The organism is Shewanella sp. 10N.286.51.B8, assembly GCF_041469325.1.
In the GTDB taxonomy this organism is placed as follows: domain Bacteria; phylum Pseudomonadota; class Gammaproteobacteria; order Enterobacterales; family Shewanellaceae; genus Shewanella.
In genome coordinates this window covers 1-46,272 of sequence record NZ_JBFRKG010000027.1, presented here as the reverse complement: position 1 = coordinate 46,272, position 46,272 = coordinate 1, and the positions used below count along the sequence as shown (strand labels likewise).

40 protein-coding genes are annotated in these 46,272 nt (G+C 42.5%); 14 read left to right on the top strand and 26 right to left on the bottom strand.

The annotated features are described in order from the left end of the window. The 5 genes from AB4160_RS10865 to AB4160_RS10845 all read right to left on the bottom strand — a co-directional run. Positions 1-259: hypothetical protein (locus AB4160_RS10865; RefSeq protein WP_372004597.1), on the bottom strand; the 259-nt coding region annotated here is incomplete at its 3' end. Between the two features lie 93 nt (positions 260-352). Beyond that, entirely contained in the window at positions 353-2,110 is a 1,758-nt protein-coding gene (locus AB4160_RS10860) for an aryl-sulfate sulfotransferase (RefSeq protein WP_372004593.1), read from the bottom strand. Positions 2,111-2,147: 37 nt separating this feature from the next. Then, positions 2,148-2,909 carry a hypothetical protein gene (locus tag AB4160_RS10855; protein WP_303502200.1) on the bottom strand — a complete coding sequence of 254 codons (762 nt, stop codon included), beginning with the start codon at positions 2,907-2,909 and terminating at the stop codon, positions 2,148-2,150. A gap of 179 nt (positions 2,910-3,088) precedes the next feature. Then, positions 3,089-3,700, bottom strand: coding sequence for a disulfide bond formation protein B (locus AB4160_RS10850; RefSeq protein WP_303502202.1), 612 nt, complete (start codon positions 3,698-3,700; stop codon positions 3,089-3,091). Positions 3,701-3,708: 8 nt separating this feature from the next. Further along, positions 3,709-4,311, bottom strand: a complete 603-nt coding sequence (locus AB4160_RS10845) for a thioredoxin domain-containing protein (RefSeq protein WP_303502204.1) — start codon at positions 4,309-4,311, stop codon at positions 3,709-3,711. Positions 4,312-4,583: 272 nt separating this feature from the next. Between AB4160_RS10845 and AB4160_RS10840 the strand changes: the two genes are divergently transcribed. Beyond that, positions 4,584-5,345: a TetR/AcrR family transcriptional regulator gene (locus tag AB4160_RS10840; protein ID WP_303502208.1), complete on the top strand. Its 762-nt coding sequence runs from the start codon at positions 4,584-4,586 to the stop codon at positions 5,343-5,345. A 274-nt stretch (positions 5,346-5,619) separates the two neighbouring features. On the opposite strand, the gene AB4160_RS10835 is transcribed toward AB4160_RS10840, so the two are convergent. Then, complete coding sequence (locus AB4160_RS10835) at positions 5,620-7,056, bottom strand: cytochrome C biosynthesis protein (protein WP_372004589.1); 1,437 nt, start codon at positions 7,054-7,056, stop codon at positions 5,620-5,622. A gap of 540 nt (positions 7,057-7,596) precedes the next feature. On the opposite strand from AB4160_RS10835, the gene AB4160_RS10830 reads away from it, so the two are divergent. Together AB4160_RS10830 and AB4160_RS10825 are read left to right on the top strand one after the other, a co-directional pair. Continuing rightward, complete coding sequence (locus AB4160_RS10830; RefSeq protein ID WP_102440169.1) at positions 7,597-8,103, top strand: Spy/CpxP family protein refolding chaperone; 507 nt, start codon at positions 7,597-7,599, stop codon at positions 8,101-8,103. Between the two features lie 65 nt (positions 8,104-8,168). Next, positions 8,169-9,038, top strand: a complete 870-nt coding sequence (locus AB4160_RS10825; protein WP_102440170.1) for a cation diffusion facilitator family transporter — start codon at positions 8,169-8,171, stop codon at positions 9,036-9,038. Positions 9,039-9,200: 162 nt separating this feature from the next. Here the strand turns inward: AB4160_RS10825 and AB4160_RS10820 are convergent, their stop codons facing one another. The 6 genes from AB4160_RS10820 to typA all read right to left on the bottom strand — a co-directional run bounded on the left by AB4160_RS10820 (position 9,201) and on the right by typA (position 15,514). Continuing rightward, positions 9,201-9,716, bottom strand: a complete 516-nt coding sequence (locus tag AB4160_RS10820; RefSeq protein WP_102440171.1) for a gluconokinase — start codon at positions 9,714-9,716, stop codon at positions 9,201-9,203. Between the two features lie 245 nt (positions 9,717-9,961). Continuing rightward, on the bottom strand, positions 9,962-11,377 hold the full coding sequence (glnG, locus tag AB4160_RS10815; RefSeq protein ID WP_102440172.1) for a nitrogen regulation protein NR(I): 1,416 nt from the start codon (positions 11,375-11,377) through the stop codon (positions 9,962-9,964). A 30-nt stretch (positions 11,378-11,407) separates the two neighbouring features. Continuing rightward, a complete protein-coding gene (gene glnL, locus AB4160_RS10810) occupies positions 11,408-12,445 on the bottom strand; it encodes a nitrogen regulation protein NR(II) (RefSeq protein ID WP_372004587.1) in 1,038 nt (345 codons plus the stop codon). Between the two features lie 126 nt (positions 12,446-12,571). Continuing rightward, entirely contained in the window at positions 12,572-13,120 is a 549-nt protein-coding gene (locus tag AB4160_RS10805; protein ID WP_102440174.1) for a DUF4124 domain-containing protein, read from the bottom strand. A 91-nt stretch (positions 13,121-13,211) separates the two neighbouring features. Then, positions 13,212-13,523, bottom strand: coding sequence for a pyrimidine/purine nucleoside phosphorylase (locus AB4160_RS10800; protein WP_102440175.1), 312 nt, complete (start codon positions 13,521-13,523; stop codon positions 13,212-13,214). A gap of 173 nt (positions 13,524-13,696) precedes the next feature. Next, a complete protein-coding gene (typA, locus tag AB4160_RS10795; RefSeq protein WP_076538117.1) occupies positions 13,697-15,514 on the bottom strand; it encodes a translational GTPase TypA in 1,818 nt (605 codons plus the stop codon). Between the two features lie 477 nt (positions 15,515-15,991). Here typA and glnA point away from each other — a divergent pair, with 477 nt between their 5' ends. From glnA to AB4160_RS10775, 4 genes are all read left to right on the top strand, one after another. Then, the gene (gene glnA / locus AB4160_RS10790) at positions 15,992-17,401 is read left to right on the top strand and encodes a glutamate--ammonia ligase (protein WP_372004584.1); all 1,410 of its coding nucleotides are present in this window, start codon (positions 15,992-15,994) and stop codon (positions 17,399-17,401) included. Positions 17,402-17,724: 323 nt separating this feature from the next. Then, complete coding sequence (locus tag AB4160_RS10785; RefSeq protein ID WP_372004582.1) at positions 17,725-20,025, top strand: carbohydrate-binding family V/XII; 2,301 nt, start codon at positions 17,725-17,727, stop codon at positions 20,023-20,025. Between the two features lie 194 nt (positions 20,026-20,219). Further along, a complete protein-coding gene (locus AB4160_RS10780; RefSeq protein WP_372004581.1) occupies positions 20,220-21,419 on the top strand; it encodes a dicarboxylate/amino acid:cation symporter in 1,200 nt (399 codons plus the stop codon). Between the two features lie 266 nt (positions 21,420-21,685). After that, positions 21,686-22,612 (top strand): hypothetical protein, encoded by a 927-nt coding sequence (locus tag AB4160_RS10775; RefSeq protein WP_133126585.1) that lies wholly within the window; start codon positions 21,686-21,688, stop codon positions 22,610-22,612. Positions 22,613-22,650: 38 nt separating this feature from the next. Here the strand turns inward: AB4160_RS10775 and AB4160_RS10770 are convergent, their stop codons facing one another. Both AB4160_RS10770 and AB4160_RS10765 read right to left on the bottom strand, forming a co-directional pair. Then, positions 22,651-23,298 (bottom strand): DUF2959 domain-containing protein, encoded by a 648-nt coding sequence (locus AB4160_RS10770; protein WP_372004579.1) that lies wholly within the window; start codon positions 23,296-23,298, stop codon positions 22,651-22,653. Positions 23,299-23,325: 27 nt separating this feature from the next. Next, entirely contained in the window at positions 23,326-23,547 is a 222-nt protein-coding gene (locus AB4160_RS10765) for a hypothetical protein (protein WP_076538103.1), read from the bottom strand. A gap of 89 nt (positions 23,548-23,636) precedes the next feature. Here AB4160_RS10765 and AB4160_RS10760 point away from each other — a divergent pair, with 89 nt between their 5' ends. From AB4160_RS10760 to AB4160_RS10745, 4 genes are all read left to right on the top strand, one after another. Continuing rightward, a complete protein-coding gene (locus tag AB4160_RS10760; protein ID WP_372004576.1) occupies positions 23,637-24,515 on the top strand; it encodes a virulence factor BrkB family protein in 879 nt (292 codons plus the stop codon). 105 nt (positions 24,516-24,620) lie between these two features. Continuing rightward, positions 24,621-25,190, top strand: coding sequence for a hypothetical protein (locus tag AB4160_RS10755; RefSeq protein WP_372004574.1), 570 nt, complete (start codon positions 24,621-24,623; stop codon positions 25,188-25,190). Between the two features lie 69 nt (positions 25,191-25,259). Continuing rightward, the gene (dtd, locus tag AB4160_RS10750) at positions 25,260-25,709 is read left to right on the top strand and encodes a D-aminoacyl-tRNA deacylase (RefSeq protein WP_102439862.1); all 450 of its coding nucleotides are present in this window, start codon (positions 25,260-25,262) and stop codon (positions 25,707-25,709) included. Positions 25,710-25,720: 11 nt separating this feature from the next. Beyond that, entirely contained in the window at positions 25,721-26,167 is a 447-nt protein-coding gene (locus AB4160_RS10745; RefSeq protein ID WP_372000703.1) for a thioesterase domain-containing protein, read from the top strand. A 298-nt stretch (positions 26,168-26,465) separates the two neighbouring features. Here the strand turns inward: AB4160_RS10745 and AB4160_RS10740 are convergent, their stop codons facing one another. The 10 genes from AB4160_RS10740 to gmk all read right to left on the bottom strand — a co-directional run bounded on the left by AB4160_RS10740 (position 26,466) and on the right by gmk (position 38,066). Then, entirely contained in the window at positions 26,466-27,326 is an 861-nt protein-coding gene (locus AB4160_RS10740; RefSeq protein WP_102520350.1) for a DUF3014 domain-containing protein, read from the bottom strand. Positions 27,327-27,476: 150 nt separating this feature from the next. Next, a complete protein-coding gene (gene recG / locus AB4160_RS10735; protein WP_372004572.1) occupies positions 27,477-29,561 on the bottom strand; it encodes an ATP-dependent DNA helicase RecG in 2,085 nt (694 codons plus the stop codon). Positions 29,562-29,812: 251 nt separating this feature from the next. Continuing rightward, positions 29,813-30,442: a DNA-binding response regulator gene (locus tag AB4160_RS10730; RefSeq protein ID WP_102439859.1), complete on the bottom strand. Its 630-nt coding sequence runs from the start codon at positions 30,440-30,442 to the stop codon at positions 29,813-29,815. Continuing rightward, entirely contained in the window at positions 30,442-31,602 is a 1,161-nt protein-coding gene (locus AB4160_RS10725; RefSeq protein ID WP_372004570.1) for a sensor histidine kinase, read from the bottom strand. The genes AB4160_RS10730 and AB4160_RS10725 overlap by 1 nt, the downstream gene beginning before the upstream one ends. Before the next feature lie 80 nt (positions 31,603-31,682). Further along, complete coding sequence (locus tag AB4160_RS10720) at positions 31,683-32,387, bottom strand: hypothetical protein (RefSeq protein WP_102439857.1); 705 nt, start codon at positions 32,385-32,387, stop codon at positions 31,683-31,685. A 176-nt stretch (positions 32,388-32,563) separates the two neighbouring features. Next, on the bottom strand, positions 32,564-34,219 hold the full coding sequence (locus tag AB4160_RS10715) for an AMP-binding protein (protein WP_076538083.1): 1,656 nt from the start codon (positions 34,217-34,219) through the stop codon (positions 32,564-32,566). 236 nt (positions 34,220-34,455) lie between these two features. Beyond that, on the bottom strand, positions 34,456-34,839 hold the full coding sequence (locus AB4160_RS10710) for a RidA family protein (RefSeq protein ID WP_076538417.1): 384 nt from the start codon (positions 34,837-34,839) through the stop codon (positions 34,456-34,458). A 137-nt stretch (positions 34,840-34,976) separates the two neighbouring features. After that, positions 34,977-37,091, bottom strand: a complete 2,115-nt coding sequence (gene spoT, locus AB4160_RS10705) for a bifunctional GTP diphosphokinase/guanosine-3',5'-bis pyrophosphate 3'-pyrophosphohydrolase (RefSeq protein WP_372004568.1) — start codon at positions 37,089-37,091, stop codon at positions 34,977-34,979. Positions 37,092-37,104: 13 nt separating this feature from the next. After that, positions 37,105-37,383, bottom strand: a complete 279-nt coding sequence (gene rpoZ / locus AB4160_RS10700; RefSeq protein WP_076538077.1) for a DNA-directed RNA polymerase subunit omega — start codon at positions 37,381-37,383, stop codon at positions 37,105-37,107. A 59-nt stretch (positions 37,384-37,442) separates the two neighbouring features. Further along, entirely contained in the window at positions 37,443-38,066 is a 624-nt protein-coding gene (gmk, locus tag AB4160_RS10695; protein ID WP_076538074.1) for a guanylate kinase, read from the bottom strand. A 355-nt stretch (positions 38,067-38,421) separates the two neighbouring features. On the opposite strand from gmk, the gene AB4160_RS10690 reads away from it, so the two are divergent. The 3 genes from AB4160_RS10690 (at position 38,422) to yjjG (ending at position 41,636) form a co-directional block, all read left to right on the top strand. Continuing rightward, the gene (locus AB4160_RS10690) at positions 38,422-39,732 is read left to right on the top strand and encodes a hypothetical protein (RefSeq protein ID WP_102439855.1); all 1,311 of its coding nucleotides are present in this window, start codon (positions 38,422-38,424) and stop codon (positions 39,730-39,732) included. Positions 39,733-39,823: 91 nt separating this feature from the next. Next, positions 39,824-40,900, top strand: coding sequence for a phosphotransferase enzyme family protein (locus AB4160_RS10685; RefSeq protein WP_102476601.1), 1,077 nt, complete (start codon positions 39,824-39,826; stop codon positions 40,898-40,900). A 55-nt stretch (positions 40,901-40,955) separates the two neighbouring features. Further along, a complete protein-coding gene (yjjG, locus tag AB4160_RS10680; protein ID WP_372004565.1) occupies positions 40,956-41,636 on the top strand; it encodes a pyrimidine 5'-nucleotidase in 681 nt (226 codons plus the stop codon). Positions 41,637-41,769: 133 nt separating this feature from the next. On the opposite strand, the gene AB4160_RS10675 is transcribed toward yjjG, so the two are convergent. Continuing rightward, complete coding sequence (locus AB4160_RS10675; protein ID WP_372004563.1) at positions 41,770-42,624, bottom strand: mechanosensitive ion channel family protein; 855 nt, start codon at positions 42,622-42,624, stop codon at positions 41,770-41,772. 160 nt (positions 42,625-42,784) lie between these two features. Beyond that, positions 42,785-45,958: a DUF3427 domain-containing protein gene (locus AB4160_RS10670; protein WP_372004561.1), complete on the bottom strand. Its 3,174-nt coding sequence runs from the start codon at positions 45,956-45,958 to the stop codon at positions 42,785-42,787. Positions 45,959-46,272: the final 314 nt, after the last annotated feature.

Sequence of the window (46,272 nt, the reverse complement as noted above, 5' to 3'; positions counted from 1 at the left end):
TCACACCATTCACACCATTCTCGGCAGTCAAAGCTCGCAGCTGTAACCTTTCGATTTCATTTAGTCCGTAAATTAAAAAGAAAGTTGAATACTCAATCCCCGTTGGAAATCTTTCGCTTTTCAGCAAATGTCGCAGGGGCTGCTGGGGCGATCCAAGAGGGGTGAGCTGTTTCACCCATCTTGGTCTGGTGTGGGCGAAGCGCCACGACTTTAATCCAAACGAGGTTTGGAAAGCGCACAAACAAAAAGCGAGTGCCATTTAATAGCACTCGCTTTTATTAGATTAACTTATTGAAGATTTGTCACTTTTTACAAATAACGTTTAATCTTAATATGAGTAAGACTAACTATGTTACTTAAACATTTCGTTTGCACGAACAACGGTAGAACGATAGCCAGGCTCATGTTTCGTTAATGTCTTCACTTTAATTTCGACTTTAATTTCATTTGTTTCTGGGTCAACTTCAGTGATCCAATGCTCTGGAGCCTGTTTAGGGTCCATTAGTCCTGCTGATGCAGAAGCCATGAACATCGTTTTAAGATCTTGCTGCCATTCGGTAATTGATGTGATTGGAGAATACCACTCAAAGCCACGCTCTTTGCCGTATTCCCATGTTTGCTTCACGGTCATTTTTTTATCATTAACTTTATATTCAACGCCGCGGCTGTATTTCATGCTAGGCAGTGCTGGTTGCTCAAGACCTCGGCCATCGCCATTATCAAATACGGTTACCGTGCCTCTTTCTGGTACTGCCCAAGCGGTATGCTGAGTCCAGGTCCAGTCAAAGTCACCTTGACAACCTTTGTCGTTACAGTCTAATTTTTTGCCTTTTTTGTTTACTGGGGTCAGCACTTTCTTGGCAAGTTCGCCTTTCCAGCCAGCAGGAGTACCTAGAATCCATTTGACTTCATTATCGCGACCGACTTTGATCACTGCTGATTGGTGACGAGCTGAGATAATAATTGAATCATCTTCAGCATCATAACCAATTGAGTTAATGTGCAACCAGTTACGACCCGCACCGACTCCGGCAACGTCGCCGTAAGGTTCATTTCTTAGCTGCTCAGCATCCATTTGTGCCCCAGCTTTATCCACATCTACATTTAAACAAACAGCGCCCATATCCAGTGATAACAATACATCATCACGCATATTGTCGAGAATGTTATTGAAATTCCACTCATGAACAACATCACCGTTTTGATCAACTTCAATAACAACGTCACGAACGGTATCAACTTTCATACCATCGGCAGATATAAAGTCACGTTTACCAACGCGCAACAAGTAATGTCCATTTGGCATTTCAGTTATTTCATGGGAAAAACCATTGTAGCCTCGAGGTAGATCATGCTTGAAAATTGGTTTACCTAAAAAGTCATATTTTGCATAGTATGGCGTATCAAAGCCTTGATTCGGCTGGAACATCAAGCCTTGACCAAAAATCAATTTACCATCGCTAGTTTGTTTGAAAGACATTGATCCGCCTGGACGGTCGTAGATGACATCAGCACGCATATGCCAGCGAACATCACCTTGTGTATCAATGATATTTTGTGTCGGATGCCAATCCCAATGGTCACGCATATTAGGGAAAATAACCTGACCATCAACGAGGTATAGGCGCTCTTCGAATCCTTTTGCTACTGTTAATGGCTCATATTCATATTGCGTGCGATCTTGTCCATCAATATGGATTTGAGGAAGTGCCGAAGTGCGAATTTTGTACTCTTCAGTTACCTTTTTACCTTCAAGCTTGTAAGACACTTTTACAGTATTAAGGAAATCTGGGTACATACCAAAAACAGGAATACCGTTATGCGTCAATACTTGGCTACTACTGACGGGGTAATCAATATCAACGCCATCACGGCCTTTACCTATAACGGTTACATTAACATCAGAGATAGTTTTCCCACCTAGGTCAATCACTGCTACCAGAGGGCTAAACTTGTAAGGATCAACATATACAAATCCTAACTGACCTTGGGCTACAGCAGTCGAAGCAGTACCGGGTAAATCTCCGCCTGCGTATACGTTGTGAGATACCATTGCACCAGAACTTGCAAACGCAATCGCCAGAGTCAAACTTAATATTGTTTTTTTCATCTTGAATTCCATAATATTATTGGTGTATTAAATTAATTTAGAAGTTGTATTGCATTGAATAGAACATGGCATTTTGCCAGCCCTCTTTACCTAGGTTGTTCTGTGCATATCGGTAAGATATTGCTGCCGAAACGCCGCCACTGATATGCCATCTGAGGTTGGCACTACCATTAAAGCCATGGTCTTCAATATCGCCAGATACGATGAGGTAATCATCGCCGCGGCCAAAGTAATGCTCTTGCCACCAATTGAAGCTGAAATCTTGGTTATAGGCGCTGAAATCTTTGCTGACACCTATATATGCGTAACCGCCATTGAACCCATTAGCATCAAAACTTTCGCCATTAGCCTTTTTAAAGTGGGCGTAGTCAGAGGTGACAACGTGGCCTGCTAGCGCAACCTGGGTGTACCAGCCGTTATCCCAGGTTTTGTCATGGCTAAAGCCAAGTAAGGTGTTGGTTTCTGACCAGACGGGCTTTTGCTTATTAAAGACCTGCCCATACCAGTTAAAGTCACTGTCTCCCATGTTGATTTGGCCGACGATGTTTATTTCAGAACCCATTAAATCGGAGTCGGTAAAATCTTCTAATTTGACGATGGCAAAAACGTCACCGAAGGCGTTGCCTGTGGCACCCTTGATGGCAATGTATTCGTTCTCACTTTTCCCTTCACCGAAATAAGCTTCGGTTCTATCGCTCCAATCCATGATGCCAACTTCGACGGCAAGCATCCCGGCACTGGCCGCAGGTATCGTAAGCGCCCCCATCAAACCGATCATTAACGCTGTTTTATTCATCATTTTCATCCTGACTGATTGTTTTTATATGTTGCTTAAATATCAATGTTGCTATTTTCTATGGGTTACCCAGCAAGCTGACAGTTAACGGTTATCAATCTATTAAGTCGATGAGCTGCCAGTATTTTCGAATTACTGGCAGCCTAAAGTCATTGCTACAGCAGCATCTTGTACCGAGGCTATTATTTTCTTGCCTTAAAAGTTTTAGTTAAAAATGCAATGGTTAATGGCAGCGCGCAGATGATAAATACGCAATAGCTCATGATGCAGTATTGAGCCATATTCAAACCAAACAGTGACCAATCGTCTTCACCACAAATACCGCTAGGGGCAAATTCATATGGGAACCATTCATGTAATGGAAGATTTAGTGGGAATCTAGGCTCTAGTGAACAAGCATTTGCGCCTTGACCGGATTGAAATAGATCTAGCCCTGTGTCTGCAGCGTGTGATGCGACATGTTGACCGGATAAAATAATGGCCTTATCCATACCGTAAATGATGCCGTACCATGCTAGCGCTAAGCCAAGCACTTTAAGGATGTTATGCTTTGGATTGACAATCATGATCACGCCAGCGATTAAAATACAGAACTGGCTAAAACGGATGTAGACACAGTTCTCACAAGGGTCACCTTCAAGGAACCATTGGAAATAACCCATAGCTGAACCCAGCAAAAATACACAAACAGAGGTCATTACAATCCAGACTGCACGCCCTTCCTGTGTGGCTTCTAATGTTGGTAGCGGGTGAGCTTTAAGATCTGCTACCCACTGCTTAAATTGATTAATCATGGTAAGTCCTAAAGGTTGTTCTTAATGGTTTCGTCAAGGTTGCCTAATGAGGTGATAGTGCCGGTATCTATCATTTTGTTGCCATTGACTACGATTGCGGGAATACCTTTAACTTTGGCGATGGTTAGGGCAATAGTGCGGTCATAGGCCAATTTTTCTTGTGCCTGTGGTGTGTCCAGCGCAGCCTTAAAATCAGCTAGTGAGATACCTGCGGCTTTAAGGCCAATAGCGGCTAATTCGCCTTCTACCGCGTTAGAGCCTTTAAGGATTTTAAGTTTTTTGTCATGAATTGCTGCGTACATGGCGAGTTTGGCTTGTTGGTATTTTTTGTGGCTAATGGTATTAGCGGCGGCTAACACTTCGCACGACTCAACGCCAAGCTCCCCTTTGTTTTCTAAGCAAATCGCCTGAAATTGGGTACCTGCTGGCAGGTTTTTGATGAGGTTTGGGGTAACTGCTTGTTCGTATTTGTAGCAAAATGGGCAATAAACTGAGTACACTTTTTGTACGGTGTTATCCAGTGCTGGCGTGTCAATTGTAATCATTTCAGCTGCTGATGCTGTGAATGTCATGAATAATGCTGCTGCTAATGTAGTAAGTGACTTTTTCATATGTTCTCGCTAATACTCAGGTTGGTTTCTGATGATTATATTAGCGGGGTTCAGCGGCGGGTTCCGTGAGCCAATGAAACGTTATTGGAAACCAGAGGTTTACATTTTTAGTGCTGTACTTCCCAGTTTTGCAACAAAGAAAGCTGGTAGTCGCACACATTAAAATATTTTAATCTCCATCACATTATAGGCTTTTATAGGGAGGAATAGGGCGAGATATTACCCAGGAAGTGAGATAATAATTTCGAGTTCAATTTTGAAATAAATATAGTATGAACAATTACTTACTAGATCCGCCTCAAATTATAACCAACATTTTAAAGGCTTCTTCTGAGGTCATAAAAGAGCAAGGTATTTGTTCCTTGAAAATGGCAACAATAGCCAGTCGCGCCGAGTGTTCAAAAAAAACCTTGTACCAATACTTTAAATGCAAAGAAGACATTGTGGTGTCGCTGTATGTTCAACATATCAATGATGTGGCTACCCATGTGAATGAGATACTTTCTTCAGATACGCTCTCAAACCAAGAGAAAATCATCTATTCAATGTCATACGACCCCATGAAATGTCTGGCTGCAAAAAAAAATGATCTATGTATTAATTTTTTAGGTGTTAACCCCCATATCTATGAGCTTGCTAGCTCGGAGTTTGTCGGTAATCTGAAAATTAATTTTATGGAAATAAAAGAGCAAGCTGAAACTATGTGGCAGACTGTTATTGCAGAAGGCGAGTTGTTATCTAGCAAAGAAGAAGTATTAAACTGTATTGTTTTGCTTAATCAAGTGGAGAGGGGGGCTGTTGTTATGGGGCAAAATAGATTTGTCAGGCAGTTTGGTTATGATTGCGACTTCAGGCCGACTTTTGATTCACTGTGCAGCGTTATGTATAGCTTAAAGTGGCAACACCAATGTCCATCGGTTTGTTATGAAAATATGCTAAAAACCATATCACCACTTGTATATAAAAAAAGTAAAATAGACATGCGCCATTACGCGCTCATTATGGAGTCGCTCAAAGAAGATATTGAACTATAACCTTGAGCGGCGCGTGTTATAGATCAATTTATAACAGGCGCTAATAGATAAGCTCAACTTATTAAAAGTATCGCTGATTGAAAGAATTACCCATTAACATCTTAGTCATTTAACAAAGTGCAGCTACCAGCAAAAGGGAGTGTATGCCTTTGCCCTTTGGTTTGAGCTTCGGCTGCACTTTGCCGCTAAATGGGCTCATAGGCTCCATTATCGGCTCAATTAGAGGCACATTTAGCGGTTCAATGCGACAACTGCACCATTTAGAAATTAAACGTTACTTTTTCAAATAACGTTTTATCTTAACCACGATATAGGTCAGTAAAATAGACCCTGCAATTAACCCAACAGAGAACACCACGTTTTGCAGTGCCATAGGGTTAAGGACCAACATGCTGCCTAAGCCTAGCATCATGATCCCAGACATTAACTTAAGTACTTCACCTTCTTTTTCAGTGAGCTTACGTTTACCTAATGTGGCAGCAAAAACAATGACAATCGTCGCTAATGGAATGATATAGATAAGGTTATAAGCGATGAGGTATAAATAGCGCTGCACGGTATCTACCCCTGAGATTGATAACACTGAGGTGTAAATCATCGGGAAACCCGCGGTGCAGAGTAGCTCGTAAGCATTGGCCATAATCGCCAGTAATGCCGAACCCAATATTAAGCTTGGTAAAGAGCTAGCTTTAGATAATTTGCCCATGCGTTTGATTAAGCTGCCGCGGTTTTCAACTGACATAGACAAACTGACATCGCCTTTACCAAAAAAGAAATCTTTAATATTCACTACTGCCGCCACCAGTGCGATAACTCCTGCGCTAGTAATTATCCAGCCGCCATCACCACCGCCAAGTAACTGGAATAAGTTTAGCCACGCGCTCATAAAGATAAAGTAAATAAAGCCCGAGAAAAACACAAAGATACCGCCCACTAATAACATGCGGCCACGACTACCGGCATTCACCATAATGCTAAGCAAAAATAGCAATACGAAGAAGGCACAAGGGTTAAAGGCATCGACGCCGGCGAGGACTAAGGTCAACACAGGAAGTGACATTTGCTCTGGTTGAACTGCACCAATTAACGGAATATCAACGGGCTGGATATGTGGCGTTGAATCGAGCTTTGCTTGTTCGCTAGTAGTCGTACTAAAGTTCATCCCACAAGTGCTGGGGTTATTTGGATCTGAATCATCAGCACAGGTTTCAAAAAGCGGGCTACTAGCAGTGGTTTTTTCGGTATAGAAATCAGCCATTAAGTCTTTGCTTGGCAAGCTGCCTGCATTTCGTTGATAACAAGCCTCTAGGCGCTGCAGAATATAGCGTCCGGTGACATCATGGCTGTTGTAGCCAGTAATGGCTTCGCCACAGACGGCGAAATAAGGCACTGACTTGGGTTCAACCCCGGTTAATTCGCCCACGGCCATGAGTTTGTCGACACTGCCAGGCTCGCTGATAAGGTAATCTTGTAAATGAATCCAGCTATAGCGCTCTGCTAAGGCATCTATAAAAGGGTGAGCCTCCTTACAATGTGGGCAGGTCGCAGACCAAAAAAAGTGTAAGTTAATCTCGGGGCCGGCTTGGGTTTGATTAACCCAAATACTGGCATTGGGTTCGTGAGGACTGGGTGTCACGTTACTTTGTGCAAAACCACAGACAGAAAATAATAAACTACTAATAAAAATGATATTGCTGACAACTTTGTTCATCCATAACCTCAATTCAATCATTTACCGCATTTAGTCACTCATAACATCAGTCATTCACTCTTAGCTGCAGTCTTTTGTCACATGCGCTTAAATTATCTCTGATAAGTCGCACTCGCTATAAAGCTAATGTCTCATAATGTTAACTACTTAGCGCTAACTTTGATGTTACAAGTGTAACTTTGTTCATTATGAAAATGATCAAACCTTTAATACGTGAGCTTGCTCCCATTCTCTGCATCGAGGTCGTGATTATGGGCAATTTTATTGAAGAACAAGATATGTGTTGATTGAAAAATGGTCTTTACATTTTTTTACTGAGCCAACACCCTCATTGACATTGCATTCGCTAAACTTGTTTCATTCCTACGAAACAGTATGTAGGTGACCCCAGATCCCGTTATCAGTGCGATGTTCATTTTCATACTGACAACACAAACGATTTTGAGCCTAAGGTGAGTTTTTGATTGGTTACATTTGATGGATTAAATGGTTAACCGTCGGTCTTAGCGGGTTCAATAACTTGAGATAAAAGGTGAGATTATGAAAACACGATTAAAGATGAAAAGCAGCGTTTTAGCTCTAGTAGCATCATCAGCATTATTAGCTGGTCAACTTTATGCCGCAGAGCCTGCAGATACCTCAGTTAAAACTGAGCAAACCCAAAAAGGTGAACGTGCTCACGGCGGCAAACATCACGGTAAAAGCATGCATAAAGGCGTACGTAAAATGCTACGTTCTTTAGATCTTACCGAAGCGCAAAAGACTGACGTTAAAGCGATTATGGCTAAGTACAAAGCTGAAAAAGGCGAGCGTCCTTCAGCAGAAGAGCGCAGTGCACATAAAGCAGACATGTTAGCGTTAATTACTGATGCCAACTTTAATGAGTCTCAAGCTGAGCAAATCATTGCTGCTAAGCAGGCGAAGCAAACACAACAAATGATGAATTTCTTCAAAATGCAAAATGAAATCTATCAAATTTTGACAGAAGAGCAGCAACAGAAATTTGAATCACGCTTTACCAAGGTAAAAGGTAAAGGTTCTCGTTAAATAAACCAAGACTCCGCTATAATAGAGATTAACTAAATGGCTTAATTACTAGTGTTTTCTCTATTATGACTGCAGAATCTGAATACGATTTTTGGGTAAAACTTGCCAGCCGAGCCGCGGTGGCAACAGCATTAATCCTGATCGTGATAAAACTACTCGCTTGGCTCTATTCAGGGTCGGCGAGTATGTTAGCTTCCCTTACTGACTCCTTTGCTGATGCCTTAGCATCCATAGTGAATTTCATCGCTATTCGCTATGCCATTTTACCCGCTGATGACGACCATCGATATGGTCATGGTAAAGCCGAACCTCTTGCATCACTTGCCCAATCTGCTTTCATCTTAGGCTCAGCATTTTTGTTGATGTTTTATGGTGGCGAACGGTTAATTAATCCGGTAGAGGTGGCCCATGCAGGCCTTGGGGTCATTGTCTCCATTATTGCCTTAGTCATGACTTTTGCCTTGGTGATACTGCAGAAAAAAGCCTTAGCCAAGACCAACAGCACCATAGTCGAAGCGGATTCATTGCATTATAAATCAGATTTATTTTTAAACGGTGCAGTATTGCTGGCATTGGTATTAGCACAATATGGCTGGTGGTGGGCTGATGGCTTGTTTGCAGTATTGATTGCCTTATACATTGGTCATCAAGCATTTGATTTAGCGTATCGCTCGGTTCAGTCGTTATTAGACAGGGAGCTGGATGAAGAGACTCGGGCGCAGATTGTTGCCATTGCCACCGCGGATCCGCGGGTGAATGGTATTCATGATTTACGGACGCGTCAGGCCGGTAAAACCACCTTCATTCAATTTCATATTGAATTAAATGGGCAACTGTTATTACTTGAAGCCCACGAAATTACTGATGGCACTGAAGATCGCTTACGGGCAGAGTTTGAAGATGCCGAAGTGATTATTCACCAAGACCCGATTTAATGGTTGATGACATCAATTGCAGTTGATACCGCAGTTAATAATACTGTTGCTATCAAGGGCAATATTAGCCAAATAAAAAGCCTTAACTGTTATATGCAGTTAAGGCTTTTTTACATCTGCACCCAAGTGATGAGTGCGGTTTTGATAATGTTGCGGTCGAAATTAACTTGATTCTAACTCGGTTAAAGCTTTTAAAGCTTGCTGGACAATGGCTTCAATAGAATTATCAATATTGACAGTGATCACGTCAGGCTCATTGCTTGGCTCTTCTAAGGTGGCAAACTGGCTATCAAGCATGTCAGCTTTCATAAAATGGCCATGACGGGCTTGAATTCTTTTTAAAATTAGTTGGTAACTGCCTTCAAGATACAGAAATACCACATGATTATTGCCCTCGCGTATTTGCTCGCGATAGCTTTGTTTTAATGCTGAACAGACAATCACTGCAGTTTCGTTTTTTTGTTCAATGCTAAATGCAGCATCCCTTATGCGCTCAAGCCAAGGGGCGCGGTCGGTATCATTGAGCGCTTCGCCCTTGGCCATTTTGATGATATTGGCTTTAGGATGTAGATCGTCACCGTCAATAAACTTAGCCTTGATAACAGCAGCTAAGCGCGCAGCAATGCTACTTTTTCCGCTGGCACATACGCCCATGACAATAATGCTTTTTGCGGCCATTTTCAGTCCTTGCAGTTATGTTGAGCGATATACTTCGCGGCTTTACAGCTCATGTGTTTGTGGTAATTGAGGGTTGTTACTCGCTCCATATTCGAAGCTCTGAATAATGCTTATACTCTGAGTTAATAATGCTTATACTCTGAGTTAATAGTGCTTAAACTACAAAACTAAATCAATATAGTCATAAAAAAGGAGTCATTTCATTATCGAAATAGGACTCCTTTTAGGCTGAAATAAGCAGGACTTTAATCCATTTCAAGCTCTTTTAGCTTGCGGGTGAGGGTATTACGCCCCCAGCCTAAACGTTTAGCGGCTTCTTGTTTATGGCCTTGAGTATGCTTTAGTGCGGTTTCAAGTAAAATTCGCTCAAAGGCAGGTTGCACTTCAGTTAATAAATCACTTTCACCGGCAGAGAGCTTTTCATCAATCCATTGGGTCAGCGCCATTTGCCAATCAGAAACACCATTAACACGCTCGCTGGCACTGATGGGATCTTTTAGCAGCTCAGGCGGTAAATCCTGAGGCAGGATTTCTTGCCCCGATGCCATCACTGTTAACCAGCGGCAGGTATTTTCAAGCTGACGCACATTACCCGGCCACGGCAGTTGCTCAAGTTTTTTAGCGGTTTCTTTAGTGAGGATTTTAGGCTCAACGCCGATTTCTTTGGCGGCAGTGGCAAGGAAATGGCTTGCTAACTGAGTAATATCCTCACGGCGCTGAGAAAGCGGTGGTAAATGTACTCTTATAACATTGAGACGATGAAATAAATCTTCACGGAAATCGCCTTTTTGCACCAATAATTCTAAGTCTTGGTGGGTTGCGGCAATAATACGTACATCAACTTGCACGGCAATGTGACCACCAACCCGATAAAATTGCCCATCAGCCAATACTCGCAATAGACGGGTTTGCACATCTAATGGCATATCACCAATTTCATCTAAGAATAGTGTGCCGCCATTGGCTTGCTCAAAGCGCCCTTGGCGCACATTAGCGGCACCGGTGAAGGCACCTTTTTCATGACCAAATAATTCAGATTCAATCAAATCTTTGGGGATTGCTGCCATGTTAAGGGCAATAAAAGGGTTTTCTTTACGGGGGCTATGTTTATGCAGCGCCCCAGCAACTAACTCTTTACCGGTACCAGACTGACCGTTAATAAGCACACTAATTGATGAGCGAGATAAACGGCCAATAGCGCGAAACACCTCCTGCATTGAAGGCGCTTCACCAATAATTTCTGGTGTTTTAAGCTTTTCTGGCTCAGCTACAGGCGGCGGTACTTGCTCTGTTGCATGGGTCAGTGCGCGCTCTACCAGCGCAATGGCTTCATCAATATCAAAAGGCTTTGGCAAATATTCAAATGCCCCTGCTTGATAGGCACTGACGGCACTATCCAGATCCGAATGAGCCGTCATGATGATCACCGGAATATGCGGATAGTGCATTTGCAAGCGATCAAGCAAGGTTAAGCCATCGGTACCCGGCATACGGATATCAGATACGATGACAATAGGCTGAGATATTTCTAAGGCTTGCCATAACGACTCTGCAGCGGCAAAACTTGCCGTTGTCAGTTTAGCTCCCGCTAAGGCTCTTTCTAAAACCCAGCGAATCGAGCTGTCGTCATCAAGGATCCAAACTTGTTCGCTTATGTTCATATCACTTCCTCTTGAGCCATCATTGGCAAATTATTGTAATGGCAAAATAATCGTAAATTCTGTTTGTCCTGGTGCCGATATACAATCAATCCGACCTCCATGTAATCGTGCAATATTATGGGCGATGGATAATCCTAATCCTGAGCCCTCCTCACGGCCGGTGACCATGGGATAAAACAAGGTATCTAATAGGTCTGCAGGGATCCCTGGGCCGTTATCGATAATCGACAATGCCAGTACCAGCTTAAAACGCTTAGTGCCTATGGTGACTTGATGCTGGGTGCGAGTGCGGATGAGTATTTCTCCGCCATTAGGATCTAATGCTTGCGCGGCATTTTGCACCACATTGAGCACCGCTTGCTGTAATTGATCAGCATCCATGTCCATATCGGGGATTGAAGGGTCATAATCTCGCTCCAAGCGGATATTGCTTGGTAGGGTTAGCTCGACTAAGCGCAGCACTTTTTGAACTATTTGATGAATATTGTGGGTTTCATGTTGAGTCGGGCGCTGAGGGCCCAATAGTTTATCAACTAAATTTCGTAGTCTATCGGCTTGCTCAATAATCAGATCGGTAAATTCTTTAAGGCTTGGGTCTTCTAGTTCCCGAGATAATAGTTGCGCCGCGCCTCTTAAGCCACCTAATGGGTTTTTAATTTCATGGGCGAGGTTACGCACTAAAAATTGTGCCGCCTGTTGCTGAGCATCTAAATTAAGTTGTTGATGAATACGATGTTGTTGATCAACTTGACGTAGTTCTAGCAGGCTGATGTTGTCTTCACTTTCCATCGGTATCAGGGTGATATCGATGATGTGGTGCACGCCATCAAGAGTAATTAACGCCGCAGTGTTGACGGTGATCCCTTGATTTGCGTTAACCGAGTCTTGGAGGAGCTCGGCTTCAACGCCCATGAACTGATATAGCTCAGGTAAACGCTGCTCTAGTAATTTATTGCTGCCAATACCAAGAAGTTGTTCAGCTGCAGCATTGGCATAACGCGACCGTAATTCGTTATCGATAACGAATACAGCGGTAACCAAATGATTCAGCAGATTGTTCATGTCCATCAAGTGTCCTGCAAAGTAGAGTTGCACTACTATGTTGCACCAATATGGTGCGATGCGCAACTTGTTCTACACTGGCAACTTGTTAAAACAATCTCAAATTCATAATATTTATCTTTTTGATATATATCACTTTTTACTTGGCAAAGGTCGAGGCTTTGCGATTGAGAAAACAGATGCTTGGTGTAGAAATATCTTTCTTGGAGAACTTGATGCAAGGACTTTGCCGTTTTGGGTCAAAACTTTAACCACGAGATTATGTTCACCGCGATTCACTTCGGTAACATTAAAAATACTGCTTGATTGCGGCTGACCATAAAGTAAGTCGTCGATATACAGCGCCATTAAAAAGCCACTGGGTAATTCTGGTGCAGCACTGGCAACCACAGTAAAGTTGCCATTGTTATTGCGAATGGTTTCTTCTTGGGTCGGATTAACAATACGTACCCGATACTCTACTGGTTTAGCTTCTTTTGGGCTGCTGTCTGTTTCTATGACGGTGGGCGCAGCAACACTGTTTTGGGTATTTTCACTCAATTCTACTTGTTCAGCATTTTCTCGTGGTTGGTCGCTGTAATGTACATTTCCTTGTTCATCAACCCAGCGATACACGGTGGCATGACTGATAGAAAAGATAACACTGCATAAAATAAGAGTTATTAATAAGGTTAAACGCATTTGGGGTTCCTTCACCTTCAGCTTTAAACTTTATAATATTAGCCTCTTTTGAATTAAAGATCAGTATTAACTGCTGATTAACATAGGCTAATTACTTGTACTCGCAGCAATATTCGCTAATTTCATGGGTACGAATTTTAAAGGTGACTTTCGCATCAAGTGTAAACAGTTGACCTGCTGGAACGGTTTGCCATTCACTCTTGTTGGGTAATAGCACCTCAAATGAACCTGAAGTCACATTCATGATTTCAGCGACAGCAGTGTCAAAGCTGTATTCGCCCGGCAACACTACTCCGAGAGTCTGCTGGCTTCCGTCATTAAAATGAATGGTACGACTGATGACTTTACCTTCAAAATAAACATTGGCTTGCTTGGCTACGTTAACGTGATTAATGACGGTCATATTATTCTCTGTTGATTAATTATTGAGAGAAAATATATAGTCGATTTAAGTGAGTTAAAAGTGAAATTAAGTCATGTGCTGTTTTGCGGCTAAGTATATTTAGCCAATAAAAAACCCGCCATAAGCGGGTTTTTTGGTTCTCAAAATTTGAAATCGTTAACTAATCAAAACGATTACTTAGCGCTACGGTTATGACGCTTACGCTCGTTTTCAGTTAAGTAACGCTTACGAACACGGATGTTCTCAGGAGTTACTTCTACTAATTCGTCATCATCGATGAACTCAAGCGCTTGCTCAAGGGTCATTTCGATATGCGGAGTCAGTACTTGTGCTTCATCAGTACCTGATGCACGCATGTTTGTAAGTTGCTTACCTTTCAAACAGTTAACTGTTAAATCGTTTGCACGAGCGTGTAAACCAACAACTTGACCTTCATATACTTCAGCAGCATGGCCGATGAATAGACGACCACGTTCTTGTAAACCGAACAATGCGAAAGTCAGTGCTTTACCAGTAGCGTTTGAAATCAATACACCACGAGCACGTTGACCAATGTCACCGCCTTTCACTGGACCGTAATGGTCGAATGAATGGTAGATAAGACCAGTACCAGAAGTCGCTGTCATGAATTCAGTTTGGAAACCGATTAAGCCACGGCTAGGAATGATAAAGTCGATACGTACACGACCTTTACCGTCTAGCTGCATGTCTTTCATGTCACCTTTACGTGTACCTAATTTTTCAATTACAGCACCTTGATGTTCTTCTTCAACATCAACGGTTAAGGTTTCAAATGGCTCGCACATTTCACCGTCAATTTCTTTAACGATTACTTCTGGACGTGATACCGCTAGCTCGTAACCTTCACGACGCATGTTTTCAATTAGGATACCTAAGTGTAATTCACCACGGCCTGAAACACGGAAACGATCTGGAGATTCAGTTTCTTCAACACGTAATGCAACGTTATGAATTAGCTCTTGCTCTAAACGCTCAAGGATATTACGTGAAGTAACATACTTACCTTCTTTACCAGCAAACGGAGAAGTGTTTACTTGGAAAGTCATGGTTAGCGTTGGTTCGTCAACAGAAAGAGCAGGCAAGGCTTCAACAGCGCCTGGAGCACAAATAGTGTCAGAAATTTTTAGCTCACCAAGACCGGTAATTGCAACGATGTCGCCAGCGTTAGCTTCAGCAACTTCGTGACGGTCAAGACCCATGTAACCTAATACTTGGCCAACTTTACCGTTACGTGTCTTACCGTCTGCACCAACAATAGTTACTTGTTGGTTAGGCTTAACGCTACCACGTTTAACACGACCAATACCGATAACACCTACGTATGAGTTGTAATCGATTTGAGAAATTTGCATTTGACATTCACCTTCAGCATCAGCATCAGGGAAAGAAACCTTTTCAACAATTGCTTGGAATAAAGGTGTCATGTCTTCGCTAGTTTCGTCTGGATCAAGGGTCGCGAAACCATTTAATGCAGAAGCATAAACGATAGGGAAATCTAACTGTTCGTCAGTTGCACCTAAGTTGTCGAATAAATCGAATACTTGGTCAATAACCCAATCAGGACGAGCGCCTGGACGGTCAATCTTGTTGATTACAACAATTGGCTTAAGGCCTTGAGCAAACGCTTTTTTAGTTACGAAGCGAGTTTGTGGCATTGGGCCATCAACTGCATCAACTAAAAGTAATACTGAATCTACCATAGATAGAACACGTTCAACTTCACCACCGAAATCGGCGTGACCAGGAGTGTCTACGATATTAATACGGTAGTCGTTCCATTTGATGGCGGTATTTTTAGCCAAAATGGTGATACCACGTTCTTTTTCAAGATCGTTAGAATCCATTACACGTTCTGCGGCTTCGCCTCGACTTTCAAGGGTGCCTGACTGTGCCAAAAGCTTGTCTACCAAGGTCGTTTTGCCATGGTCGACGTGAGCAATAATGGCGATGTTACGTAAATTCTCTAACACGGATAAAACCTCTATACCATCAAACAAATAAATAGGAGTTTATAGCGGCATTAAGTTTAGCCACCATAAAAAAGCGTGCCATTCTACTCCACGAGACGCTTTGCGGATAGGATTATTTTTGTACACTTTGTGATTAGCTAAAAAATAACCATCAATTTTGGCATTTATAGCATCATATAATAGTAACGATTCAGAAATGTGACAAACAATCAGCGCAGTGTTTTTAGCCGCGCACCAAAATAGAATTTGAACCATAATAGTGCGTGCGCTTGCACTAAAATGATGCAAAATTGTGTTTTCGATAATTGGCTATTAAGTCAAATATATAAAAATCATATACTTATTCAGTTGGCATGGTAATAGCTTTAAGATTGTCAATTATGTGATATTTCGACACATACGCGTCTTTAATGTCGTAGTATAGTGGTGAACTTGAATTATAAAAGGGAATACCCTTACTCTACCGGAGGCTTAAGAATGTCAGCTGAATCTGTTTTAACGCAACTTAAAGAATTGGAAGTTAAGTTTGTTGATTTACGCTTTACCGATACCAGAGGTAAAGAACAACACGTTTCTATCCCATCTCATCAGGTTGATGAAGATTTTTTTGAAGACGGCAAAATGTTCGATGGTTCGTCTATTACGGGTTGGAAAGGCATTAACGAATCTGACATGGTACTTATGCCAGATGCGAGCACGTTTGTTCTTGACCCTTTCACAGAAGAAACAACTGCACTAATCCGTTGTGACATCTTAGAGCCAGGCACAATGACAGGTTACAACCGTGACCCACGTTCTATTGCTAAAAAAGCTGAAGAATACTTAACGTCTACTGGTATTGCTGACACAGTATTAATTGGTCCAGAGCCAGAGTTCTTCTTATTTGACGATGTTAAGTTTGGTGCTGACATGTCAGGTTGTTTTGCTAAAGTTGATGCAAAAGAAGCGGCATGGAACTCAGGTACTAGCTATGAAGATGGTAACACTGGTCACCGTCCATTCGTTAAAGGTGGTTACTTCCCAGTAGCACCAGTTGATTCATCACAAGACTTACGTAGTGCTATGTGTTTAGTACTTGAAGAAATGGGTCAAGTTGTTGAAGCGCATCACCATGAAGTTGCTACAGCCGGTCAAAACGAAATCGCGACACGCTTTAACACGCTAACTGCTAAAGCTGATGAAGTTCAGATCCTTAAGTATGTTGTGCATAACATGGCACACGCATACGGTAAAACAGCGACATTTATGCCTAAGCCAGTAATGGGCGATAACGGTAGTGGTATGCACGTTCACCAATCTTTAGCTAAAGATGGCGTTAACTTATTCGCAGGCGACAAGTACGCTGGTTTAAGTGAAACTGCTCTTTACTACATTGGTGGTATCATCAAGCATGCTAAAGCGTTGAATGCATTTACTAACCCAAGCACAAACTCTTACAAGCGTCTTGTGCCACATTTCGAAGCGCCTGTCATGCTTGCATACTCTGCACGTAACCGTAGTGCTTCTATCCGTATCCCAGTGGTACCAAGCCCTAAAGGTCGTCGTATTGAAACACGTTTCCCTGATCCACATGCAAACCCATATTTAGGTTTTGCTGCGCTATTAATGGCAGGTCTAGACGGTATCCAAAACAAGATTCACCCAGGTGAAGCTATGGATAAAGATTTATACGACTTACCAGCAGAAGAAGCGACTGAGATCCCACAAGTTGCGACTTCACTAGAAGATGCACTTGCAAGCTTAGATGCGGACCGTGAGTTCTTAGTTAAAGGTGAAGTATTCACTAATGACTTTATCGATTCATATATTGCTATCAAGCAAGGTGAAGCAGAGCGTGTTGCACGTACTACTCACCCAGTTGAATTTGAACTTTACTACTCACTATAAGACGTCTTTATAGACCGCTTTTATAGTAGTAAATAACAGTTAGTAAAAAGCCCTTACTGGTTTCCAGTAAGGGCTTTTTTGATCTTTGCATATTCATAAAACGGCAGGGTGGATGGATATTTAGCAAAGTGGCTGTTTGATTTTTCTACAATCTATTTTACAAATTCAATGTGTTTGTCGGTATATTAAATGAACAAATAGATGCTAACTTGTTAATCATGACCAAATTGGCAATAAATGGATTTTACTACATATACTTAAATACACGCTTTTAATTATTAGTCGCGCATGATTAATAGCAAATGATTGCAAAATAAGGACTCATGATGATAACCAATATCAAACGTCTCTGGCTGCAAGTGCTAACTGTATGGATAGCATTGTTGCTATTACCCTTTTCGGCAGTAGCAATTGAATGGCCGCAAGATGTTGAAACGAAACTCGGCACCTTAGTGGTTTATCAGCCGCAGCCAGAATCGTTAGATGGCAATATCTTGATGAGCCGCGCTGCGATGTCATTTGAAGTGGAAGGTCAAGACGACCCTGTATTTGGCGCTTTTTGGTTTAGCGCTAGAATCGATACTGACGACGATGTTGCTTTGGTACGTAATATTGAAGTCACCGAAGTGCGCTGGCCCTCATCAACTGCTGAAGACCAACAAACGTTCACCGATACTGTTTCAGAAGCCTTAGCCACTACCAGCTTTGAAATATCCATGGAACGTTTGTCAGCCAGCCTTGAAAATGCTGAGCAGGTAAAACGCAGCTTAGATAATATTAACAACGATGCGCCAGAAATCGTCTTCAGTAATAACTTGAGCGTGTTGCTGTCCTATGATGGTGAGCCACAATTTAGTGAAATTGAAAATAGTCCCTATGAGCGAGTGTTAAATACCCCTTTTGCCGTTGCCCGTAATACGCAAACGAACAAGCTGTATTTAAGCAGTGGTACCTTTTGGTATGTGGCAGATGATGCTATGGGGCCATGGCAAGTCACATTGTATCCTCCTGAAGATTTGGTCAGCATGGTGAATACCGAGGATGAAACCGCTAAAAGCACCGTCAATGCGCCGCAGATTATTACCACTAATGAACCGACTGAGTTAGTGGCCACTGATGGCTCACCCAATTGGCAAAGTCTGATTGATGGTAAGTTACTTTATGTCACCAATACCGAAACCCCATGGGTAAGAGAGACCTCCTCTGGCGATATGTATGTGCTTTTATCTGGGCGTTGGTTTAAATCTAAAAAGCAGGCCGGACCTTGGCAGTTTGTTAGGGCTGACAAACTGCCTGAAAGCTTTAACGATATCCCTCCCGAATCTGATATTGGTGGCTTAAGGGTCTCAGTTGCAGGCACTGATGAAGCCAATCAAGCAGTGCTAGATGCGCAAATCCCGCAAACTGCAGCGATTAAGCGTGATGAAGCCACACTGGAGGTTGAATACGATGGCGAGCCTAAATTTGAAGTTGTTACTGGCACCGCGGTTTCCTATGCCGTCAATACCGCCACGCAAGTACTATTCATTAATAAAGCATATTACGCAGTCGATAATGGGGTGTGGTTTACCTCAAAAACTGCCAAAGGCCCGTGGATTGTTGCTGATAATATTCCTGATGAAGAAATTGCCAAGATACCCGCAAGTTCGCCGGTTTATAACACCACTTACGTGCAGGTTTATGATTCAACCCCTGAAGTGGTTTACGTAGGTTATACGCCGGGTTATATGTGGTCATACCCTTATTATGGGGTGCCAATTTACGGTACCGGCTGGTATTACCCACCGTATCGAGGCCGTTATTATTATCCTCGCCCACCGACCTGGGGATTACATGTTGGTTATAATCCGTGGACAGGTTGGAATGTTGGCGTGAGCTGGAGCAACGGCTTTTTCAATGCTGGTGTGGTATGGGGAGGCGGTTATGGTTATCGTCGCCCATGCTGTGGTGGCTATTATGGCGGTGGCTATAGACGACCAGTGGTGATCAATACCGGTCGTATCAATATTGGTAACAGTATCAGTGTCGGTAATCGCACTAAAATGCATAATCATATGCGTTCGAACAAATTAGCTAATAATCGCGCTAGACCCAATAACCTTTACCATCGCGAGGCGAATCGTAAACGCTTAGCCAGCCCAAGTGTAGCCAATAAGCATTTTAATAAAGCGAAGGTAAATAAAAAGCGCACTAATGATGTGTTTGCCGATAAGCACGGTAATGTTGCCCGTGATAATAAAGGCAAGTGGGAAAATCGTAGCGATGGTAAGTGGAATAATGTGCCATCAAAAGCTCAAGGGTCTAAACCTAGCAATGTAAATAAACCGTCAAAGGGCAATAGTAGTAGTTTTCCTTCGACACGGCCATCTAGCACTACTCGTCCGGCGAGTAATACCCGTCCCGCCAATAATACTCGTCCTGTTACAAGTACGCGGCCATCAACCTCGATTCAACCGAGTCGAAATCAAACTAGCCACAGCCAACCGAGCCGTAATCAGTCGAGTAATATGAGTCACTCAATTAATCGAACTCGCTCGAGTAGCATAGATCATCAAAGTCTGAATCGTTCTCGACAAGCGCGTCAGTCAGGAATGACCAGAGAAGGGCGAAGCAGAGGAAAATAGCTGTTTATCGCAATTTAGCCAAAGCCCGCAGTCGCGGGCTTTGCTTGGGCGCATTAGTTCAGAGTCAAGTTTACAGCAGATAAGTTACCCGTCATAAATGCTCTGTAGTAAGCCTAGCTCTCAGTGTAATGGCTTCTCAGCTATGATTGTAAATCAGCATATGCTCACTAGAGCTTAATTATTGGAACCCAACCATGTGGAATGCCCTTAGCGCTTATCGCTCATCGATTATTTTACTCTCGGCACTCATTTTAGGCGGAGTATTGGGTTTAGTTGCCCCTGAGATCGCATTAAAACTTAAACCCATAGGGCAAATATTTCTCAATTTGTTGTTCATGATAATTGTGCCTTTGGTCGCCGTTAGCGTGATGTCATCTATTGCCAAAATGACCGATTTAAAAAAGCTCGGCTCCATACTTGCCACCATCATGGGCGTGTCCATTGTCATGGCGATGATCCCCGCTGTAGGCATTACCTTGTTGGCGCTAGCATTTGACCCTGCCCAAGGAGTGACACTTGATTTAGCCGATACCGTTGAAACCACTGGCAGTATGGATTTTGTGAGCTTATTAACCACCAATGATTTTGTGGGCTTAATGTCTAAATCGAATATTTTAGCGCTGATCATTATGTCGCTGATCACCGGAATAGCGATTGGTCAATCAGGTGAAGACGGCCTCAAAGTTTCGGCATTATTGGATAGCTTTAATACCGTGATCATGAAAATCATAGCCATCTTAATGTACTTAGCACCAATTGGCTTAGGGGCTTATTTTGCCGCAACTATGGCCAGTCAAGATGCTGAGTTAATGGGCACATTTGCCCGAGCTATTGCGCTATTTTTAGTGGCAACCTTTTTGTATTTAACTTTAGGCTCAACGCTATATGCATGGATTGGAGGTGGAGGGAAAGGAGTAAATAATTTTTGGCAGCATATGTTAGCTCCTGCAGTAACCGCCCTAGGTACTAGTTCCTCTTTGGCCACCTTGCCAGTTAATATTCGCACAGCAAGTAAAATGGGTTTAAATGAGCAAATAGCTGAAATCAGCTTGCCGCTATTGGTGAATTTAAATAAAGGCGGCGCAGCGATGATAACCGCGCTTAAAATCGTATTTATCTATTCATTACTTGGGCTCGACTTTAGCGCGGATGTGTTTATGTTAACCATTTTGATTTCGGTGCTGTCAGCATTTGTCATTGGCGGCGTGCCTGGCGGGGCATTTTTAGGGGAAATCTTTATTGTGACAACCTTAGGCTTACCCGTCGAAGTGATCCCTATTTTGGTGGTATTAGGCGCCATTACCGATGCAGCATCGACTGTCATCAATGTGGTACATGATTTAACGGCCACTCAAATTATTCAACGGATTAATGGTAGGCATTATATAAATTGAATTAACTGAACTGAGTTTAAGGGGGATGTAAGTCGGAGCTTTAATTGGGGGATACTCCCCCTTAACGTTGAACAAAATTAGAACCCATGCGGCAATCTGATTGCTTATTATAATCATACGCTGATTTTCGCTGTGCCTAAAAATGACTACATTGACCTGTATTAATCGCTAGGGTATTGATTTCACTGCAGCGCCATCAGGCGCGATTGCTACTTTTAGATTATTATTAGCTTGTTACGTATAATTTTATATAGGGATGGAATAGTTTGAGAAATGGATTTTTAAGCCAATTAGTACTGTTAATAATGCTGATGTTGGTCACTGCTAATGTCTTTGCGAATAATAAAGTTGGCAGCATAAACCTTCAATGTAATGACTGTAATTCAGATAAAAAATATCAAGCTGCAGCATTATCAGCGTTAGCCAATCGCCAGCACGCGTTTATGAATGTGGTTAACTTTAGCCAATTTGAGCTACGTAAATTTGAAGTAATTAAATTAATGGTTGAAGTGTGTAGTGACTATAATCGCTCTGCCACCCAAGGCATTTGCCAGTTTGAAGACCGCTCTACCATTATTCCCTTAGCGCCACAAAATCTCGAGCGTGAACAGTTTATTACTTATGCAGAGTATTTATATCAGCAGGACTTTTTTGAGCCGCTACAAATAAAGGTTGCTCCAGACATTGCCGCAACAGCATGGTCATTAGTTAATGATAAAGACCGAATAGTGCAAATTAATGCAGATTGGAAGCGTAAGATAACTTATTACCAGTTCAAAAAGATGTGGTTTGAAGCCTATATCCAAGGGGTTGAATATAATACCCCCATTGCTAATTTATCCCCTGAAATAACATTTGAATTTGCCGATAAATCGACGTTAACGTCACTCGTTAGCGGCTTTGATGATGAGCAAAGGTTACATTTTTCAGCTCGAAAGCTAAAAGATAGTAACAATAATCAGTTATCAATGACTGCAATTGCATCACTCAGTAATGGCGATACATTCCAGTTTGGCTCAGTAGAGACTGAGGCTTATCAAGTATTATCACACTTGGCTGCCTCGCAGGGTTTTATACTTGATCAAAAGCAGATGCTTACACATATTGAGGTGACATTGATTGCTTGCCGAGATGGCGTTAAGACTTGTTCTGAACTGGATAAATTGGCAACTAAAGAGAAAAGCAGCTTTTAAGTCAGGACTTAAAAGCTGCTCACTTTATTTTTAAGATGTTAACCCTTTTCCATGGCTTCAATAAACTTATTCGATTCAGCAATCGATTTGTTCATTTCGCTGATCAAGCTAGTAATATCTGATTGCAGGCTTTGGAATTCACCTTTAATGGCGCCAATGGCCTGCGCATTAAGGTTATGCTTTAAATACAACATATTGTCTTTCATAGCCGTCAGGATCGGAGGCATTTTTGCTTCGGCGCGGCGCATGCCTTTGACCAATGAATCGTAAGAGCGCTGGGTTTCATTCAATTTAGAGGTGCTATTACGGCGTAGGCTCGCTTTGCTGATTTCTTGAATTTCAGCTTGCCACTCTTCAAATAGAGCTTCAGCTACATCTTCAACTTTATCGATGCGATCGCCCACTTCATCAGCGGCTGACTGCGCTGAATCATATTCATCTTTAGCTTTGTTATAAGCATCTTCAAGATCGCCACCATCAAAGGCAAGTAACGCCTGCATTTCTTCTAACGCAGAACTAAATTGCTCTTGGGCTTCTTCTTGGGACTCTTTTGCTTCCTGGACGCGATCAACCATGATGTCACGCTTGTGGTAGCCGACCTTTTCCATGGCGCCATAATAAGCGCTTTGACAACCGCTAAGTAGTAAGCTGCTACTCAGTAATGCCAAGGATATCCATTTCTTCATTGTTTACTCTCTTATCGTATTATCGAATTAGTCGGCGGTAAATGTGGCAGCATCAATAATGCTCCAAAGGTGAAGTATGGCACCAATAATGGCTGGGATGATTAATACCCAGAAGAAGTAACATACTGCTGTAAGACAGAAAAATAGAATTGCAGCTATAATACGACCTTGAACCAGTTGACCTAAACCTGGGAAAAAGAAACTGGCGATGGCGGCAATCACATTACCAGCAGAACCTTGTTGAGACATTAAATCGCTCCCTTGGAGTGTAACTATCGTGTTATAACATTGTACGAATTAAAACGCAGAATTGAAAATAAAATAATCAAGAGAATATTGTGACAAATAAGATAGATGTAGCCTATATCCAACGAGTTTTTATTAGCATTTGGCAATTTATACTTCACCTTAAGCAGCGCTTGGTAGAAGATCAAATCAATGTCAAAGCAGGTCACTTAGCCTATGTGACACTATTATCACTAGTGCCAATGGTGGCGGTGACCATGTCGATGTTGTCGGCGTTTCCAGTATTTAAAGGTATTCGCGGTAAAATTGAGAGCTTTATTTACGACAACTTTTTGCCTGCCGCTGGCGATACCGTACAGGTTTATATCAATGAATTTGTTGAAAATGCCTCAAAGGGCACCTTTGTCGGGGTGATTGCGTTAGTGGTGGTGGCCTTGTTGCTAATTTCTGCTATCGATAAAGCGCTGAATAATATTTGGCGTACCACTGAAAGCCGCTCTTATATGGTGTCTTTTTCTATGTATTGGATGGTACTGACATTAGGGCCAGTATTGATTGGTGCCAGCTTAGTGGCAACCTCTTATGTGGTGTCATTAACGGTATTTGATAATAGCGAAATATCAGGCTTAATGACTTGGCTGGTTGAGCGTTTGCCGATGTTGTTTTCTGTGTCCTCGATTTTACTGTTGTATATGGTGGTGCCCAATAAAAAAGTGCATTTTTTACATGCCTTATTAGGTGCTGTGGTAGCGGCGATGCTATTTGAAGCGGGTAAAAAAGGTTTTGCCTTTTATGTTACGCAGTTTCCCAGTTATGAAGCCATTTATGGCGCGCTAGCCACCATCCCGATTTTGTTTGTGTGGATTTATGTGTCGTGGATAATTGTTTTATTAGGAGCAGAAATAACGGCCGCGATGCCTGAGTACCTCGATACCGGGATTTTTTCTACTTCAGAAGATAATGAGAAGTAACACAAGCATTATAAATACACCGACTGGGCTTAGCACTTGAGCCTGACATGAGTGTTAACTTGCGATGCTTTATCGCTAGCAAAGATAACTTAACAAGGAACGAAAATGAAAAAATTGATACTTGCAGCATGCGTAATAGGGTTATCTGCTTGCGCCGCCACCGAAAATACCACAGAAGATACTGTAGTTTCTGCTGCTCCTAAGATGATCAACATGGCTAATATGACCGATGAGCAAGCCGCTGAAGAATTATATAAAACGTTGCTAAACGCCAGTTACTTAGCCACTAAACTCAGCCCTAATAGTGTGGCGGTGCAATTTGGGGAAACTCAGTTTGTGCTGCAGCCTAGCATGAGTGAGCAAGGGGTCGATCGTATTCTTACCAATCGATTGTTTGCGGTGCATCCGCAATTACATGGCAGTAAAGAGCTATTGTTGTTAATTGGCTCACTAAACCAAAAGCTTAATTTTGCTAAGTTCGTCATTCGCGACAATGGGGCGGTGATCCAAGTACAAGGCGCTGCGACATTTGTTGATTCCATTGAACTGGAAGAATTACGCCGCTTTATGTTGTGGACTGATGAAGGCCTTAATCAAGTGGGTAAATCATTACCCAAAGGATCTGAGCATTTAATTAAACCGATCCCAGTGATGAAACAAGATATCGCTGGCTAAGGTTATTGTTGGTGTAGGTAAATCCGCAAGTAATCGCACAATTCTTCACGTAAGTATTAGGAAGTAACATTGATTGGCTTAATCCAAAGGGTGACACGTGCCAGTGTCACCATCGACTCTGAGCTAGGGCAAGAAGTCACCGGTAGTATCAATAAAGGTTTATTAGTGCTGCTTGGGGTGGAACGTGACGATGACATTGAGAAAATGCAAAAGCTGGCCAAAAAAGTCATCGGCTATCGTGTGTTTAGTGATGAAAACGGCAAGATGAATTTAAATCTGCAACAAGCTGGTGGTGAGTTACTGGTAGTGTCACAGTTTACCTTAGCCGCTGATACTGGCCGAGGGCTGCGTCCAAGCTTCTCCAGCGCTGCGACTCCAGATCAAGCCAATGAGCTATATGAAGCTTTCGTGGCTTTTTGTCGTGAACAAGGGGTGACAACTGCTACAGGCTCTTTCGGCGCAAACATGAAGGTAGAGTTAGTTAATGATGGTCCTGTGACCTTTAATTTACAGGTTTAAAGGAGCACATTATGGCGGCTAAAGAGCAACTTATTGAACTGCAAAACACTTGGTATCAAACCATTCCTTTGAGTGAGTTTATGCAAGTGCAGCCGCTGAGTTTTCAGCAGCAAACACTCACAGTTACCGCGCCGCTCGAGCCCAATATTAACCTGCATCAAACCATGTTTGCTGGCAGTATTTATACCCTGGCTACCCTAACGGGCTGGGGGATGATGTGGTTACAGCAAAAGTTGCAAGGTTTTAGTGGTGATATCGTATTAGCAGATGCACACATCCGCTATAGCGCGCCCATTACTGAAGCCCCCACTGCTAGTGTTATTTGGCCAGATGTTTCATTAGCAAGCCTTGCTGATGGCGGTAAGGTAAAAGTGAAACTTGAGGTACAGCTGCATTGTAAAGATAAGCTTTGTGCCAGCTTTACTGGGCTGTATTTTAGCATTGCTAAGTTAACTTGATTTAAGCTTTGCTCAAGATACTGTGGTGTTAGATCAGAAGATGATTTAAGTATTAATATGTCACTATCTGTTGTAGTCGCGATTAAGTCTAACTAATTTAATTTATTGCAGTTAATGCTGAATTGTTAATGGGTTAACTAATCAATTCGGGTAGACAGTGCCGTGAAGCTGAATTAGCATTGAATACTTTATCTAAAAAAATAGCGACACTCATGTCGCTATTTTTTATGCCATTGATTTAGATTGCGCATATTGGAACCTGCCATTGCAAATCATAACCCCAATGATAACGGTTCTATCAGTTGGCCATTTGCTGCTGAAGTTTTCTAATTGCCGTTTTAATTTTACGGCTATTTTCAGGTCCCATACGCACCATAAATTTTTGCACATTTGGCAGTGCTTCTAGTTTAGGGTCGACAAACTGATAATTGACACTGATAGAACTTAATTCAATCGGGTCTTCAATAATCGGCGCTGATAAGATCATCTCAAAGGCTTGCTGCATGCGCTCGTCAAATGACATATCGCTATAACCTAGCTCTGCAAAAGCTTCGTCAAATATTGGCATGAGTTCTTTATAAGTGTTGATTAACTGCTCGTCATTCATATCTGACACCATGTTGGCGTACAGGTCATAACGATGGTAACTGTCAGGGTTTAAATAGGTTTTGTTAGTGATTTCACTGACGGTGAATTTATCTTTAGGGCCTTTCAGTGGGCTGGCTTTACGGATCACTTCACCTTGGGCCATATTATCGACAAATACCACAAACTGGCGGGCAATGTCTTTTTTAACAAGTAGTGGCTCGATTTTCATCCCATCAGCCATCTCAACCGTTTTCTGGGCGACAAAGTCATCACTTTCAATCAGTGTAGGTAAGGGCTCTACTACTTCAGGCTCTGGAGCTTCAATAATAGTGGGTTCAATAACTTCCACTATCACTTCTTCAATAGGCTCTTGCTCAATAGGTTGTTCAGGCACAGGCTCTGGTAGTTGCACAGGTATTGGCGCTTCGACTTCAGGTGCTTTATCGGCCGAGAAGTAGAAATAGCCTGCACCAGCCAGTAAAACCGCAATGGTGATACCAATCACACCCGCGTTACTACCACTGGCGCGACTTGAGTGCGGTGTGGCTCTATCATTTTGATTGACTTGCATGTCTATTCCTTAGCTTTAAACGTCGAAAGGGAACCAATATCATTGAATTTGTTACATTTTCATTTGGTGGCATATAAGGCTTAAACCTTATTTTCATTCTGCAATAATCTCAACACTTGTCTAGTAATAATAGCCAAGGTTAACAATAATTTATGCTTGTACGTATTGCTGGCGATCCCCTAACCAACGTTGAACAATGCTGTCTACATTTTGTGGCACTTGTTGCATAACATGGGCCGCTAATTTTTGTGTGTTTTCAATCAGATATTGATCCCTGACTAAATCAGCGATTTTCATTTCTGCCAAGCCGGTTTGGCGGGTACCGAGTACTTCACCTGGGCCTCTTATTTCTAAGTCTTTTTGGGCAATAACAAAGCCATCGTTACTGGCCCTTAGTACTCCTAAACGTTTGGTGGCAGTTTGTGATAACGGTGCTTTGTACAATAACACGCAGTGGCTGGCAATAGAGCCTCGGCCTACTCGGCCACGTAACTGATGCAATTGCGCCAAGCCTAACCGCTCAGGGTTTTCAATAATCATTAAACTGGCATTAGGCACATCGACTCCCACTTCAATAACCGTTGTTGCCACTAATAAATGTAGTTCACCCGCCTTAAATTGGGCCATTATTTGCTGTTTTTCTGCACTTTTCATACGTCCGTGCACTAAGCCAACCTTTAATTCGGGTAGTAATTGGCTTAATTCTGCAGCGGTATCTTCAGCGGCTTGGCACTCAAGAACTTCAGATTCTTCAATGAGAGTACAAACCCAATAAATCTGCCGATTATCATTTAGCGCGGCTTGTTTTACCCGCTCGATGATTTGTTCGCGGCGATTATCGCTAATGGCAACCGTGGTAACAGGGGTTCTTCCTGGCGGTAACTCATCAATGATAGAGGTTTCTAAATCAGCATAAGCCGTCATCGCTAACGTGCGCGGAATTGGCGTAGCTGTCATTATTAATTGATGCGGATGAAAGCCTTGGCTGACGCCTTTTTCGCGTAATCCTAAGCGTTGATGGACCCCAAAACGGTGTTGTTCATCAATAATGATTAACGCGAGCTTATTAAAACTGACCTGCTCTTGGAAAATAGCATGGGTGCCAATTACCATGTTGGCGCTGCCATCGGCGATATCAGCCAATGATTGTGTTCTGGCTTTGCCTTTTAACTTGCCTGCTAACCAGCCCACTTTTAGCCCTAATGGTTCAAACCAGGCGGCAAAGTTGACTGCGTGTTGCTCTGCTAATAATTCCGTCGGTGCCATCATCGCCACCTGATAACCATTTTCAATGGCTTGCAGGGCTGCTAAGGCGGCCACTAAGGTTTTACCCGAGCCCACATCCCCTTGCACTAAGCGCATCATAGGTGTGGGCTTTTCAATATCAATACCGATATCAGCTACGACTCGTTGCTGGGCCCCTGTTGGCTTAAAAGGTAAGGCTTTTAAAAATGGATTTAATAGCTGGCCGGTGGCGGGTAAAGTCACCGCTTTATCAAGGTTATTGCGCTGACGTAATTGCAGCATACTTAAGTTATGGGCCAGTAACTCTTCTTGGACTAAGCGCTGCTGAGCGGGGTGCATGCCTTGCTCTAAATCGGCTTGGGCGATGTTATTGGGTGGTCGATGGATTAAGGATAATGCCTGACCAATGCTCATATTGTTGGGTTGCAGGGCTGGTGGTAGTAACTCTGTTAAGCCACCTTGATTGAGCATAGTTAGTGCCTGCTCGGTGAGCTTAATCCAACTGGCTTGTTTTAATCCTTCAGTCGAAGGATAAATAGGGGTCAGTGAATCACTCAGGGCTGGGTTTTCGCCAGCTTTAATGATTTTGTATTCTGGGTGGATTATCTCAAAATGGCGGTTGCCGCGCTTGATTTCACCATAGGCCCGAATTATCGCGCCGTTTTGCATGCCATTTCGCTGGGCAACCGAGAAGTTAAAAAACCGCAATGTGAGGTAACCACTTTCGTCGGCAATATTGCAGGTCAGCATACGTCTGCGACCCGGCACAATTTGGGTTGAGATGATTTCAGCTTCAACTGTGGCGTACATCGCGGGATAAAGAGCATTGATGGGATAGATTTGGGTGCGGTCTTCATAGCGCAGCGGCAAATGAAACAGTACATCTTGCACTGTCTTAATGCCAAGCTTTGCCAGCTTTTCAGCGGCTTTTTTAGCGACGCCTTTTAAGTCGGTAATCGGTACCTGATCCAATGGTTGCAAATCTAGCATGCCTTTATCTATTGAGTTGACCACAGACTTCATCACTTAGATTTTGTTGATATTGTAAAGCTCGCTGATTAAAGTGAGTCATTCACTTTGGGGTTAACTTTGACAGTTATCCAAAGAGTTATACAGTCAACTTTATCGCCCTGATGCTTGTTAGCAATGATAGTACTGTAAATATATACAGATGTTATGGCTTATCTTAGCAGAGTTTTAATACAAGGCAATATTAATCCAGATATCAGGCTTAACTGCCTCTATAACCAGCCTTTTTGTTTAGCTATTCGCGCCGCATCTATGCGATTGGTGGCATTGAGCTTGGAGATCGCTTCAGAAAGGTAATTCCGCACAGTACCTTCGGCGATAAATAACTGGGCGGCGATATCACTGGTTGATAAGCCATCACTGGCTAATCGTAGCGCTTTTCTTTCTTTATCATTGAGTGGGTCAATATCACCAATGGCGCTGATCGCCAGCTCTGGATCGATAATTTTTTTACCTGCCATCACCTGTTTAATAGCGTTGACTAGACTTTCAGATGGCGCATCTTTTAGCAAAAATCCCTCGACGCCACAACTGAGTGCTCTTTTGATGTAACCTACGCGGCCAAAAGTGGTTAAGATGATGATTTTAGTTTTAGGTTGCATTGTTGCAGCCTCGGCTTGATATGCTGCGAGCCACTGAGCCAGCTCAACGCCGCTGTGACCGGGCATTTCAATATCACTGAGCAGCAAATCAAAATGCTGCTCTTTAAGCATTGCCATGGCTTGGTTACCATCTTCTGCTTCTGTGATATCGACTTCACCGAGTTCATCTTTGGCAAGGGTAAGTAGGGCAGATAATGCCCCGCGCACCATGGCTTGATCTTCTGCTAATAAAATCTTCATTAAGGCTGTTCCGTGTCGTTGTCAACTTTAGGTTCACTGACTTGCTCTGCTTCAAGGGGCAAACTGATGCTAAAACGGTAGCCATCGTTAATATGATAACTAAACTTGCCGCCCAATAAGTTCACTCGCTCTCTAATGCCTTTTAAGCCATTACCTTCTTTAATAACTTTGGTGTTAGCATTGTCACTTAGGCTAACAATAAGCTGCTTATCCAAGGTGTTAAAGCACCATACACATTGACTGGCTTGGCTATGTTTGAGCATATTATTAACTAATTCTGTCAACATTAGCCCTAGTTGAGATTCTTGCAAAGGTGTTAATGGTGGTAATTTACCCTCGAGATGTACTTCAATTTCTTTTTGTCTTAATAAACTGCATAGTTGATTGACCGTATCTTGTAAGCCTTTATGTTTGTAATTAGAAACCGTTTGGCGAATTTCAGTTAAGCTGTTTCTGGCGATATCAGCAAGTTCCTGTAAATGCTGTTTTGCAACAGCAAGCTTTCCTGCTTCAACCAGTTTTTCGGCGAGTTGTGCTTTCAGTGCAATGGAAGATAAATTGTGCCCCATGATGTCATGTAAATCGCGCGCAATACGTTCACGCTCCAGTGCCGTTGCTAAGTTAGCGATTTCATCATTTGATTGTCTTTGTTGGCGCCTGATGCGTTCATTGTTATGCTCAACCACGCCAAATAGCCCCACCACAAAGGTGATTAACATACCGTATAGCGGAAAATAGTAAGCTTCATAGCCCACGATGTAATTAAGTAGCCACAGCCAAGTACTGATAAGAATAAAGCTAATAATGGCGGTGCGCAGTGAATAGAAAAAACCAATAAAAAAACCGGCAAAACTGAAAAATGAAATGGAGCCGCTGGTAAATATGGTGGCAATGCTCGCAGTGATGAGCATTAAAGCAATAGGATATTTCCCTTGAGCGGCTGAGCTTTTGTAAGCCCAAAAGTACCCATATAAGAAGGGAAATATGAGTAACAAGCTGACACCGACCCGAGCCCAATCATCCCGCATAAACCAAAGTGGAATAAAGTAAAAAATCAGATTGAGCAGATATACCCAAGCTGTTTTTTGTCGATAGGCTTTTTCTGGGTGAACGCGAGTGTTGCTACTATTGACCGAGTGTTTTGTATTGATATTAGACATGAAGCCTCCTTGCGAAGTTAGCATACTGCAACCGAGTCATAATGTGTATGTCTGCAGTAGCTAGCTTCAGCAGCATCGGATTAACGCGCTTGTTGTTTAAGTAAAAAATTTGCCCAAGCGTAATTAGGATCAATTTCTACAGCGTGTTGCCAATCATTAATTGCTTCTTTTTGACGACCTAATTCTTGCTTAGCGATTCCGCGCCAGGTGTACGCTTCAGTATGCCCCCAGCAGATATCAACACATGGCTGTTCATAAAAACGAATCGCATCAGTGGCATATTGCTCAGCCTTATCCATACCGCCGCCATATTGAGCGGGAGTATAAAAGGCGCTCATTGCTCTGACTAACGCAATACGGGGATTTTCAGGGCTGAGTTGTTCTGCTTGAGCCAGTAAAGCACTTACCTTCATTCCCAGAGATTGTCCTTTGCTTGAGTCATTGGCGATTTGCATACCGTAAACAGACGCCAGTAGCGCCATTGACTCAGCATCGTCTTCACGGCTCAATACAGTTTCAAGTGTCGACTGTGCATCATTGAGGGCTTTTTTAGCCACTCCGCGCAGACCGCTAATATTGGCTGTAATGGCGATGCGATATTGTGCATAGGCGTGTTCATAATCCACAGATTGTTCGCTGAGAACCTTTAGCTGTTGTAGATCCATTGTGTTGGCTGCCATATCGATAGCGCCGATATCGGCATTGCTAGCACTACTGACTAACGTCAGTGTTACCGCCATGACGGTTGATTTTGAGATAAGAGATTTTAAGATTAGTGATGTCATGATTAACTCCGTTTATTGCATTTAAGGTGTGTTGCTACGGAGTTAGTATCTAACAAAGGGCTTGCACAGGGCAGACACAAACGTCACCAGTTTGAGGTGACAAATGTCATTGATAAAAAAGCCGCCGGCTTGTTAAAGCTTAGGCGGCCAATATATTGAAGCGAATTACTGTGGTGCTAAATCTCGTCTTCCCAGCACACTTTAGCGCCGCGAATACCGTCAACTTTGGCACTGAACTGCTTTTCTAACACATGACGCTTAATTTTAAGTGTAGGGGTTAGGGCATCATTTTCAATGGTCCAAGGCTCTGTCACTACGACAATGGCATCCACAACTTCATGGGACTCAAGGTGCGGGTTAACTCCATCTAGGGTCGCTTTCAGTGACGCGCGCACTTCTTCGCGGGCTTGCAAGGCTGAGCCTTCAGATAATTGCACTAAGGTGATCGGGTGCGGTAAGCCTGAGCCAATGACACAAAGTAGCTCAATGTGCGGATCTTGGGCTATTTTACGCTCAATAGGCACCGGCGCCACATACTTACCTTTAGAGGTTTTAAAGTTATCTTTAACGCGGCCAGTGATAGAAATGTAGCCATCTTCATCGATTTCACATAAGTCACCCGTATGGAAAAATCCATCAGCATCAAAGCATGCTGCTGTGGCTTCTTCTTGCTTGTAATAACCTGTCATCAAACCTGGGCTCTTAACCATTAACTCACCTTCATCGGTGCGGCGAACTTGGCAGCCTTCAACAGGGCGACCCACGCTACCAATTTTTGAGGCATTAAATGGGAAGTTAATAATTGAGTAAGCACAGTTTTCGGTCATGCCCCAGGCTTCTGAAATATTCATGCCGATTTTGTTGTACCACTCTAATTGAGATGGTGGGATAGGGGCTGATCCTGAACCTAATAAACGGCAATGCTCTAAGCCTAAACCTTTTTGGATTTTACGTTTAACTAAGCCGCTAACCAGTGGGATTTTAAGCAATAAATCCAGCTTGCTTTGGCCAATTTTATTGACAATATTGAGCTGAAACAGGGTCCATAAACGCGGCACCGAGAAAAAGACCGTCGGGCGGCATCGCTGCACATCAGCCACAAAAGAATCTAAACTTTCTACAAACGCCACCGACGAGCCGGAGTAAAAAGACGATCCTTGAATCGCTACCCGCTCAGTAATGTGCGCTAAAGGCAAGTAGGATAATAATCTGTCTGTGGTATTGGTTTTTAAATCGCGCACAACCGCTTCACAAGTCCAGCCGTAACTGCCGAAGGTTTGCATTGCGCCTTTTGGTTTACCAGTAGAGCCCGAGGTGTAAATGAGCGTCATCATTTGATCGCTACTAGGCGTAGGCGCATCCACTAATGGTTGCCCTAACTCAAGCAGTTTTTCCCAATGATATTGCGCTGGCATGGTGTCATAAGGTAAAGCTAAACGGAGGATTTCACCGCCGACACCGGCTTCTTGGTCGGCCCAAAAATCAAGTTTTCCGGTGAAGATAGCTTTAGCGCCACTGTGTTCTAATACATAGCGGATCATTTCAGCGTTAGCAGTGGGATAGATTGGCACACTGATGTAGCCGCCGTGCATAAGGGCAAGATCGGTAATAAACCACTCGGCACAGTTTTTAGAAAGCAGAGCAACTTTGTCACCCGGTACTAGACCTAAGTGGCGTAATGCGCCTGCAATTTGTTGTACCTTTTGCTGAACTTCTCCCCATGTGAAGTCAACAAACTGGCCGTTAATTGGTTGTCGTAAATATACGGCATCCCCTTGGGTTTCAGCCCAATGAGATAACATTTCTACTGGCGTTTTTATTAGATTTTCCATCGACAATTCCATGTTCTTTTTGTTTTTAATGTAGGATGCATTTATTTGTAGTTTGCTAATGCAATCATCTCAGTATGGCTATTTATCAGCCTATTCGCAAACGCGAGAACAACTTAACGAGATAATTTCTACTTATAAACTAGCATGTTTCACTGAAAGTTAAATACCTCTTGAGTAATAGCTCTAATAAAAAAGGGTACCAATGGCACCCTTCAGGATAAAACTCGGTTTGTGAGCTAGATCTCCATTATTCCATCCATTTCCACTAATGAGCCTTTTGGCAGCTGTTTTACCCCGATTGCAGCACGTGCTGGATAAGGTTGAGTAAAGTAGCGCGCCATGATTTCATTAACGGTAGCGAAGTGAGATAAGTCGGTTAAAAAGATATTCAGTTTAACGATATCAGCCATAGTGCCGCCAGCGGCATCACATACTGCGGTTAAGTTTTCGAAAACCTGTACAACCTGCTCAGAGAAATCATCGCTAACCATTTCCATGGTGCTTGGTACGAGTGGGATTTGGCCTGAAAGGTAAACAGTGCTACCTACTTTTACAGCTTGAGAATAGGTGCCAATTGCTGTTGGAGCTTTATCGGTTGCGATGATGATTTTTTCTGCCATGACGCCCTCTGCGATCAAGTAAATGAATGATGTCATCCCTAAGCTGTTATCTAACTTAGGGATTTAGGGGATCAATATTACTAACGTTTGTGGCAGGTGCGCAAGACTTCTGCAGTGCAGAAGTCGTGATTGATTTATTAGCGGTTACGTGAGGTGCGCAGGACTTCAGGTAATACCCTAATGCGGCGCATAACATTGGCCAAATGAACACGGTCGTCGACTGAGATCCGCAGGTTAATGAGATAGACTCTGCCATCACGCTCTTCAGTGCTCAAGTTATGAATATTTGAGCCGGCGGCAGCAATAATACTGGTGATTTGTGCCAGTGCGCCTTGATGATTGACAATTTCAACTCGCAGATTGGCTTGATAGCTTTCACCTTCAACGTTATCCCAATGTACTGGGATATATTTGTCTGGCTCGCTTTGATAACCACGGATATTTGAGCAATTTTCCATGTGTACCACAAGGCCTTTGCCTGGGCTTACATGGGCGATGACAGCATCACCTGGAATTGGACGACAGCAATTTGCGAAGGTCACCAACATGCCTTCAGCGCCGCGAATTGGCATCAAGTGCTCTTCGGTTTCGCTATCTTCATTCTTAGTGGTGAGCTTGTGACCCATTAAGCGCTGGGCAACCACAATGCTCATGGCATTACCTAGGCCGATATCAGCCAATAACGATTCAAGATTGTCATGCTTAGTTTCAGCAATAACTTTTTTAAGCTGCTCTAAGGTGATGTCATCAAGCTTGTTTTCACCTAATGCGTGGTTCAGTAGCCGTTTGCCGAGCGCCACAGCATCGTCACTGGTTAAACTTTTCAAGACTTGACGAATTTTACCGCGGGCTTTACCTGTTACGACAAAGTTAAGCCATGCAGCATTAGGTCTTGCGCCTTTAGCTGTAATAATTTCAACGGTTTGGCCTGATATTAACGGCTGACTTAATGGATAAGCTTGACGGTTAACACGGGCGCCGACACAGGTGTTACCCACATCGGTATGGACTTCGTAAGCAAAGTCGACCGCTGTTGCATTCACCGGCAGCTCTAAAATGCGGCCTTCTGGGGTGAATACGTATATTTCTTCAGGGAATAGCTCAGTTTTAACATTTTCCACAAACTCAAATGAGCTACTGGCGCTTTGTTGTAGCTCCAGCAAGCTTTGCATCCACTTATGGGCGCGAACTTGGGTGGTACTTTGTTGTGAACTACTGGTGCCGCTCTTATACATCCAATGAGCAGCAACCCCTTTGTCCGCCATCAGGTCCATTTCTTCAGTACGTATTTGTACTTCAATAGGAACCGCATGGGGGCCAAATAATGAGGTGTGCAATGATTGATAACCATTGGCTTTAGGAATGGCAATATAATCTTTAAAGCGACCGGGATGAGGCTTATAAAGACCATGCATGGCACCTAATACACGGTAACAGGTGTCAATGGAATCGACCATGACTCTGAAGGCATAAATGTCCATGACTTCTTGAAACTGCAGTTCTTTTTTACTCATTTTAAGGTAAATTGAGTAAAGGTTTTTCTCACGACCTTTGACCTTGCAGTTAATTCCAGCATCTTCAAGGCGAGAGGTTATGGCAGTTTCAATACTGTTAATCAGTTCTTTTCTATTACCACGGGCTGCTTTTACGACTTCTTTTAAAACGCGATATCGCATCGGATAATAGGCTTGAAAACCTAAATCTTCTAATTCGCTTTTGATATTGTGAATACCAAGACGATTAGCAATCGGTGCGTAAATCTCTAAGGTTTCACGGGCAATACGACGACGCTTGTCAGGACGTAATGCACCCAAAGTTCGCATGTTATGCGTTCTGTCAGCAAGTTTGATCAAAATAACGCGAATATCTTGCGTCATTGCCATCATCATCTTGCGGAAGTTTTCAGCTTGGGCTTCTTTTTTATCGCGGAACTTGATTTTTTCAAGTTTAGACACGCCTTCGACCAGTTCAGCCACGGTTACGCCAAATAGCTCAGTGAGTTCTTCTTTGGTAACTGGGGTATCTTCGATGGTGTCGTGAAGCAGTGCAGCCATTAACGTCTCGTGATCAAGACGCATATCTGCAACGATGCGGGCTACCGCAACGGGGTGGGTAATATAGGGCTCGCCACTTGTGCGCATTTGCCCTTCATGGGCATCACGCGCAACAATGTACGCCTGCTTGAGTAACTCTACTTGCGCTGGTTCTAAATAACCAGAGGCAGACTCCTTTAGACCTTCAAACAGATACAAGTGGCGCTACTCCTTAAAGTGAACGGCCTTCAGCAATTGCTGCAACAGCGGCAATTTCAGCTGCTTCGCGTTCACGTACAGTTTGACGCTCATCAGCGTCTAATGTGTTAGAGGTGACTAAACCTAATTCGATTTCGCGCAGGGCGATAACCGTTGGTTTATCATTCATCTCTTCAACCATTGGGTCTTTACCTTGCACAGCGATTTGGCGTGCACGACGCGCTGCAACCAGGATCATGTCAAAACGGTTGCCGATTTGTTGTACGGCGTCTTCTACAGTTACGCGAGCCATGTGGTGAAACTCCAGTGTTATCTATGGGAAAAAGTGACGCAAATTGTACTTAATGACAATTAGTCTGCCAACAGATCGTTAATCATACCATTATGAGTATGGATCTGACTAGCACAGGTTGATCTTTGGCTGCGAATGATCGCGCGCAGATCGTCTAGTGCGGTATCAAAGTCATCGTTTACAATAATATAATCAGCGTCTTTATAGTGTGACATCTCAGATACAGCCTCAGCCATACGTCCGTCAATCACGTCTTGGCTGTCTTGTCCTCGGCCAGTTAGGCGGCGTTCAAGCTCAGCTTTTGAAGGGGGTAATATAAATACCCCAACGGCCTCAGGCATTAGCTTTTTAACTTGCTCTGCGCCTTGCCAATCAATATCTAAAAAGACATCAATACCGTTGGCTAATGTTTGCTCAATGACCTTGCGGGATGTGCCGTAATAGTTACCAAACACTTCAGCCCATTCAAAAAAAGCTTCATCAGCGATGAGCGCTTTAAATTGTTCAACGCTGGCAAAGTGATAATGTTGACCATTAACTTCACCAGGACGTGGTTGACGGGTAGTGTGTGATACAGACACTTGCATGTCGCTTGGCTTATCTTTTAATAAAGCAGAGATAAGCGAAGATTTACCGGCGCCACTTGGGGCAGACACAATAAATAGATTTCCTCTCGCGCTCATAGTGCAAATTCCAACCAGATTATTTTACAGGGCGAGTATTATACTCAAAGCATGGCAATTTGCGAGATTTGTGATGGAAAAAACTGCATAAATCTGTGGTTATTAGCGGCGATTTTTTTTCTAACCTTAGTAATACATTGATTAGTTTAATGCATAGGCTTAAAGACCTAAGGCTATTTCATTTTGTCATATTCGTTAATAAAAAATGAACTGGCAATGTTAATGGCGCTAAATGGTTTGTGATTGATGTTTTTACAATTAATTTTGCGGCAAATGCAGTGGTTTCGCTGACTTTAGTGATGAAATTGTTTAGTCTGCTTATATAGTTTCTGTTTATTTATTATTGGGATTTCTTGTGTCATTTTCATCCTTATTTTGTCGCCAAGGCCGAGATAACGGTCAAAGAGTGTTGGCTGTGCAATTATCTTGTTTGATTTTTGTATTAATCATCGCGCTGTTATTTGCTCATTCTGTTACCACTATTATTGCAGGGGTAGTGGCGCTGCCCATTAGTGCTTTAAGCAGCTTACGCCGTTTACGAGACGCAGCTAAGCCAAGCTCTTTGGTGGCAATCCCAACCTTGTTATTGTTATTTTTTAGCCTTTCTATTGCATTTAGTTTTCCTGTTGCTGTGTCAGTGACCATTTTTATTTTAGCGGCCATAGTGAGCGCTGGTTTTGCGTGGTTTTCAGCACCCAAGAGCAATAGCCGTAATCAAAACCGCAGAAATAATTTTTATGTTATGGGCTATCAAGGCCCACATGCTAAACCTGTTGCAGGCGCTCAGAGAGTAAGGCAGCGTCAAGAACCGACCATTGGACATGGCAATAACACCAGTCTTAGGGCTGAAAGCCCTGACGCTGCCAACGTTGATAGCGCAAACTCTGATATTGAAAGCTTTGATAACAACAGTTTTGATGACGAACTGGGCCATGAGCCTGGTTATCAGCACGAAACCGTTTATAAAGAGTCTGAGCTTAATCCGTTTAACCATTCTGCAAATAATGCAGCTGGATACAATAGCGAAACAGACGAGGCTAGGTATCAAGCTGATGAAAAGCCCAGCTACCGAGTTGACCGAGGCGCATTAGAGTCAGGTTCGATGACAGAATTACTTAAATCTTGGTTAGTGTGGGCGCAAGATAATAAAAAAATACTTATAATGGCGGCAAAAGCTATAGGGGTTATGTGTGCAATTGGCCTAGTTATCTATCTAATTAGCTTATTATTTACTGGCACAGAAAAAACCGAAATTGTACCTGTTGAAACCGCAGCCATTGAGCAACCATTAGCAAGCAATGAAACTGCGCGAGTAAAACTGCCTGATGGTTTTTGGCTTATCTTACAAGAAGATATTTTAGTGTTACGCTGGTTAGGTGATGAAGGTGATGCCCAGTCTATTTGGCGTTTAGATACAGCCCAAGGCGATAAACGCTGCGCCGAATTAGTCTTTAATGATGGCAGTAAATTTAGGCCCATTAGCGTTGATTTAATGGCAGATAGCGGCACCGAAGCGCGCTTTTCACCGCTGGATAATACCAAGCTCATCAACAATGTTGCCATGCGTGGTAGCTTCAAACTGTGTGGTTATAACTTTAGCCTGAAAGGCAGCCAAGCCACATTATCCTCTGAGCCTGCATTTGGCCAATTTATGAAAAGCTTATAAGAGCTTAAATCGCAGCACAACAGGTGACTAGTGTTGCCGGCTGCGATGGCTTAAACTGTTTGGCTTGCAAAGAAAAGATATGGAGTGTTGGGTGGTTGAGTTTATTAGGCAAACAATTTTGCCTTTATATGGAATTGCAGCATCAGATGTAACAAGTGCCACTATTGCGCCTTTGGGCAATGGTCATATTAACCAAACCTATTTGGTTAAGTGGCCAGCAGGGCAAATGGTGCTACAGCAAATTAATACCACAGTGTTCACCAAACCTGACGTGTTAATCGACAATGCTGCTAAAGTGAGTCATCACCTCATCCAAAAATCTACCTTGGGTGAATACCAGCTCGATGTTATTTCGCCTGTGGTTCTTAAAGATGGAAGTTTGTCGGTAAACCTTGGTGATAAAGGTTATTGGCGAGCCATTAGCTATTTAGCCAATAGCCATACAATTGAAGTGGTGACTAATCAAGATGAAGCCAAAATGGCCGCCAGCGCTTTTGGTCATTTTGCACATGCATTGAGTGATTTAGATGCTAATAGCTTACAAGATGTTATTCCTAACTTCTTAAACCTTCCTCTTCGTATCCAACAGCTTAAACAAGCGGTTGCTGATGATAAATCTCAGCGCTTAGCAGATTGTCAGCAATGGGTTGATTTAGTGTTATCGCAACAAGCCTTATTTGCTGAGCTCGCCCAAGTGGAGCAACAACTGCCACTTCGTATTTGCCATAACGACACAAAAATCAACAATATGCTGTTTGATAAGCGTGATATGTCTAGCATGGCAGTCATCGATATCGACACCTGCATGAAAGGCTACTTAATGTATGACTTTGGTGACATGGTACGGGCGTTTTGCTCACCTGAGGAAGAAGACTCTACAGCGCTCGATAAAGTCATTGCTCGCCCTGAGATTATTAAAGCAGCCACTCAAGCCTATACCGAGCAGTTATCTGCAATATTAACACCGCTGGAAAAACGCAGCCTGTGGTTAGGCATTAAAGTGATGGCGTTGATGCTAGGTTCGCGGTTTTTAACCGATCATTTAAATGGTGATGTGTACTTTGGTATTCATCGTGAGGGCCATAACCTCGATCGCGCGGCAAACCAGTTAACCATATATAACAGCTTGGTTGCCCAAGAAGCGCAATTAGTGACGCTATTTGAATAATAACTAGGCTGTTTCAAATCATTTTCATAAACCAAAACGTCGATAAGGCTGAACCATGAAGTACCAATGGATATTGTTTGACGCCGATGAAACCCTGTTTGATTTTGATATATTTAGCGGCCTAAAGCTGATGTTTTCACACTTTGATATTGATTTTAACGCCAGTGATTTTGAATTTTATCAATCGGTAAACAAGCAGCTTTGGCTGGATTATCAACAAGGATTAATTGATGCCGCGCAGCTGCAACACACCCGCTTTTTACATTGGGCTGAAAAGCTCAATGTCACTACCAAGCAACTTAACAGTGATTTTTTAGCGGCCATGGCCGATATCTGTCAGCCATTACCGGGGGCGAAACAGCTGGTTGATAGCCTAAAAGGCAAAGCCAATTTAGGCATAATCACCAACGGCTTAACTGAGCTGCAAAATGTGCGCCTTGAACGCACCGGCTTTAAGTCGTCATTTGAGCATGTGGTGATTTCTGAAGAGTTTGGTAAAGCCAAACCCGATGTCAGTATTTTTGAGCATACCTTTAAGCTGATGGGTAACCCTGAAAAGCACAATATTTTGATGGTGGGCGATAACCTGCATTCAGATATTTTAGGCGGCGTTAATGCTGGGATTGATACCTGTTGGCTCAATCATCACGGTAAACAAACCGTCGATGGCATTACGCCAACGTTTGAAGTCAAAGACCTACAGCAACTGCATGATGTATTGCATTCAGTGAAGTAGAGTATTCTTCTGTTGAGCACAAATAAAGCCACTCGATTGAGTGGCTTCTTTTTGGGTAAATCTTTAGCTCAAAGTATCAGCTCGAAGCATTATCCCTGAACATTAGCCCTGAACATTAGCCTAGCAGGTTAACTCAAGCACTCGTTTCAGCCGCTTTAGGAAACGCCTCATGATAGGCAATCATAAAGTCTTCTCGAATGTGCTGCTCTAAATGGGTCGCACGTTCAGTGGGGCAAAAAATCATAATATGCACCATTTGCTCACCCGCAGGGCCACTATGGATATGAATGTGTGGCTCAGGCCCAGGTAAGTCAACGCCAGCATGTCTTTCGATAATATTGTTATAGCGGGTTGCCACTTCAAAAAAGTCCTCGCAATGCGCTTCAATCTTGCTGGTTAACGCTGGAAACAACGGGTACAGATTTACAAACTCAACCACAGTAATCGTAAAGCTATGGTAAACATAACGCTTCATGAAATTGAGGTTTTTCACCGCATAACTAAAGAACATGCTGTTAGGGAAAGTGACTGTTTTACCCGTGTAGTGATACTGGCCATGGTGCAAATCGATTTCTTGGATCACCGTTGCCATTAAGTTGTGCTCAATCACCTCGCCGCACAGCTTACCTACTTCAATCCAATCACCAATCACAAAGGAGCGCGAACTCGCCCGCTGAATCGAGCCGGTAAAACACAAGATGATTTCTTTTGATGCCACCACAAAGGCAATGGCAATCGCAGTAACCGACAGGGCAAACTTATTGATTTCGGTTTGCCACAGTAAAAATAAAATCATCACGATTAAGATGAAAGTGCCGTTTTTAGTCCGCGACATCCACTTACGCTGCCCTTCGCTCACAAAAGCGATATCACCACGAATTTTAGACACCACAAAGCGTTTAAGCATCGACAGCAATAGGATGATTAATACGGTAACAAACAACTTATAGGTTGCTAAAAAATCAATGACGATAGTGAGTTGTTCCACAAAACCTTCTTAAAATTAGCAGCGTGACGATGAAAAAAATTAAAAGCGACTTTAGCATAGTAGCTGCCAAAGTTAGTGTTAAGTTTTGTAATTATTGAGGGATATTTCGTCTTCTGAAAACAAAATAAAGCCTTCTGTGCGAGGCTTGATTATGCTTGATTTAACCCACAGCGAGTTTAGCGGTTTGATGCCATAAATAGGCTGGCATAGGGTGTTTCAGTTTCCATGTGATATTCATCGGTTGACTACCTTCATATTTCACAAAATCGATAGGGCCAAAGTTAACAAACCCCATGGTTCTGCCGTGTTGATCCTTAGCTTGTTCTCTGACAAATAAAATGAATGTTTTACCGTTTTTACTTTGGTTTATATAACTCAAACCTCGGCCTGAACATGGTTTGGAACTATTTTGGGTTTGCCAATGAAACAGGGTCGGGCTAATCGCATAATCATGATACATGGTGGTTGCTGAGAATTGTTTTTCACATTTATTTAAAGTAACAAATAGCAGCGCAACATTGGAATTTGGTATATCTAAAATACCTTCACGGCTTGATGATTTTTTATCGAAAGTACTGTCACCAAAAGCCACTAGAATATGCTCTTTTGGGTAACGAACATGCATTTTTAATGGTGACGTATCTACCACTGAATTATTAACCACTGGCATTGAGAATTCATTTACTTCAAGTCTTTCTATAAGTAGAGACATGACTTGGCTTAACTCATCTTGTAAGCTTTGATTTTGTAAGGCCAACAGGCTGTCTTTCAGAGTGTTAAATCCAGCGCTTTTACCTGTTTTATCCCAAAAATCATAATGGCACATTAGTGCTAAAAGTCGCTCGTTGGTTGAATGATTATGGAAGTTACTTTCACAGAGCGCTTTTACAAAGCGTAAATAGGAAATAGATGAACAGCTCAATAAGCGATTCTTAATCGCACGATAATAGGCTTCATAAATTGTTTTGCTATCTGGCGATACTTCTTCTCCTTTACTCAATGCCAGCAATACAGTCCATCCTCCTAATTTGTCATGTTTAACTTTGTAAATGTCTTCTAGGCTTATATTTGGGTGGATATGCAAGAAGTTAATCAAGGTTAAAGGCAGGTTGGTCACATGCGGGTAATTGATGATTAAGCTAATAAGCTTATTTTTATTGAGGGTAGCTTGGATAATATTTTTAAGGATCATGGATTGAGTTTTTTCTTGTAACTCAATGCGGCAGCCTAAAGGTAAATGCGGAAAACCCTGCTTTATTTCTTTAGCGATCGGCTGATTAGTTTTACCCACTAATGCTCTAAATTTATGGGAAAAATCATACTCAGGTCGTGAGTTACCTACAAAGTCTAAAATGGTGCAGCATTCTTTATCATTAGTTAATCGTAAGCCGCGACCCAGTTGCTGCAAAAATATAGTTAAACTTTCAGTAGGGCGTAAAAAAAGCAAGGTGTCTAACTCGGGAATATCGACCCCCTCATTAAAGATATCAACCACAAACAAGACATTTATTTGCTTTAATTTTAACTGCTGTTGCAACACTTCACGGTCGTTACTGTTATCGCTAGTTAATACGCCACAAGCAATATTATGTAAGGTAAACTTTTGCGCCATGAACTTTGCGTGAGCTTTACTAACGCAAAATGCCAACGCCCGCATTTGGGTTATATCTGTCATTATCTCGTCAAGACTTTGCAATATCCGCTGTAGGCGTTGATCGTTATAAGTATAGAGGTGGGTCAATTCGGCAATATCATAACGACCTTTTGACCAAGATATTCGTGTTAAGTCGGTGTCATCATCAATAGCAAAATATTGAAATGGCGATAAGTGCCGTTGATTAATGGCCTCTGGTAAGCGAATCTCAGCAGCAATGACATTACAAAAGTCAGTTAAAATATCTGCCCCGTCATTGCGCTCCGGTGTTGCAGTTAAGCCTAATAGAATTTGGGGGGCAAAATGCTGTAATACCGCTCTATAACTACTTGCTGCAATATGATGTACTTCGTCAATGACGATGTAATCAAAGTAATCTTCACTCAACGCTATGCTATCAATTTGATTATTTAGGCTTTGAATAGAGGCAAATAGTTGCTGAAATTGTGTTGGTTTGTGATTACCGACCCATAACTCACCAAAGGCACTATTTTTTAACACGCCACGATATGCCGCTTGGGCTTGTTTTAGTATTTCTTCGCGATGGGCAATAAATAAGAATTTGGCTTCGGGATTATTTTGATAAAAGCGTGCGAAATCAAAAGCTGAAATAATGGTTTTCCCAGTTCCGGTGGCCGCAACAACCAAGTTTCTGTATCTGCCATGTAGCGCTCGTTCAACTTTTAACTTATCCAGAATGGTTTGCTGGTGAGAGTGAGGCTGAATATCAAAATAGAAACTCGGCGCTGTGGTACTGAATTGTCCCTTTGCTGCTTGCAGTGCTACATGCAATTTTTCACGGCTTTCAATGTTACCGTCAAAGTACTCAAAATCAGGTGACTCCCAATAGGTTTCAAAAGTACTTAACGACTTTTCAATGATATGGGGGATTTCTTGAGAAGTGATTTTTAGGTTCCACTCTAAGCCGCTTGTTAACGCTGAATGTGACAGGTTAGAAGAACCAATATAACCGGTGTGAAAGCCCGTGTTACGCATGAATAAATAGGATTTTGCATGCAAACGTTCACGATTGGTGTTGTAGCTAAGTTTAACTTCAGTGTTGGGTAGTGATGCTAGAAACTCAACCGCCTTTGCATCAGTGGCGCCCATATATGAAGTGGTAATAATTTTTAATTGCTTACCGCTGCGAGTAAAAGATTCTAGTTCTTTTTTAAATATTCGAATACCTGCCCACTTTATAAATGAAACTAACCAATAGATTTTGTCAGATGACAGGATCTCTCTTTTAATTTCAGTTTCTAGTGAAGCGCCCACATTACTGCCACAAAATAACTCACTCTGCGTGAGACCTGTGATTGGCATTATGGCTTCTACGTGCTTAGGTAAATCAGCTGCAATGGGATTAGATTTATCAAATAGCGCAGTAAGAATCTTTCCTTGGCTATCGATTAAGTTTTCGTTAATTAATTCTTTATCGTGAATATGAGTACTGAGCCACTGAACGATAGCATTAGCTAAATTGATCTGCTGATGAACTCTAGTATCGCTATTGGGAACAGAATCCATGGCGATTTCAATAATGCGGGTTAAAAATCGAGATAAGAATGTGGCCGCTTCAGCGGCTTCCAATGTGCGTTCACCAACATAAAAAGAATCACGATCTAAGTTGTGCTCAACCAACTGGGTAATGAGTTGCTCGTATATACCTGCTTGATTCATTGAAGCTCGTTGTTATCTACTATTTGTCAGCCAGGATAACTTAAATGCCTGTAAAGATGAATGGTGTGAATAATATTAAGGTAATCTTTTAAAAACAGCGGTTTGAATGGATTTTAAGGCAGGGGAAGGCGATAAGGTATACAAACTTACCGCCTATAGCGTGTAAAAGTGATTTTAACGGTTATAGCGTGTGAAATTTGATTGTCTAGACAATGGATAAACACTTATCGGCACAAACACAAAACCCAGCAGATGCTGGGTTTTATTGCGTGCTATAAAAGTAAATCTAATTACTGAGGGTGTAACAGATTCTG

Bases quoted from the DNA above. Each gene is read 5' to 3' on its own strand.
- AB4160_RS10850 (WP_303502202.1), bottom strand. From the start codon at position 3,700: ATGATTAATCAATTTAAGCAGTGGGTAGCAGATCTTAAAGCTCACCCG.
- AB4160_RS10710 (WP_076538417.1), bottom strand. From the start codon at position 34,839: ATGGCAGAAAAAATCATCATCGCAACCGATAAAGCTCCAACAGCAATT.
- AB4160_RS10770 (WP_372004579.1), bottom strand. From the start codon at position 23,298: ATGAAGAAATGGATATCCTTGGCATTACTGAGTAGCAGCTTACTACTT.
- AB4160_RS10855 (WP_303502200.1), bottom strand. From the start codon at position 2,909: ATGATGAATAAAACAGCGTTAATGATCGGTTTGATGGGGGCGCTTACG.
- AB4160_RS10780 (WP_372004581.1), top strand. From the start codon at position 20,220: ATGTGGAATGCCCTTAGCGCTTATCGCTCATCGATTATTTTACTCTCG.
- AB4160_RS10745 (WP_372000703.1), top strand. From the start codon at position 25,721: ATGGCGGCTAAAGAGCAACTTATTGAACTGCAAAACACTTGGTATCAA.
- AB4160_RS10830 (WP_102440169.1), top strand. From the start codon at position 7,597: ATGAAAACACGATTAAAGATGAAAAGCAGCGTTTTAGCTCTAGTAGCA.
- AB4160_RS10860 (WP_372004593.1), bottom strand. From the start codon at position 2,110: ATGAAAAAAACAATATTAAGTTTGACTCTGGCGATTGCGTTTGCAAGT.
- glnL (WP_372004587.1), bottom strand. From the start codon at position 12,445: ATGGACATGAACAATCTGCTGAATCATTTGGTTACCGCTGTATTCGTT.
- glnG (WP_102440172.1), bottom strand. From the start codon at position 11,377: ATGAACATAAGCGAACAAGTTTGGATCCTTGATGACGACAGCTCGATT.
- AB4160_RS10725 (WP_372004570.1), bottom strand. From the start codon at position 31,602: ATGTCTAATATCAATACAAAACACTCGGTCAATAGTAGCAACACTCGC.
- AB4160_RS10825 (WP_102440170.1), top strand. From the start codon at position 8,169: ATGACTGCAGAATCTGAATACGATTTTTGGGTAAAACTTGCCAGCCGA.
- AB4160_RS10845 (WP_303502204.1), bottom strand. From the start codon at position 4,311: ATGAAAAAGTCACTTACTACATTAGCAGCAGCATTATTCATGACATTC.
- glnA (WP_372004584.1), top strand. From the start codon at position 15,992: ATGTCAGCTGAATCTGTTTTAACGCAACTTAAAGAATTGGAAGTTAAG.
- AB4160_RS10730 (WP_102439859.1), bottom strand. From the start codon at position 30,442: ATGAAGATTTTATTAGCAGAAGATCAAGCCATGGTGCGCGGGGCATTA.
- recG (WP_372004572.1), bottom strand. From the start codon at position 29,561: ATGCTAGATTTGCAACCATTGGATCAGGTACCGATTACCGACTTAAAA.
- yjjG (WP_372004565.1), top strand. From the start codon at position 40,956: ATGAAGTACCAATGGATATTGTTTGACGCCGATGAAACCCTGTTTGAT.
- rpoZ (WP_076538077.1), bottom strand. From the start codon at position 37,383: ATGGCTCGCGTAACTGTAGAAGACGCCGTACAACAAATCGGCAACCGT.
- AB4160_RS10835 (WP_372004589.1), bottom strand. From the start codon at position 7,056: ATGAACAAAGTTGTCAGCAATATCATTTTTATTAGTAGTTTATTATTT.
- AB4160_RS10670 (WP_372004561.1), bottom strand. From the start codon at position 45,958: ATGAATCAAGCAGGTATATACGAGCAACTCATTACCCAGTTGGTTGAG.
- AB4160_RS10740 (WP_102520350.1), bottom strand. From the start codon at position 27,326: ATGCAAGTCAATCAAAATGATAGAGCCACACCGCACTCAAGTCGCGCC.
- AB4160_RS10840 (WP_303502208.1), top strand. From the start codon at position 4,584: ATGAACAATTACTTACTAGATCCGCCTCAAATTATAACCAACATTTTA.
- AB4160_RS10715 (WP_076538083.1), bottom strand. From the start codon at position 34,219: ATGGAAAATCTAATAAAAACGCCAGTAGAAATGTTATCTCATTGGGCT.
- AB4160_RS10820 (WP_102440171.1), bottom strand. From the start codon at position 9,716: ATGGCCGCAAAAAGCATTATTGTCATGGGCGTATGTGCCAGCGGAAAA.
- AB4160_RS10785 (WP_372004582.1), top strand. From the start codon at position 17,725: ATGATGATAACCAATATCAAACGTCTCTGGCTGCAAGTGCTAACTGTA.
- AB4160_RS10800 (WP_102440175.1), bottom strand. From the start codon at position 13,523: ATGACCGTCATTAATCACGTTAACGTAGCCAAGCAAGCCAATGTTTAT.
- AB4160_RS10765 (WP_076538103.1), bottom strand. From the start codon at position 23,547: ATGTCTCAACAAGGTTCTGCTGGTAATGTGATTGCCGCCATCGCCAGT.
- AB4160_RS10805 (WP_102440174.1), bottom strand. From the start codon at position 13,120: ATGCGTTTAACCTTATTAATAACTCTTATTTTATGCAGTGTTATCTTT.
- AB4160_RS10755 (WP_372004574.1), top strand. From the start codon at position 24,621: ATGAAAAAATTGATACTTGCAGCATGCGTAATAGGGTTATCTGCTTGC.
- gmk (WP_076538074.1), bottom strand. From the start codon at position 38,066: ATGAGCGCGAGAGGAAATCTATTTATTGTGTCTGCCCCAAGTGGCGCC.
- AB4160_RS10720 (WP_102439857.1), bottom strand. From the start codon at position 32,387: ATGACATCACTAATCTTAAAATCTCTTATCTCAAAATCAACCGTCATG.